55 protein-coding genes (2 of these 55 only partly in view) are annotated in these 57,008 nt (G+C 69.8%); 35 read left to right on the top strand and 20 right to left on the bottom strand.

Features of this window, described 5'->3' with window-relative positions:
• A protein-coding gene (gene purL / locus KNO15_RS11175; RefSeq protein ID WP_208039065.1) for a phosphoribosylformylglycinamidine synthase subunit PurL crosses the window boundary here: on the top strand, nt 1-98 show its final stretch. The gene continues 2,221 nt to the left of window position 1, outside the view; the window shows 98 of its 2,319 coding nt (coding positions 2,222-2,319); the start codon falls outside the window, past its left edge; its stop codon occupies nt 96-98.
• Nucleotides 99-174: 76 nt separating this feature from the next.
• Here the strand turns inward: purL and KNO15_RS11170 are convergent, their stop codons facing one another.
• From KNO15_RS11170 to KNO15_RS11160, 3 genes are read right to left on the bottom strand one after another with little or no spacing between them, the layout of a single operon-like run.
• Nucleotides 175-930 (bottom strand): hypothetical protein, encoded by a 756-nt coding sequence (locus KNO15_RS11170; RefSeq protein ID WP_241703797.1) that lies wholly within the window; start codon nt 928-930, stop codon nt 175-177.
• A gap of 54 nt (nt 931-984) precedes the next feature.
• Entirely contained in the window at nt 985-1,893 is a 909-nt protein-coding gene (locus KNO15_RS11165) for a DMT family transporter (RefSeq protein WP_241703796.1), read from the bottom strand.
• Nucleotides 1,894-1,950: 57 nt separating this feature from the next.
• Complete coding sequence (locus KNO15_RS11160; protein WP_241703795.1) at nt 1,951-4,074, bottom strand: transglycosylase domain-containing protein; 2,124 nt, start codon at nt 4,072-4,074, stop codon at nt 1,951-1,953.
• Between the two features lie 342 nt (nt 4,075-4,416).
• Here KNO15_RS11160 and KNO15_RS11155 point away from each other — a divergent pair, with 342 nt between their 5' ends.
• The 5 genes from KNO15_RS11155 to KNO15_RS11135 all read left to right on the top strand — a co-directional run bounded on the left by KNO15_RS11155 (nt 4,417) and on the right by KNO15_RS11135 (nt 10,253).
• Nucleotides 4,417-5,052 (top strand): hypothetical protein, encoded by a 636-nt coding sequence (locus KNO15_RS11155; RefSeq protein WP_241703794.1) that lies wholly within the window; start codon nt 4,417-4,419, stop codon nt 5,050-5,052.
• A gap of 254 nt (nt 5,053-5,306) precedes the next feature.
• On the top strand, nt 5,307-6,494 hold the full coding sequence (locus KNO15_RS11150; protein ID WP_241703793.1) for an LLM class flavin-dependent oxidoreductase: 1,188 nt from the start codon (nt 5,307-5,309) through the stop codon (nt 6,492-6,494).
• 28 nt (nt 6,495-6,522) lie between these two features.
• Complete coding sequence (locus tag KNO15_RS11145; protein ID WP_241703792.1) at nt 6,523-7,218, top strand: CE1759 family FMN reductase; 696 nt, start codon at nt 6,523-6,525, stop codon at nt 7,216-7,218.
• Between the two features lie 61 nt (nt 7,219-7,279).
• On the top strand, nt 7,280-8,695 hold the full coding sequence (locus KNO15_RS11140; RefSeq protein ID WP_241703791.1) for a DUF2252 domain-containing protein: 1,416 nt from the start codon (nt 7,280-7,282) through the stop codon (nt 8,693-8,695).
• 79 nt (nt 8,696-8,774) lie between these two features.
• The gene (locus KNO15_RS11135) at nt 8,775-10,253 is read left to right on the top strand and encodes a glycosyltransferase family 2 protein (protein ID WP_241703905.1); all 1,479 of its coding nucleotides are present in this window, start codon (nt 8,775-8,777) and stop codon (nt 10,251-10,253) included.
• Between the two features lie 33 nt (nt 10,254-10,286).
• Here KNO15_RS11135 and KNO15_RS11130 read toward each other — a convergent pair whose 3' ends face one another.
• A complete protein-coding gene (locus tag KNO15_RS11130) occupies nt 10,287-10,706 on the bottom strand; it encodes an organic hydroperoxide resistance protein (protein WP_241703790.1) in 420 nt (139 codons plus the stop codon).
• Between the two features lie 224 nt (nt 10,707-10,930).
• Here KNO15_RS11130 and KNO15_RS11125 point away from each other — a divergent pair, with 224 nt between their 5' ends.
• Nucleotides 10,931-11,770: a hypothetical protein gene (locus KNO15_RS11125; RefSeq protein WP_241703789.1), complete on the top strand. Its 840-nt coding sequence runs from the start codon at nt 10,931-10,933 to the stop codon at nt 11,768-11,770.
• The gene (locus KNO15_RS11120; RefSeq protein WP_241703788.1) at nt 11,770-12,063 is read left to right on the top strand and encodes a hypothetical protein; all 294 of its coding nucleotides are present in this window, start codon (nt 11,770-11,772) and stop codon (nt 12,061-12,063) included. Before KNO15_RS11125 ends, KNO15_RS11120 begins: the two co-directional genes overlap by 1 nt.
• On the opposite strand, the gene KNO15_RS11115 is transcribed toward KNO15_RS11120, so the two are convergent.
• The 4 genes from KNO15_RS11115 to KNO15_RS11100 are packed head-to-tail and all read right to left on the bottom strand — an operon-like array spanning nt 12,050 to nt 15,382.
• Entirely contained in the window at nt 12,050-12,979 is a 930-nt protein-coding gene (locus KNO15_RS11115; RefSeq protein ID WP_241703787.1) for an SDR family NAD(P)-dependent oxidoreductase, read from the bottom strand. The two genes, KNO15_RS11120 and KNO15_RS11115, sit on opposite strands and share 14 nt — an antisense overlap.
• A gap of 3 nt (nt 12,980-12,982) precedes the next feature.
• Nucleotides 12,983-13,297, bottom strand: a complete 315-nt coding sequence (locus KNO15_RS11110; protein WP_241703786.1) for a chorismate mutase — start codon at nt 13,295-13,297, stop codon at nt 12,983-12,985.
• 40 nt (nt 13,298-13,337) lie between these two features.
• Entirely contained in the window at nt 13,338-14,669 is a 1,332-nt protein-coding gene (locus tag KNO15_RS11105) for a permease (RefSeq protein WP_241703785.1), read from the bottom strand.
• The gene (locus tag KNO15_RS11100) at nt 14,666-15,382 is read right to left on the bottom strand and encodes an ABC transporter ATP-binding protein (RefSeq protein ID WP_241703784.1); all 717 of its coding nucleotides are present in this window, start codon (nt 15,380-15,382) and stop codon (nt 14,666-14,668) included. Before KNO15_RS11100 ends, KNO15_RS11105 begins: the two co-directional genes overlap by 4 nt.
• Before the next feature lie 169 nt (nt 15,383-15,551).
• Here KNO15_RS11100 and KNO15_RS11095 point away from each other — a divergent pair, with 169 nt between their 5' ends.
• The 3 genes from KNO15_RS11095 to KNO15_RS11085 are packed head-to-tail and all read left to right on the top strand — an operon-like array spanning nt 15,552 to nt 17,834.
• Nucleotides 15,552-16,058 (top strand): polyketide cyclase, encoded by a 507-nt coding sequence (locus KNO15_RS11095; RefSeq protein WP_241703783.1) that lies wholly within the window; start codon nt 15,552-15,554, stop codon nt 16,056-16,058.
• Nucleotides 16,055-16,495, top strand: a complete 441-nt coding sequence (locus tag KNO15_RS11090) for a MarR family winged helix-turn-helix transcriptional regulator (protein ID WP_241703782.1) — start codon at nt 16,055-16,057, stop codon at nt 16,493-16,495. Before KNO15_RS11095 ends, KNO15_RS11090 begins: the two co-directional genes overlap by 4 nt.
• 55 nt (nt 16,496-16,550) lie before the next feature.
• Nucleotides 16,551-17,834, top strand: a complete 1,284-nt coding sequence (locus KNO15_RS11085) for a GNAT family N-acetyltransferase (RefSeq protein WP_241703781.1) — start codon at nt 16,551-16,553, stop codon at nt 17,832-17,834.
• A gap of 88 nt (nt 17,835-17,922) precedes the next feature.
• On the opposite strand, the gene KNO15_RS11080 is transcribed toward KNO15_RS11085, so the two are convergent.
• The gene (locus KNO15_RS11080) at nt 17,923-19,209 is read right to left on the bottom strand and encodes an adenylosuccinate synthase (protein WP_241703780.1); all 1,287 of its coding nucleotides are present in this window, start codon (nt 19,207-19,209) and stop codon (nt 17,923-17,925) included.
• A gap of 143 nt (nt 19,210-19,352) precedes the next feature.
• On the opposite strand from KNO15_RS11080, the gene KNO15_RS11075 reads away from it, so the two are divergent.
• The 9 genes from KNO15_RS11075 (at nt 19,353) to KNO15_RS11035 (ending at nt 29,767) form a co-directional block, all read left to right on the top strand.
• Nucleotides 19,353-20,081 carry a Clp protease N-terminal domain-containing protein gene (locus KNO15_RS11075; protein WP_241703779.1) on the top strand — a complete coding sequence of 243 codons (729 nt, stop codon included), beginning with the start codon at nt 19,353-19,355 and terminating at the stop codon, nt 20,079-20,081.
• Between the two features lie 81 nt (nt 20,082-20,162).
• Entirely contained in the window at nt 20,163-22,964 is a 2,802-nt protein-coding gene (locus KNO15_RS11070; RefSeq protein ID WP_241703778.1) for an MMPL family transporter, read from the top strand.
• Nucleotides 22,961-24,871 (top strand): hypothetical protein, encoded by a 1,911-nt coding sequence (locus KNO15_RS11065; RefSeq protein WP_241703777.1) that lies wholly within the window; start codon nt 22,961-22,963, stop codon nt 24,869-24,871. The genes KNO15_RS11070 and KNO15_RS11065 overlap by 4 nt, the downstream gene beginning before the upstream one ends.
• A 98-nt stretch (nt 24,872-24,969) precedes the next feature.
• Nucleotides 24,970-25,632 (top strand): TetR/AcrR family transcriptional regulator, encoded by a 663-nt coding sequence (locus KNO15_RS11060; protein ID WP_241703776.1) that lies wholly within the window; start codon nt 24,970-24,972, stop codon nt 25,630-25,632.
• 5 nt (nt 25,633-25,637) lie between these two features.
• On the top strand, nt 25,638-26,354 hold the full coding sequence (locus KNO15_RS11055) for a hypothetical protein (protein ID WP_241703904.1): 717 nt from the start codon (nt 25,638-25,640) through the stop codon (nt 26,352-26,354).
• The gene (locus tag KNO15_RS11050) at nt 26,351-28,204 is read left to right on the top strand and encodes a YhgE/Pip domain-containing protein (RefSeq protein ID WP_241703775.1); all 1,854 of its coding nucleotides are present in this window, start codon (nt 26,351-26,353) and stop codon (nt 28,202-28,204) included. Before KNO15_RS11055 ends, KNO15_RS11050 begins: the two co-directional genes overlap by 4 nt.
• Before the next feature lie 84 nt (nt 28,205-28,288).
• Nucleotides 28,289-28,453, top strand: a complete 165-nt coding sequence (locus KNO15_RS11045; protein WP_241703774.1) for a hypothetical protein — start codon at nt 28,289-28,291, stop codon at nt 28,451-28,453.
• 58 nt (nt 28,454-28,511) lie between these two features.
• The gene (locus KNO15_RS11040) at nt 28,512-29,354 is read left to right on the top strand and encodes a metallophosphoesterase family protein (RefSeq protein WP_241703773.1); all 843 of its coding nucleotides are present in this window, start codon (nt 28,512-28,514) and stop codon (nt 29,352-29,354) included.
• Entirely contained in the window at nt 29,351-29,767 is a 417-nt protein-coding gene (locus tag KNO15_RS11035; protein ID WP_241703772.1) for a DUF3052 family protein, read from the top strand. The genes KNO15_RS11040 and KNO15_RS11035 overlap by 4 nt, the downstream gene beginning before the upstream one ends.
• Nucleotides 29,768-29,844: 77 nt before the next feature.
• Here the strand turns inward: KNO15_RS11035 and KNO15_RS11030 are convergent, their stop codons facing one another.
• Nucleotides 29,845-30,450 (bottom strand): TrmH family RNA methyltransferase, encoded by a 606-nt coding sequence (locus KNO15_RS11030; protein ID WP_241703903.1) that lies wholly within the window; start codon nt 30,448-30,450, stop codon nt 29,845-29,847.
• Between the two features lie 170 nt (nt 30,451-30,620).
• Here KNO15_RS11030 and KNO15_RS11025 point away from each other — a divergent pair, with 170 nt between their 5' ends.
• From KNO15_RS11025 to KNO15_RS11015, 3 genes are all read left to right on the top strand, one after another.
• Nucleotides 30,621-31,406 carry a GH25 family lysozyme gene (locus tag KNO15_RS11025; protein WP_241703771.1) on the top strand — a complete coding sequence of 262 codons (786 nt, stop codon included), beginning with the start codon at nt 30,621-30,623 and terminating at the stop codon, nt 31,404-31,406.
• A gap of 37 nt (nt 31,407-31,443) precedes the next feature.
• Complete coding sequence (locus tag KNO15_RS11020; protein ID WP_241703770.1) at nt 31,444-32,244, top strand: HAD-IIA family hydrolase; 801 nt, start codon at nt 31,444-31,446, stop codon at nt 32,242-32,244.
• A gap of 89 nt (nt 32,245-32,333) precedes the next feature.
• Nucleotides 32,334-32,885, top strand: coding sequence for a DUF4303 domain-containing protein (locus tag KNO15_RS11015; RefSeq protein ID WP_241703769.1), 552 nt, complete (start codon nt 32,334-32,336; stop codon nt 32,883-32,885).
• 29 nt (nt 32,886-32,914) lie between these two features.
• Here KNO15_RS11015 and KNO15_RS23345 read toward each other — a convergent pair whose 3' ends face one another.
• Entirely contained in the window at nt 32,915-36,268 is a 3,354-nt protein-coding gene (locus tag KNO15_RS23345) for a septum formation family protein (protein WP_241703768.1), read from the bottom strand.
• Nucleotides 36,268-36,825, bottom strand: coding sequence for an orotate phosphoribosyltransferase (gene pyrE, locus KNO15_RS11005; protein ID WP_241703767.1), 558 nt, complete (start codon nt 36,823-36,825; stop codon nt 36,268-36,270). Before pyrE ends, KNO15_RS23345 begins: the two co-directional genes overlap by 1 nt.
• Nucleotides 36,826-36,880: 55 nt before the next feature.
• Here pyrE and KNO15_RS11000 point away from each other — a divergent pair, with 55 nt between their 5' ends.
• From KNO15_RS11000 to KNO15_RS10975, 6 genes are all read left to right on the top strand, one after another.
• Nucleotides 36,881-37,726 carry an exodeoxyribonuclease III gene (locus KNO15_RS11000; RefSeq protein ID WP_241703766.1) on the top strand — a complete coding sequence of 282 codons (846 nt, stop codon included), beginning with the start codon at nt 36,881-36,883 and terminating at the stop codon, nt 37,724-37,726.
• Nucleotides 37,723-38,103, top strand: coding sequence for a hypothetical protein (locus KNO15_RS10995; RefSeq protein WP_241703765.1), 381 nt, complete (start codon nt 37,723-37,725; stop codon nt 38,101-38,103). Before KNO15_RS11000 ends, KNO15_RS10995 begins: the two co-directional genes overlap by 4 nt.
• Before the next feature lie 103 nt (nt 38,104-38,206).
• Complete coding sequence (locus tag KNO15_RS10990; RefSeq protein ID WP_241703764.1) at nt 38,207-39,055, top strand: ABC transporter ATP-binding protein; 849 nt, start codon at nt 38,207-38,209, stop codon at nt 39,053-39,055.
• A gap of 113 nt (nt 39,056-39,168) precedes the next feature.
• Nucleotides 39,169-40,206: an aliphatic sulfonate ABC transporter substrate-binding protein gene (locus KNO15_RS10985; RefSeq protein ID WP_241703763.1), complete on the top strand. Its 1,038-nt coding sequence runs from the start codon at nt 39,169-39,171 to the stop codon at nt 40,204-40,206.
• A gap of 147 nt (nt 40,207-40,353) precedes the next feature.
• The gene (locus tag KNO15_RS10980) at nt 40,354-41,109 is read left to right on the top strand and encodes an ABC transporter permease (protein WP_241703902.1); all 756 of its coding nucleotides are present in this window, start codon (nt 40,354-40,356) and stop codon (nt 41,107-41,109) included.
• A 121-nt stretch (nt 41,110-41,230) separates the two neighbouring features.
• Nucleotides 41,231-42,247 carry a helix-turn-helix domain-containing protein gene (locus KNO15_RS10975; protein WP_241703762.1) on the top strand — a complete coding sequence of 339 codons (1,017 nt, stop codon included), beginning with the start codon at nt 41,231-41,233 and terminating at the stop codon, nt 42,245-42,247.
• Here KNO15_RS10975 and KNO15_RS10970 read toward each other — a convergent pair.
• A complete protein-coding gene (locus KNO15_RS10970; protein WP_241703761.1) occupies nt 42,244-45,069 on the bottom strand; it encodes a SpaA isopeptide-forming pilin-related protein in 2,826 nt (941 codons plus the stop codon). The two genes, KNO15_RS10975 and KNO15_RS10970, sit on opposite strands and share 4 nt — an antisense overlap.
• 163 nt (nt 45,070-45,232) lie before the next feature.
• A complete protein-coding gene (locus KNO15_RS10965; protein WP_241703760.1) occupies nt 45,233-46,129 on the bottom strand; it encodes an SDR family oxidoreductase in 897 nt (298 codons plus the stop codon).
• Nucleotides 46,130-46,274: 145 nt separating this feature from the next.
• Between KNO15_RS10965 and KNO15_RS10960 the strand changes: the two genes are divergently transcribed.
• The 3 genes from KNO15_RS10960 (at nt 46,275) to KNO15_RS10950 (ending at nt 48,047) form a co-directional block, all read left to right on the top strand.
• Nucleotides 46,275-47,213, top strand: coding sequence for a helix-turn-helix domain-containing protein (locus KNO15_RS10960; protein WP_241703759.1), 939 nt, complete (start codon nt 46,275-46,277; stop codon nt 47,211-47,213).
• A 106-nt stretch (nt 47,214-47,319) separates the two neighbouring features.
• A complete protein-coding gene (locus tag KNO15_RS10955; RefSeq protein ID WP_241703758.1) occupies nt 47,320-47,787 on the top strand; it encodes an SRPBCC family protein in 468 nt (155 codons plus the stop codon).
• Nucleotides 47,784-48,047 (top strand): hypothetical protein, encoded by a 264-nt coding sequence (locus KNO15_RS10950; RefSeq protein ID WP_241703757.1) that lies wholly within the window; start codon nt 47,784-47,786, stop codon nt 48,045-48,047. Before KNO15_RS10955 ends, KNO15_RS10950 begins: the two co-directional genes overlap by 4 nt.
• Before the next feature lie 12 nt (nt 48,048-48,059).
• On the opposite strand, the gene KNO15_RS10945 is transcribed toward KNO15_RS10950, so the two are convergent.
• Entirely contained in the window at nt 48,060-48,812 is a 753-nt protein-coding gene (locus KNO15_RS10945) for a DNA alkylation repair protein (RefSeq protein ID WP_241703756.1), read from the bottom strand.
• Between the two features lie 183 nt (nt 48,813-48,995).
• On the opposite strand from KNO15_RS10945, the gene KNO15_RS10940 reads away from it, so the two are divergent.
• The 3 genes from KNO15_RS10940 to KNO15_RS10930 all read left to right on the top strand — a co-directional run bounded on the left by KNO15_RS10940 (nt 48,996) and on the right by KNO15_RS10930 (nt 52,289).
• A complete protein-coding gene (locus KNO15_RS10940) occupies nt 48,996-50,441 on the top strand; it encodes a DUF6421 family protein (RefSeq protein ID WP_241703755.1) in 1,446 nt (481 codons plus the stop codon).
• A 62-nt stretch (nt 50,442-50,503) separates the two neighbouring features.
• A complete protein-coding gene (locus tag KNO15_RS10935; protein ID WP_241703901.1) occupies nt 50,504-51,178 on the top strand; it encodes an SDR family oxidoreductase in 675 nt (224 codons plus the stop codon).
• Between the two features lie 592 nt (nt 51,179-51,770).
• Nucleotides 51,771-52,289: a hypothetical protein gene (locus KNO15_RS10930; protein WP_241703754.1), complete on the top strand. Its 519-nt coding sequence runs from the start codon at nt 51,771-51,773 to the stop codon at nt 52,287-52,289.
• 222 nt (nt 52,290-52,511) lie between these two features.
• Here KNO15_RS10930 and KNO15_RS10925 read toward each other — a convergent pair whose 3' ends face one another.
• The 5 genes from KNO15_RS10925 to KNO15_RS10905 all read right to left on the bottom strand — a co-directional run.
• The gene (locus KNO15_RS10925; RefSeq protein WP_241703753.1) at nt 52,512-52,940 is read right to left on the bottom strand and encodes a hypothetical protein; all 429 of its coding nucleotides are present in this window, start codon (nt 52,938-52,940) and stop codon (nt 52,512-52,514) included.
• A 1,124-nt stretch (nt 52,941-54,064) separates the two neighbouring features.
• Complete coding sequence (locus tag KNO15_RS10920; protein WP_241703752.1) at nt 54,065-54,442, bottom strand: RHS repeat-associated core domain-containing protein; 378 nt, start codon at nt 54,440-54,442, stop codon at nt 54,065-54,067.
• Between the two features lie 251 nt (nt 54,443-54,693).
• Entirely contained in the window at nt 54,694-55,161 is a 468-nt protein-coding gene (locus KNO15_RS10915) for a hypothetical protein (RefSeq protein ID WP_241703751.1), read from the bottom strand.
• Nucleotides 55,162-55,354: 193 nt separating this feature from the next.
• Nucleotides 55,355-56,017, bottom strand: a complete 663-nt coding sequence (locus tag KNO15_RS10910) for an RHS repeat-associated core domain-containing protein (RefSeq protein ID WP_278046529.1) — start codon at nt 56,015-56,017, stop codon at nt 55,355-55,357.
• Between the two features lie 541 nt (nt 56,018-56,558).
• Nucleotides 56,559-57,008: the 3' end of an RHS repeat domain-containing protein gene (locus KNO15_RS10905; protein ID WP_241703749.1), read on the bottom strand. The gene runs 5,868 nt beyond the window's last position; the window shows 450 of its 6,318 coding nt (coding positions 5,869-6,318); its start codon lies beyond the right edge, outside the window; its stop codon occupies nt 56,559-56,561.

The raw sequence follows: 57,008 nt of genomic DNA, 5'->3' as shown, positions 1-57,008 counted from the left end.
TCCTCGAGGTGCAGGACCTGTTCACGATCGGCGTGGAGGAGCTCCGCGGCGTCCACCGCTCGACGCTTCCCGAGCACTTCGGCCCCACGGTCGCGTAAGCAACAACTCGAAGGGCACGTACTCGCCCCTAAAACTCGGTTTTAGGGGCGCTTACGTGCCCTTCGGCGTTCGGGGTTACTTCTTGGCGGCGGCGAGGGCCGCGTTCACGACCTGCGTCGCCGTGGCCGGCGACGGCGCCGCGGTCGACAGCTTCGACGACGACTCCGTGACCATGATGTAGAGGTTGCCGTCGAGCGCCTGCAGGATGTCTGCGGAGCCGACCTCCTGGGCGGCGCCGTCCAGCGTCACACCCTCGTGGATCCCCTGCGTCAGCTCCGCGTTCGTCTTCGCGTCCGTCTTGGTCATCGCGAGCTTGACGGTGAAACCTGACGCGCTGAGCGTCATCTCGCCGCACTGCGCCAGCACGTCGTCGGACTTCGTGGTCATGCTCGCCCGCACGTCCTGCGGCCACCCCTTCGCGCCCGGAGCCGACACCACCAGTACATTGCTGCCGTAGGTGAGCATCGCGGTCACGTTGTCTGCGGCCTGCGGCGCCTTGGCCAGGTTGTCCTGGAGCAGCTGCTGGCATTGGGCGGGCTGCACGGTCACCGAGCTGCCGAGCTGCTGGGTCAGCGCGTTCGCGCCGCCCAGCTTGTCCACCTCGTTCTTCGCGGCGGCGTTGTCGATGACGGTGCCGCCGAGGCCGAGCGAGGAGTTCACCTTCGTCACGATCGACGCGAGGTCGGCTGCGCTGTAGGTGGCCTTCGCTGCAGCAGGCTTGGCCGTCGACGTGCCGCCGGATCCGCCTCCCGACTGGCCCGCGGAGCACCCCGCGAGCAGGCCGATCACACTGAGCGCCACTGCGGCGCGCACGACAGAGCTGTGCTTCATCGAGCATCCCCCTAGAAAGAAACCGGGCGCTCGTCCGGCGCCACCAGGATGATGCTAGCTGCTGCCGACGAGTTCAGTGCGCCGGCGGGTGAGAATCCGCACGCGCTGTTGCGTGAGCAGGATCCCCGCCAGCACGATCGCGGCGCCGACGGGCTCGTTCCAGCTCAGATGCTCGCCGAGCACGAGGATGCCGAGCGCGACGCCGACCACCGGGGTCACGTAGGTCACACCGGACGTCGCCGTCGGCCCCCAGGCCCGCAGCACGTTCATGTTCCAGATGTAGGCGACCCCCGTGCCGAGGGCCCCCAGGGCGAGCAGGCTGAGCAGCACGGGCCAGCTGAACTCGATCGGCGACAGCGCGACCACGGGGGTGAGCACGAGCATGATCACGGCGGCCATCCCGATGTTGAGGAACGCTGTAGTGGTCGCCGGGATGTCCCGATGGCTGATGAAGCGTCGGATGTAGCCGAAGCTGAAGCCGTAGCAGGTGACCGCGCCCAGGCAGGCCAGCTGGCCCCAGACGCTGCCGGACAGTACCGCGATCGACCACGGCCCGACGACCACGACGACGCCGACGACCCCCACCAGTACACCCAGCACCTGGTCGCGGTTGAGCTTCTCCACACGGAACGCGGCGGTCGCGAGGATCGCCGTGGTGATCGGGGTGACGGCGTTGTAGATGCTCGCGAGACTCGACGACACGTACTGCTCCGCCCAGGCGAAGAGCAGGAACGGGAGCACGCAGTAGGTGATCGCGACGACGACGAAATGGAGGTACACGATCGGCTGCCGCGGCAGCCGGCTGCGGGTCGCGAGCACGATGATCCCGAGCGTCACCGCGCCGAACACCAGCCGCGCCCACGCGACCTGCCCGAACGAGACGCCCTCGAGCGCGACCTTCATGAACAGGAAGCTGGCGCCCCAGACCAACCCCATGGCGACGAACTGCAGTGCGACCTTCACCTGTCGAGGCTACTGCCCGCCACCGACGGCGGACTCGCGGAAATCAGACAGGGCGCTTCAGCCCCGCACGGGACGGGAGACGGCGTCGGGAAGCGCGCCTCCAGGGAACCTCCCGTTCGCCGCGGTCATGTACTCCTTCCACACCCGGTGGCGGAGGATGTCGGCCTGGATGCCGCCCACCTGCGTCCGCCGCAGCGAGACGTCTCCGGTCACGTTGCCCACCCAGACGGCGGTGGCGAGCCGGGTGGTCGCGCCGATGAACCAGGTGTCCTTCTCGGAGTCCGTGGTGCCGGTCTTGCCGAAGACGGGAACACCGTCGCGCGGGTTCGACGCCGAACCCGTCCCACCCTGCATCACGGCCTCCAGCGCCGACGCCATGGTCGCGGCCACCTCGGGTGCGACCGCCTCGGAGCACGCACTCTTCGGCACGGGGACCTCCGTGCCGTCCGGAGCGACGATCCGGTCGATCGCGATCGGCGAGCAGTACACGCCCTGGTTGGCGACGGCCGCGAACGCGGAGGCCATCCGAACGGGCGACACCTCGTTGGTCCCGAGCACGTCGGAGACGTACGAGGACAGCTGCTTGCCGTCCGCGCGCTTCAGGCCGAAGGCCTCCGCCGTCTTGCGGATCTCGCACTGGTCCAGCTTCTGCGCCATCGAGAAGTACGCGCCGTTCACCGAACCGGCCGTGGCCGTGCGCACCGACATGCTGCCGGGGCGCTGCGCCCCGTCGTTCTTCGGGGAGTACGTTCCGGTGCCCGACCCCTGGCAGCTGTCCGCGAAAGCGGAGAGGTTGAGCGCGCGCGCGTTTCCGTCCACCGTGTCGCTGAGCGAGCGGCCGTCCTTGAGCCATTCGGCGAGGGTGAAGATCTTGTAGGTCGAGCCGGCCTGGAAGCCGATCGAACCGCCGTAGGCCTCGTCGGCTCCGTAATTGACGGCCGTGTTGCCCGCGGACGCCGCGTCGGGGTCGGCGTTGAAGTCCTTGTTCTGGGCCATCGCGAGGATGCGTCCCGTGCCCGGCTCGACGGTGACCAGCGAGGAGCCGAGGTCGAGCACCTCGGTGCTGCGCGGGACGTACGCGTCGACCGCGCTCACGGCCGACGCCTGGAGGTCGAGGTCGAGGGTGGTGAAGATGTCGTATCCGCCACGCGTGAACGTGCTGTATTTCGCGTCCGACGGGTCGGCGAGGACCTTCTCGTTCTCGATGACACGCTGCACGTAGTCGCAGAAGAATCCGGCGCCGAGCGGGTTAGCGGCGTGACAGCCCGTCGACGGCGGCGTGATCTTCGGCTCGATCGGGGTCGCGACCGCCTCGTCGTATTGCGCCTGCGTGATCGCGCGCTGCTTGAGCATCGCCGGGAGCACATCGTGGTCGCGGCGGAACTTGTTGTCGCCGATGTTGTCCGGATCGTCAATGCGGAGCCCGTTCGGCTCGTTCACCGTGGCGACGAGCGAGGCGGCCTGCGCGAGGCTGAGTTCGGAGGCGTTCACGCCGTAGTAGTACTCGGCGGCGGCCTGGATGCCGTACACGGTTCCGCCGAAGTGGGCGATGTTGAGGTAGCCGAGGAGGATCTGGCTCTTCGTCAGCGTCTTCTCGAGCCCGATCGCCAGGCGCATCTCGCGGAGCTTCCTGTCCATGCTCGTCTTCACGGCCTCCTGGTAGGCCGCCTCGCGCTCCTCTTTGTCGCGGAGGGCCTCCGCACGCTGCATGAGGATGTTCTTGACGTACTGCATCGAGATGGTCGACGCGCCCGAGCCGACCTCGCCCGACGCGGCGTTGCCGATCGCTGCGCGCAGCGCGGAGGTGATGTCCACGCCGCCGTGCGTGAAGAACCGCGGGTCCTCCGTGGAGACGACCGCGTCTTTGACGAAGAGGGAGACGGCGTCCCACGGCACGCTCTTGCGATTCTGCTCGTAGACCGAGGCCAACAGGACGGGCTCGCCCGCGGCATTCCTGGCGTAGATGTCGGTCGTCTGCGCGAGAGCGTCGGGGGCCAGCGCTTCCGGCATCGTCTCGAAGACCTGGATGCCGCTCTCGGCAGCGACGCCCGCTACAGCGATGACCGGGGTCACCATGGCGGCGATGAGCACGCCGGCGGTCACGCTCAGCCCCAGAAAACCTGCCAGAGCACCGGCACGGGGGAAACGTCGGTCGATCGGGGTGTCATCAGACTCGGCCATCGGGCTCGCCTCTCTCTCGCGTCGGCGGCGGACATCCGTGGTCCGGGACGCGTCGGTGTCGTTGATGCTCGAAACCCGCCAGGGCGGTTCCGAAGCGCGGGGCGCGACGACGACGGAGGGCCTGCGGCGCACCCCCTCGCCATGCGGTTCGGGTAAGTCTGCCGGATCGATCTGTGAGGACGCCGACACCTGACGTGTACAACACTACCACAGCATTTCAGATTCTATTGAGGCAGATGCTACCCTCTTCTCGTTAACACGTCATCCAGCTCTGAAGGCGCCGAGCTTCGCCCGGACAAAGCGAGAAGCGAACGCAAGCGCAGAGCGATCGAGGAGAATTCCATGAACACCCCCACCCCCGCCCCCACCAATACGGCGCCCGAACCGGCCACTCGGCACGGAGTCGACCGACGGACGATCATGAAGAGCGCCGCATGGGCCGTGCCGGCCATCGCGGTCAGTGCGGCCTCCCCCGCGGCCGCGGTGTCCACCCCCACCCCTCCGCCCGGCCCGGGCCCGGCCGCGTCCGTCACCGTGCGGTCCACGCGAAACTCCAGCTGGAGCTGGAAGACCGCTGTCGCCAACATCGGCAACTACCTGCAGGGCATCGTCATCGACGTGCGAGACGCCAAAGGCGCGCCCGTCCCCAACGCCACCGTCAACCTCGTCCTGACCAAGAACTGGAGCACCAACGAGTCGCCTCAGGGCAACATGTGGTTCGTGCAGGACCCCCGGATGCGATCGGTCGACGCGGGCGGCCCCCTGTACGACGACGGCAAGGACATCTTGCTGGTACTCAACACGGACGCCGTCGGCCAGATCAACCTGGATGGATACCTCCGAATCGGTCGCACCTCCCGAACCAAGGGCAAGACGCTGCACGTCACCGTCGCCGCCTCCGACGGCAAGCGGCCCTATGTCCAGCAGGTCATCTACGGCATGTCGAAAGCCACCGACAGCGGCGTGCACATCGCCTAGCACCGCGCAGTCCGTCCTCTGGCCTGCGTGAGGCGCCGCCGACGCGACGCCATCGGGGTGAGTGCCGGGCAGGGAACGATTCCCTGCCCGGCACTCACCTTTTTCTGCGCCCGGTCGATGGCGCGCGAGCGCGCGATACAGCGGCCGCCCGAAGACTCCCATGCGGCATCCTGAAGGGACGCGGAATATCCGCACGGTCCGATTGTTATATGCGTTTGCATAGATACGGCGAGAACGAACCTGAGGAGCCAGCAATGCAGTACGGAATCTTCTCCGTCAGCGACATCACCCGCGACCCGGTGTCCGGTGAGACCCCGAGCGAGGCGGAGCGCATCGACGCGATCGTGAAGATCGCCACCCACGCCGAGGAGGTCGGCCTCGACGTCTTCGCGATCGGCGAGCACCACAACCCGCCGTTCTTCTCGTCGTCGCCGACGACCCTGCTGGCGCACATCGCGGCACTCACCGAGCGCCTGATCGTCACGACCTCCACGACCCTCATCACGACGAACGACCCGGTGCGGCTCGCCGAGGAGTACGCGATGCTCCAGCACCTGTCGAAGGGCCGCATGGACCTCATGCTCGGCCGGGGCAACACCGGCCCGGTATACCCGTGGTTCGGCCAGGACATCCGCCAGAGCCTGCCGCTGGCGCTCGAGAACTACAACCTCCTGCACCGCCTGTGGCACGAGGACGTCGTCGACTGGGAGGGCCGGTTCCGCACTCCGCTACAGGGCTTCACCTCGACGCCGCGCCCGCTCGACGACGTGCCGCCGTTCGTGTGGCACGGCAGCATCCGCACGCCGGAGATCGCCGAGCAGGCCGCCTACTACGGCAACGGCTTCTTCGCGAACAACATCTTCTGGCCCAAGGAGCACTACCAGCGTCTGATCGCCTTCTACCGCGAGCGCTTCGAGCACTACGGCCACGGCACCGCCAAGCAGGCGATCGTCGGGCTCGGCGGCCAGGCCTACATCGCCAAGAACTCGCAGGACGCCAAGAACGAGTTCCGCCCGTACTTCAATGAGGCCCCGGTCTACGGCAACGGCCCGACGATGGAGGAGTTCACCGACGCGACGCCGCTCACGGTCGGCAGCCCGCAGGAGGTCATCGACAAGACGCTCGGCTTCCGCGAGTGGGCGGGCGACTACCAGCGCCAGCTCTTCCTGATGGACCACGCGGGACTGCCGCTGAAGACCGTGCTCAAGCAGCTGGACCTGCTCGGCGAGGAGGTCGTGCCCGTGCTCCGCAAGGAGACGGAGGCCCGCAAGGACCCGGAGACCCCGGAGGCCCCCACCCACGACTCGCTCGTCCGCGCCAAGTACGGCGACGCCGCACCGCGCCAGCCGCGGCCGAACGCCAACCGCGGCGACAACGTCACCGGCGCCTCGCCGTACCAGGACTCGGCCGACGAGTTCCAGGCCGAGTACCCGGCCCTCTGAGCAGCAGCACATCCGAGAGAAGGACATCATGACCAGCACCGACCCGCGGCCCTTCCGCGTCGTCGTCGTCAACGCGGGCGTCAGCGACCCGTCGTCCACCAAGATGCTCGCCGACCGGCTCAGCCTGCGCGTGGAGGCGGTAGCCCAGCGCGACGGCCGCACCGTCGAGACGCAGCACCTCGACCTGCGCGAGCTGCTGCCCGAGCTGTCGGGGGCCCTGGCCTCCGGGCACCTGGGGCCGAGGTTCACCGCGGCGATCGAGAAGCTGGCGGCGGCCGACGGGATCATCGCGACGGCTCCGGTCTACAAGGCGGGGCCGAGCGGACTCTTCACGTCGTTCTTCCAGGTACTCGACAACGACCTGCTGATCGCCAAGCCTGTCGTGCTGGGTGCGACGGCGGGGACCGCCAGGCACGCCCTGGTCGTCGACGAGCAGATGCGGTCGATGTTCGCCTTCCTCCGCACGATGACCGCCCCGACGTCGGTCTTCGCCGCGACGGAGGACTGGCAGGACAACTCCCTCGGCAAGCGCATCGACCGCGCCGCGCGCGAGCTCGTCGTGCTCATGGAGACCGGTGTGGAGGCCCGGATCAAGGACGCGTCCTGGGACAGCTACCAGCACGAGTTCGGATCCGCCGGCGGAAACGAGCTCGGCATCGACCTGGGCTCCGACCTGATGCGGCTGGCGGCAGGCGGCACGCTGGGAGGCCCGGCGAACAGCTGACGTGCCGGCGGTGCTCCTCCCCCTAGGCTTGTGACACGCGAGCCCAGGGAGGAGCACCGCAGTGGCTGCTGAAGAGGGTCATCTCCGGTTCGAGCACGAGGCGATCCGGAGCGCCGCCGAACTGTACCGCGCCGGCAAGGACGCGCGCTCCCGCGTTCCGCGCAGCGCCCACGGCGTGTACTCGCCCGCGGGCGATCGTGACCCTGTCGGCGTCCTCAAGCGGCAGCACGAGCACAGGGTCGCGGAGCTCATCCCGCTGCGCCTGGAGCGGATGACGGCGAACCCGTTCGCGTTCTACCGCGGATCAGCTGCCATCCAGGCCGTGGATCTGAGCCGGGAGCCGCGGACCGGCGTCGACGTGACGATCTGCGGCGACGCGCACGTGGCGAACTTCGGGATCTACGCGTCACCGGAGCGCAGCCTCGTGTTCGACCTCAACGACTTCGACGAGTCCGCGTACGGGCCCTGGGAATGGGACGTGAAGCGCTTCGTCACGAGTGTGGTGCTCGCCGCCCGGCAGACGGGATTCGACGAGGAGAAGGTCAGGGCGGTCACGCTGGAAGCGGCGGCCGCATACCGCACGGGGCTCCGGCAGATGACCCGGCTGGGACTGCTGGATCGCTACTACCTCCGCGCGGACGTGAACAAGGGCCGGCGCGATCTCACCTCCCAGCAGGTGCTCGACCGCGCGATCGAGGCCGCAGCGCGGCGCACGTCCGCGCGAGTCGTGAGGAAGATCACGCGCGTCGCGGCCGACGGGGCCGTGACGATCGTGGAGAACCCTCCGGTGCTGGCCCACGTGCCGGAGGCGACCGAGCAGAACGTGCTCGAGATCACCCGCGCGTACCTCAGCACCGTCCCCTCCGACATCGCCGTGCTGCTGTCGCAGTATGTGGCGACCGATGCCGCGCGCCGGGTCGTCGGCGTCGGGAGCGTGGGAACGCGCTGCTACATCATCGTCCTCACCGGGCCGGCGGGCGAGCCGCTCGTGCTGCAGGTGAAGGAGGCGGCCGAGTCCGTCGCGGTCGAGTTCGGCGGCGCCACCGCCGGACGCTCGCCCGTGTTCGACGACCACACCCACGACGACGAGCACGGCCACCGGGTCGTCGGCAACCAGCGCGTCCTCCAGGCGGTCAGCGATCCGTTCCTCGGGTACGCCACGCTGGACGGGCACGCGTTCTATATCCGGCAGTTCCGCGACCGGAACGTGTCGATCGACACCGAGACGCTCGGGTTCCGGCCGTTCGCCGAGTACGTCGATGCGTGCGGCACGGTCCTCGCACGCGCCCACGCGCAGTCCCCCGGCGCCGCCTTCATCGCCGGCTACCTCGGAAGCGGAACGAAATTCGACATCGCCGTGACCGAGTGGGCCCTCTCGTACGCCGACCAGGCACAGGCCGACTACCGGACGGTTCAGCAGGCGGTCGCGAACGGCGAGTTCGCGGCGGCAGCACCCGGCGCCGCGGTCCCCGCGTAGACGCCGGAACGACCCTCGGGGGCAGAACCCCCGAGTATTGTGTGGGAGGACGGAGGGGAGCCGTGTGGACGTGCTGAGCGTGCTGGAGTGGATCGGCGTCGTGGTATGCCTGATCCTCGCCCTCAGCGGGCTGATCCCCGTGATCGCGGCAGCCTCGACATTCGTGGTGATCCCGTTCCACGCGTGGATCAACCACTACAAGAAAGCGGCGCCCTACCTCCCCCGCGTCGCCATCATCGTCCCCGCGTGGAACGAGGGGGCCGTGATCGGGGCCTCCATCGATCGGCTGATGAGCCTCGACTACCCGCGGGATGCTCTGCGCATCTACGTCGTCGACGACGCCAGCACGGACGCGACGCCCGACGTCGTGCGGAGCCGCGCCGAACAGTATCCCGGCAGCGTCTTCCTGCTGCGCCGCGAACAAGGCGGCCAGGGCAAGGCCCACACGCTGAACCACGGCATCGAGCGCGTCCTCGCCGAAGACTGGATGGAGGCGCTCCTGATCATGGACGCCGACGTCATCTACCTGCCGGACTCGCTGCGTCGGATGACCCGGCACCTGGCCGACCCGGAGGTCGGAGCGGTGTCCGCGTACATCCGCGAGGGCAGCAGCGACCGCAACTACCTCACCAAGTTCGTCAGCGTCGAGTACGTGCTCTCTCAGCCCGCCGCGCGCCGCGCGCAGAACGTCCTCGGCGCGCAGGCGTGTCTGGCGGGCGGCGCCCAGCTGCACACGCGCGAGAACCTGGTCGCCCTCGGCGGCCGCGTCGACACCTCCACCCTCGCCGAGGACACGATCACGACGTTCGAGACCCAGCTGCACGGCAAGAAGGTCGTCTTCGAACCGCACGCGCACGTCCTCGCCGAGGAGCCGCGCGCGGTCGACGCCCTGTGGAAGCAGCGGCTGCGCTGGGCGCGCGGCAACGTCTCCGTCACGTCGCGCTACTCGAAGATCTGGTTCCGCCCGTCCAAGGTTCACCACCTCGGAGCGTGGACGTTCGGCATCGTCTGGTTCAGCCTGTGGCTGCTTCCGCTCATCATGGTGACCTCGGCCATCGGCCTCGCCGGACTGCTGTTCCTGCAGAACGGACTCGCGACCTCGGTCTTCCGGGTGCTCTGGATCTCCGCAGCGCTCGCCTACCTGTTCGTGCTGGTACTGGGATCGCTGACCGACGCCAGGACCAGCAAGCGCGAGCTGGGGCACATCCTGCTGTTCCCCGGGATCATCAACATGCTCGTGATGATCACGGCCCTCTTCCCCCCGCTCACGCTGGTCTGGCTGCCCGGGCTGTTCGGGATCACGCTCAGCACCGCCGCGCTGTTCATCCTGACGCTCGCGATCTACATCTGGATCCCGTTCTCGATGGTCGTCGCCTGGCTCGCGCGGCGTGCGGAGCGAACCCGAGCCGGGCGGTGGCTCGCGCCCGCCCTCATCTATCTGGCGGGTTACGGGTCGCTGCTGTGCGCGATCACCTTCGACTCCTACCTCAAGGAGCTGGCGGGCGCCGAGGCCCGCTGGGACAAGACCGAGAAGGTCGGCCGCGTCGCAGCGGGCTGAGGTCGGCCGGGGTGAGACCGACGGCTCGCGGGGCTAGTCGACCAGCGTGAGCCGGACGGGGACGTTGCCCCGGGTGGCGTTGGAGTACGGGCAGACGTGGTGCGCCTTCTCCATCGTCTGCTCGGCCAGCTCGCGTCCGAGTCGCGGCAGGTACACGACGAGCTCGATCTCGAGGCCGTAGCCGCCCTCGCCGTTCGCGCCGATGCCCACGCTCGCGGAGACGGCGGCATCGGTGGTGTCGAGCTTGTCGGCGCGCCCGACGGCATGGATGGCGCTCAGGAAGCACGCGGCGAAGCCGGCCGCGAACAGCTGCTCCGGGTTGGTGCCCTCCCCCGAGCCTCCGAGCTCACGCGGCGGTCGGGTCGGGAGGTCGATCAGGTCGCCCTCGCTGCGGACGTGGCCGTCGCGTCCGCCTCCCGAGGCGTGTGCAATGGCGGTGTAAGCGATATCCATGCCGCTCAGCCCACTCCAGCGTTCTGAGCGTGCGCTGGGAGGTCCGAGCGAGGGCGGGTGTATGGGCGGGTGACCGGGATCGTGGCGTGCCCGGCGGGAACCGTCGGTTCCGGTAGCGTTGCAGCGGACGCCCACTCCCGACCGTGGTCGTCCGAGCGCCTCGAGACGCCCGAGCAGTCCCGCCGCGCACCGCCCGTCCCGTACCGCCCACTCGAGGAGTGCTCGTGCCGTTGAGTCGCGCTGCTTTCGCCGCTGTGATCGTCGCCGCCGCCGTCGTCGGCGGTGGCCTCGCCGGGGCGGGGGGAGCCGCGCTCGCGGGGACCGCCGCCTCCTCGAACGCGGCCGGCGACGGTTCGGGGGCCACGCGCGGTGCGACGGGCGCGAAGGGGGATGCGGGCGCAACCGGAGCGACCGGAGCCGCAGGCGCTGCAGGTGCCGCCGGAGCGGCAGGCGCCACCGGAGCGGCAGGCGCCACCGGAGCTGCGGGTACAGCAGGCGCCAGGGGTGCCACCGGCGAGACCGGCGAGACCGGCCGCACAGGAGCGACGGGAGCAGCCGGAGCAGCAGGTGCCACCGGCGCCACCGGCCCGGCGGGGGCACCCGGAGCAGCGGGCCCGGCGGGCGCGACCGGCCCAGCGGGCGCCATCGGCGCCCCCGGTCCTCAGGGCGCGATGGGCCCCGCAGGGCTGGACGCCCCCACGGCTCTGCTCTCGTGCACGAACACGCAGTCGGTCGTCACCAACATCTCCGGCGTCGTCATCCCCCTCGGAAGCTGCCTCACAGCGGGGACGAACGCGCCGGTTCAATCCGGGAACGCGATGGTCGCGAGCACGACCGGCGTCTACGCGATCACCTTCTCGGCCCAGCTCTCGGGCGACCAGGCGACAGCCGCCTTCAGCGTCGACGGTCTCCCGGTCATCGGAGGCACGCGGTCGTTCGCCAGCGGATCGACCGAGTTCACCGTCTACCGGACGCTGGCCGCCGGAAGCGTGGTGCAGGCGTTCCTGAGCAACGACGTTCCGAGCACGATCCAGACCATCCTCACACTCAGGAAGGTGGCCTGATGAAGGTCCGCGGACTGATCCAGAGCAGCCAGACGCAGGAGCTCACCGCGGAGGCGGACGACGCCGCCACGGCGCGGGAGCTCGTCGAGGCCCAGGTGCCGGAGGGGAGCGAGCTCATCCAGGTGCACAATGCGATGCCGCGCGGAGGTCGCGTGATCGCCACCGCCATCGTGCGCCCGACCGCCGTCACCGAGATCGAGGCGGACGGCCCCGACTACGTCTCAGCGCGCGACGCGCTTCGGGCCGCCGTCCCGGACGGCCAGCGACTCCTGTCGATCGTCATCGAGGACTGACCGGGAACGGCTGATCCGCCGCCGCCTCCAGCAGCGGCCACAGCCGGGCCCCCGTGCGCGGCGAGCGCGAGCTGCGCGTCGGGTGCGCGTGGGTCGGGAGGCCCTTGGTGCGGCCGACCGGGCCGAGGTAGTCCTCCCCGGTGATGCCGGGGTCGAGCACCGCCCTGACCGGCGCCCAGGCACCGTGGTCCTTGCCCTGAGACCAGGCCGCCTGGAGGTTGTCCGCGAAACGCTTCGCCCGCGTCGGCTGGTTGACCCCTCGCACGCCCGGCGTGCGACCGGAACTCGAGTAGCCGGGATGGACGACGATGCTCGTGACGCCGCTCCCTGCCGCTCGGAGCCGGCGCTCGAGCTCGAAGCCGAACGCCTGGGCGGCGATCTTCGAGCCGGCGTAGGCGCGCCACGACGTGTAGCCGCGCTCCAGCTGCAGGTCGTCCAGGCGCAGCCGCGAGAGCCGTGTCGCGAGGGAGCCGAGCGTCACGAGCCGTGCCCCTTCGGTGGCCTCCAGCACCGGGAGGGCGCGGGCGACCAGCCGGAAGTGACCCAGCACGTTCGTCGCGAGGACGAGCTCGTTGCCGTACTCGTCCGTGCGGCGCTCGCGCGGCGCGTGCACCATTCCGGCGTTGAGCACCAGGGCGTCGACCCTGCCGCGTTCGAGGAGCATCGCCGCCTGCGCGTCGATCGACCGGCGGTCCGTCACGTCCAGCGGGGTGGCCTCCACCCGTGCCCCCGGAACGCGACGACGGATGGCCGAGACCGCGGCCTCCGCCCGCTCAGGGTCTCTGCAGGCCAGCACGACCCGGGCGCCGGCTCTGGCGAGCTGCTCTCCGGTGAAGTAGCCGACTCCGGAGTTGCCTCCCGTGATGACGACCGTGCGACCGTGCGCGTCGGGAAGCTCCGCCGGATCCCAGGCCACGCCTCAGCGCCCGTTCTCTGACGCGATGCGCTCGTGGTGGTGGATGACCTCTGCGACGATGAAGCCCAGGAACTTCTCGGCGAAGGCGGGATCGAGATGGCTCTCCTCCGCCAGCACCCTGAGCCGCTGGATCTGCTCCCGCTCCCGCTCCGGATCGGCGGGAGGCAGCCCGTGCTCCGCCTTGAGCGCCCCCACCTGCTGGGTGAACTTGAATCGCTCGGCGAGCATGTGGATGACGGCCGCGTCGATGTTGTCGATGCTCTGCCGGATGCTCCCGAGACGCTCCAGCGCCTCGGCGGTCGACTCGTTCTCAGCCATGCTCCGACCCTACCGGGCCGGAGCACGGCCCGAGCACTGTTCAGAGCGTCGGAGACGTCTCCGCCAGCACGTGCTTCAGCACCGGGCGCGTCGCGCGCAGCGCCGCCCACACCAGCAGGACGCCGGCTGCCAGGCAGGCGGCCACCATGAGCAGTGTGAGCGGTGCGACCAGGAGGCTCAGGCCCGCGAGCGGGAACACCACGATCGCCGCGGTGAGCGCGGAGCCGATCGTCGTCACGCGGAGCGGCGACATCACGGCACGCGACCGTGCCGCGTCCATCTCCCCGACAGGCATGCCGATGCGGTCGAGGCTGACGTAGAGATCGCGGCGGTCGAGCACGGCGGCGGCCTGGTTCACCCCCGCAGAGCAGGCGACCATCAGGAACGACACGATCACCGTGACGACGACACCCGTGCGGATGTCGGCGAGCAGCGTCCGGCTCTGGTCGTCGCCTCCGTCGCCCGCCATCCCGAGGATCCCCACCCCGACGCCCGCGAAGACAGCCATGAAGCTCGTCATCGCGACACCCGACACCTGGCGCCACGCGGCCTTCGGCGATTCGAGCACGGCCCGGGCGGCGAGCAGCCTGCGTGCGGTCGCGGCTCGGCGCGCCTGCCCGGAGGCGATCTTCCGGAGCACCCACGGTCCCACGAGGTTGAGGACGGCGATCGAGCCGCCGAAGCCGATCCCGAGCACCGTCAGCACGACGAGCGCTCCGTCGAAGACCTGCAGGGCGCCCATGACCAGGTAGGTGGCGGCGACCACGACGACGGCGATCAGGGCGCGGATCCAGTGCACCCGCGGTGCGGCCTGCCTGGTCCGCACGCCCAGGGGCGACACGACGACGCTGCGCAGCCCGAGCGCGGCGCTCGCCGCGGCGAGCACCGCGACGCCCAGCGCGGCCAGCGCGACCCCGCCGGGCTGGAGGGCGGCCGCTGCGCCGAGCGGCTCACCCCGGAACGGGATCAGCCCGACGAGCGGGGCGACCGGCAGGTACAGCACGACCCCGGCGATCGTGCCGACGACGGCGAGCCCTGTCGACTCGATGACGGTGAGGGCGGCCACCATCGTCGGCGACGCGCCGAGGAGCCGCAGCCCAGCGAGTCGGTCGTCGCGGCGGCGGGCGGAGAGTCGCGCAGCTGAGCCTCCGAGGCCCACGAGCGGCACGACGAGCAGAGCGAGTGCGATGACCGCGAGCGCTTGATAGACGAACGCGTCGCCGTCCCGCCACGAGAAGAAGGCCTGGGCGCCTCCCGCGACGACGAGCAGCAGCAGGGACGACACCGCGAACGCGATGACGGGGAGCAGCACCGTCGACCGGTCGTCGGCGCCGCGGCGTGCGAACAGCCAGGCGACCCGGAGCGTGGTCATCGGGTGACCGCCTCGTCGACGATGCGTCCGTCGGACAGCTTGAGGACCCGGCCGCACTGCCGCGCGACCTCGTCGTCGTGGGTCACGACCACGAGGGAGCGCCCGTTGCCGGTGGTGGAGGCGATCAGGGCCGCCATGACCTCCGCCGATGTGCTGGAGTCCAGCGCCCCGGTCGGTTCGTCGGCGAACACCACCGACGCGCCGGTCACCTGGGAGCGGGCGATCGCGACGCGCTGGGCCTGACCGCCGGAGAGCTCGCCGATCCGGCGCGCCTCCATCCCGCCGAGGCCCAGACGGCCCAGCCACTCGGCGGCCGCCACCTCGGCGGTCGGGCGCGGCGTGCCCGAGAGCATCAGAGGGAGGGCGACGTTCTCGACGGCGGTCAGCTCGGGGAGGAGCAGGCCCTGCTGGAACACGAAGCCGAACGCCTCGCGGCGCAGTCGGGACCTCCCCGACTCGCCGAGGGCCGTCACGTCGACGGGGCCGGTCGGCGTGTTCAGCACGACCGCGCCCGAATCCGGCTTCACGATCCCGGCCAGGCAGTGCAGAAGGGTGGTCTTGCCCGAGCCGGAGGCCCCCATGATCGCGACCGACTCACCCGCGGCGATGCGGAAGTCGACACCGCCGAGGGCGACGGCCGAACCGTAGGCCTTGGTGAGGGCGGAAGCGTGGAGCACGGGGTGGGTGGCGTAAGCGTCGGGTGAAGCTGTCATGGTCTCCAGCCTGGATGCGGGCGGCGGGCCTCCGCGTCCGGCGCAGGCACGATTCCAGGCGCCGCGCGTCATCCGCTGGAGGTGGTCCCGCGGTACGAGCGGGGGTTGTGCTATCACGCGATCCGATTTACTCTATGCATAGATTATCTACGCACAGCGAAAGGTGACGATGATGTGGAGCACAGCAGAGACCGCCGAGACCGGGGCGTCGCGCGAGGCCGTCTGGGAGGCCGTGCGCGACCTCCACACCGGCGACCTCACCTACCCCGGCGCCGACCGGTTCGAACTTCACGGGCCGTTCTCGGTCGGGACCGAGCTGACGGTCACGCCCGAGAGCCAGGACCCGATCCGTTCGCGCATCGTCGAGCTCGTCGCCGGACGCACCTACGCCGATGTCACCGAGTTCGACGGCGTGCGGCTGACGTTCCGCTACGACCTCGACGACCTCGACGACCTCGACGACCTCGACGAGGGGACCTCCGTGCGCTACTCTCTGACGATCGACGGGGCGGACGCCGACACGGTGGGGCCGGAGCTCGGCCCCCAGATCAGCGCCGACTTCCCGGGGTCGCTCGCCGCGCTCCTGGCGGAGGCGGTGCGCCGCGCCGACGAGAGGGACGACACGGACGACACGGGCCACGCTCCGGCGGGCGACCCGGCCACACTGGACGGATGACCGACTTCCCCGAAGGGCCGGCGACCAGCCCGGGATTCCTGCTGTGGCATGCCACCCTGCGCTGGCAGCGGGCCATGGCGGACGCGCTGCGTCTGCACGACCTGACCCACGCGCAGTTCGTGCTGCTGGCCTCCACCTGGTGGTCGAACGGCCACGACGAGCTGCCCAGCCAGTCGCGGTTGTCCGAGCTCACCGGCTCCGACCCGCGCATGACCTCGGAGGTCGTGCGCCGGCTGGCGGCGAAAGGGCTGCTCGAACGCGAACAGGACCCCTCCGACAGCCGGGCGAAGGTGCTGCGCGTCACGCCGGCGGGCGCAGCGGCCGCCGTCGCGGCGATCCGCTCGGTGGAGGCGGCCGACGCGACGTTCTTCGGGCCGGCGGCGACAGCGGCCCCCGATGCACTGCTGCCGATCCTGCACGCGCTCGCGGAGCGGTGACCGCCGGCCCGGCGGCGGCTGGCCGGGCGTCGCACCCTCCCGATAGCGTGGGGGCATGACCGAGACACACCTCACCGCACCCGTGGACGAGCGCTCGAAGGGAGCCCTGGCCGACTCCGGCCTCCGACTTTCACTCGTCGACCCCGCCGACGCTGCCGCCCTCGACGCGTGGATCATCGCCGACTTCCGCGGGTTCCACGGCCGGCGACCCACCGAGGAGGTGCTCGAGGAGGCCCGCGGCAACTTCGGCGGCCGCCGCACCACCGCCGTCTACGACGACGGCGTCAGCACCCCGGTCGGGACCGTCAACTCATGGGTCGCTCCGCTCACCGTGCCGGGTGGAGCCGCGCTCGAGGCCTGGGCGATCAGCTCGGTCACGGTCGCGCCGACGCACCGCCGCCGCGGGATCGCGACCGCGCTGCTCGGCGCAGAGCTGCGCACCGCGCACGCGCTGGGAGTCCCCGCCGCGATCCTCACCGTGTCGGAGTCCACGATCTACGGGCGCTGGGGCTTCGGCCCCGCCACCTTCGCCACCGGCTGGAGCATCGATGCGAAGCGGGTCCGCTGGGCAGGAGCGCCGACGCCGGGGCGCCTGTCGTTCACGACGCCGGAGGAGTACCGCGAGACGGGCTACGCCGTGCTGGCGGAGACCATGGCCTCCCGGGCCGGTGAAATCGGGCTGGAGCCGTACCTCGCCGACCGCCTCATCGGACCGCTGAAGGGCGACGAGGATGGCGACCGCCGGCTGCTCGTCCGCTACGACTCGCCGGAAGGGCGGCCGGAGGGCTTCGTGAGCTACGTCGTGCGCGGCGGCGAGGAGGACTTCTCGCGCCACGTGGTGGAGGTCGGCTACCTGGCCGCGGCCACCGACGCAGCTCTGACGGCGCTGTGGCGCTTCCTCCTCGAGCTCGACCTCGTCGCCGAGGTGAAGGCGTGGACGCGCGGCGTCGACGAGCCCGTGCAGCTGCTGGTGCAGGACATCCGCGGGGCCCGGCTCACCAGCGTTCAGGACCACCTGTGGGTGCGCATCCTCGACGTTCCGGCAACCCTGACCTCCCGCCGCTACGAGAGCGACGGCGACCTGGTGCTGGAGGTCACGGACGAACTCGGTTTCGCCGGCGGCCGCTACCGGGTCATCGTCGAAGACGGCGAGGCCAGGGTCGAATCGACGGCCGACGCGCCGGACGTGACGCTCCCGGTCGAGTCGCTCGGCAGCGTCTACCTCGGACACGACCTGGCGCGCGGCCTCGCGCTCGCGGGCCGCATCCACGGCGACGCGGACGCGCTCGACCGGTTGTTCCGCACGGCGGTGCCGCCGCGGCTGAGCACGTGGTTCTGACGCCGAGGGGCACGTAAACGCCCCCAAAAGGGCGTTTTAGGGGCGTTTGCGTGCCCCTCGGCGAAACACCCCCACGCGGACGCGCCCCTCAGTCGACGAGGTCGTGGCGCACGACGATCTCGTCGCGGGCCGGGCCGACGCCGATCGCGGAGATGCGGGCTCCGGAGATGGCCTCCAGGGCGAGCACATAGTCCTGCGCGTTCTTCGGGAGGTCGTCGAAGGTGCGCGCACCGCTGATGTCCTCCGTCCAGCCGGGGAACTCCTCGTAGATCGGCAGCGCATGGTGGAAGTCGCTCTGCGAGGAGGGGACCTCGTCGTGGCGCACGCCGTCGACATCGTAGGCGACGCAGACCGGGATGCGCTCGATGCCGGTGAGGGTGTCGAGCTTGGTGAGCACGAAGTCGGTGACGCCGTTGATGCGGGCGGTGTAGCGGGCGACGGGCGCGTCGTACCAGCCGGTGCGGCGGGGGCGACCGGTGGTGGTGCCGAACTCGAAGCCGCGCTCGCGCAGGAACTCGCCCCACTCGTCGAACAGCTCGGTCGGGAAGGGACCGGCGCCGACGCGCGTGGTGTAGGCCTTCACGATGCCGATGACGCGGTCGATGCGGTTGGGCCCGATGCCCGATCCGGTCGCGGCGCCGCCCGCGGTCGAGTTGGAGGAGGTGACGAACGGGTAGGTGCCGTGATCGACGTCGAGCATGGTGGCCTGACCGCCCTCGAACAGCACGTACTTGCCGTCCTCCAGCGCCTCGTTCAACAGCAGCGACGAGTCGACCACCATGGGCCGCAGCCGCTCGGCGTAGCTCAGCAGGTCTTCGACGACCTCGTCGACGCCGATCGCGCGGCGGTTGTAGACCTTCACCAGCAGGTGGTTCTTCTGGTCGAGGGCGCCCTCCACCTTCTGCCGCAGGATGTTCTCGTCGAAGAGGTCCTGGATGCGGATGCCGACGCGGTTGATCTTGTCGGCGTAGGTCGGGCCGATGCCCCGGCCGGTGGTGCCGATCTGCCGCTTGCCGAGGAACCGCTCCGTGACCTTGTCGATCGTGCGGTGGTACTGCGTGATCACGTGCGCGTTCGAGCTGACCTTGAGCCGCGACACGTCGACGCCGCGCGCGATGAGCCCGTCGAGCTCCTGGAACAGCACCTCGAGATCGACGACGACGCCGTTGGCGATGACGGGCGTGACACCGTCGGTCAGGATGCCGGACGGCAGCAGGTGCAGCGCGTACTTCTCGTCGCCGACGACGACCGTGTGCCCGGCGTTGTTGCCGCCGTTGAACTTGACGACGTAGTCGATGCGGCTGCCGAGCAGGTCGGTCGCTTTGCCTTTGCCTTCGTCGCCCCACTGGGCGCCGATGATCACGATCGCGGGCACGTTTCGTCCTCTCGATGGTCGGGAGCGCGTCGGCGCCTCGCGGACGACCGTCGCACTCGATCCTATCGCGACCCGTTTGCGGGGAGACCGACGGGCGTCAAGTTGATCTTGACGCCCGTCCATCGTCAACCTAGTCTTGACGCATGGACAACTCACCCGTCTCCTTCGACAGCCTGATCGCCTACGTCGAGCACCGCCACCCCGACGGTGATGCGCTCGCCCGCCTGAGCGACGCCGTGATCATCGGCTCTCAGCTCAGCGAGCAGGGCGACGCCCTCATCGGGCACTACGTCGACCAGGCCAGGCGGTCCGGCGCTTCGTGGAGCCAGATCGGGGCGAGCATGGGCGTGACCAAGCAGGCGGCGCAGCAGCGGTTCGTCGGAAAGGGCGTCTCGTTCGAGGTTCCGGGCGACCAGCTCTTCTCGCGGTTCACGCCGCGCGCAGGCGACGCGCTCCTCACGGCCGCGGCGAGCGCGCAGGGCGCCCCGGTGGCGGCCGAGCACATCGCCGTCGGGTCGATCGCCGACCCGGACGGCGTGGCCGGCCGCATCGCGGCGAACGCCGGCCTCGACGCCGTGAGGCTGGCCACAGCCCTGGAGGTCGGCCTCGCCAGGACCACCGGCTCGACCCCGGAGGCCCTGCGCGAGATCGACTTCGCCGAATCGGGCGGAGAAGTCCTCAAGGGGACCCTGCGCGCGGTGCTCGGTCTGGCCCACAACTACGTCGGAACGGAGCACCTCCTGCTCGGCACCCTCCTCAGTGGCACGACCGCAGCGACGAAGCTGGCCGACCTCGGGCTGGACGAGCAGGTCGTCCGGGCGGGTATCGACCAGGAGATCGCACGGATCACGGCGGAGCGCCGCGGATCCTGAGCGGGTCCCCGAGCGGATCCGCACCGCTCGACCCAAGACCGGCATTGTCGGGGAGCTGAGCAAAGCTCTACATTGGCCCCGATGTCGTCCCTCCTGTACATGCTGGGCCGTGCCGCCTACCGGGCGCGGAGATGGGTGCTCACCGGCTGGCTGGTGGCGCTCGTCCTCCTGCTGGCCGGTGCGGGGGCACTCAGCAACGGGACGGACAACACCTTCAGCATCCCCGGCACCGAGTCTCAGGAAGCGCAGGACGCCCTAGCCCGCACCTTCCCCGAGGTGAGCGGCACGTCCGCTCAGCTCGTCGCGGTCACGCCGAAGGGAACGGACGTGCACGATCCCGCGTTCCAGTCGGCGGTGGAGTCGTCGGCCGCCGCGATCGCGAAGATCCCCCAGGTCACCTCTGCCTCCTCCCCCTACAGCGGGCCGTCGACCGGTAACATCGCCGCGGACGGCTCGGCGGTGATCGTGCCCATCCAGCTCTCAGTCGCCCAGACGGCCGTGCTGCCCGCCACATCCGCCGCCCTGCAGAAGGCGGGACGCGACCTGGCGGCCGCCCTCCCGAAAGGGTCGGAGGTCGCCGTCGGCGGCCAGCTGTTCTCGCAGAGCGTCGCCGGGATCAGCGTCACGGAGCTGCTGGGCATCGTCGTCGCCTTCGCGGTGCTGATCGCGACCTTCGCGTCGGTCATCGCCGCCTCACTGCCCCTGATCACCGCCCTGCTCGGCGCCGGGCTGTCGTTGTCGCTCATCTTCGCCGCGACGCACTGGCTCACCATCGCCTCCACGACTCCGCTGCTGGCGCTGATGCTCGGGCTGGCCGTCGGGATCGACTACGCGCTGTTCATCATCTCCCGCCACCAGGAGCAGCTGAAACGCGGGATGGAGCCGGAGGAGTCCGCCGCGCGAGCGGTGGCGACCGCCGGGTCCGCCGTGGTCTTCGCGGCCGTCACGGTCATCATCGCGCTGGTCGGGCTCAGCGTCGCCGGGATCCCGTTCCTGACGACGATGGGTGTCGCCGCGGCGCTCGCGGTGACGCTCGCGGTGCTCATCTCGATGACGCTCACCCCCGCGCTGCTGGGCTTCGCGGGGATGCGCGTGGTGGCGAAGAAGTTCCGGAGAGCGACGCCGAAGGCGCCCGCAGAGCCGTCGAACGCCACCCCGGCGGCGGGCGGCGACGCGCAGGAGGCCGAGCCGCCCGACGGCAGCGCGGCACCACCCCCGCCGCCGCAGGCGAAGCGCACCCCCAAGCCCAAGCGCCCGCGTCGCGAGCATCCCGTGGCCACCACCTGGGTGCACGCCGTCACCCGCATCCCGATCCTCACCGTCGTGCTGGTGATCGCCTTGCTGGCGCTGGTCGCGCTGCCGGCGGCCTCCCTGCGGCTCGCGCTCCCGGACGCCGGGTCGCTCGACGAGCACGAGCCGGCACGCATCGCCTACGACCTCATCGCCGAGCACTTCGGCCCCGGCTACAACGGGCCGCTGATCGCCACCGGCTCGGTGATCGGCAGCACCGACCCCGTCGGGCTGATGAACGACCTCGCCGCCGAGCTGAAGACCGTGCCGGGCGTCGCCGCCGTGCCGCTGTCGACGCCGAACGAGCCGGGCGACACCGGGATCGCCCAGGTGGTCCCGACAGGCGCGCCCGACTCCCCCGAGACCCAGCAGCTCGTCGCGACGCTCCGCTCGATGCACGACCACTTCGAGCACGAGTACGGCATCGACCTCTCGATCACCGGCTACACGGCGGCCGGCATCGACATCTCCAGCCGGCTGGGAGGTGCGCTGCTGCCGTTCGCGCTGCTGGTCGTCGGGCTGTCGCTGGTGTTGCTGGCCATCGTCTTCCGGTCGATCGTGGTGCCGGTCACGGCCGCACTCGGCTACCTCCTCAGCATCGGCGCGGCCTTCGGCGTCACCAGCCTGGTCTTCATGAGCGGCTGGTTCGCCGGGCCGCTCGGCGTCGCGCACATCGGCTCGGTGATCAGCTTCATGCCGATCATCGTCATGGGTGTGCTGTTCGGCCTGGCCATGGATTACGAGGTGTTCCTCGCCAGCCGGATGCGCGAGGAGCACCTGCTGGGCGCCGACACGAAGGGCTCCGTGCACAAGGGCTTCGAGGGCTCGGCCAAAGTGGTCACCGCCGCCGCGATCATCATGTTCGCGGTGTTCGCCGCGTTCATCCCGGGTGGTGACGCGCAGATCCAGCCGATCGCGCTCGGCCTCGCGGTCGGTGTGGCGGTCGACGCGTTCGTGGTGCGGATGACGCTGATCCCGGCCGTGCTGGTGCTGTTCGGCAGGGCGACCTGGTGGATGCCGCGGTCGTGGGATCGTGCCCTCCCCGTGCTCGACATCGAGGGCGAGGGCGTGCAGGCGGAGCTCGACGCCGCAGACTGGCCGGAGCCGGGCGGCGACTACGCCATCGCCGCACACGGAGCACGCGCGGGAGGGTCGGGGGCCTTCGACGCGCTGGTGCCGCGCGGCGGCGCGGTCGTCCTGACCGGGCCGGGGCACACCGCGCTCGCGTCGGCGATCGCCGGGCGCGCGCCGCTGGAGGCCGGGCGGCTCAAGGTCGACGGCCTGCTGCTGCCCGTGCGGCGCTCGTCGGTGCGGTCACGCGCGGCGATCGCCCGGCTGGACCGCACGCGCGACGCGGTCGCGGCCGTGCGCGATGCGTCCTCCGACCGCCCGGTCGTCCTGGTGGTGGACGGCGCGGAGGCGGTGACCGGCGCCGAGCGGGCGGAGCTCGCCGATCAGCTCGCCCTCGTGACCGCGGGCGGAACGGCGCTCGTGCTCGCCGCGACCTCCCCCGAGTCCGTCGCCGACCTCCTCCCGGCCGGTGCCGCCTCCGCCCCATCCACCCCTCGCACGCGACGGGAGCCCATCCCATGACACTCCGAGACGACGACAGGGCACCCTTCGACGCCCGTGCCGGAACCGAGCGAACGCGAGCTCTCACCCTCGTCGGCCTCGCCCTCGCGCCGCTGCTCGTGGTCGGCGTGCTCGGCTGGGGCCTGTTCTCGCCCGCTCAGCACCTCGACCGGGTGACGGCGGCGGTGGTCAACGACGACACCCCCGTGACCGTGAACGGCAAGACCGTGCCGTTGGGGAGGCAGTTCGCCGGTTCCCTGATCGCCGGCGGATCGACGGTGTCCGCGTCCGGCAGTCCGACGGAGGCGCCGCCCAGCGAAGACCCGACCAACTTCGACTGGGTGCTCACCAACGACAAGGACGCGGCCGCCGGGCTCGCGAGCGGCCAGTACGCGGCGGTGCTCACCATCCCGTCGTCGTTCTCGGCCGACGCCACCTCGATCGGCGGCCCCGCGGCGAGCGCGAGGCAGGCGCTCGTGACGGTGCAGACCAGCCCGGCGGCCGCCCTCGTCGACCCGGCGCTCGCTGCGGCGGTGAGCCAGTCGGCGACGGCGGCGCTCGACCGGCAGCTGACCGCCCAGTACCTGCAGAACGTCTACGCCGGGTTCAACACGATCGACCAGCAGATCGGCTCTGCGGCGACGGGTGCGGCCTCCCTCTCGGCCGGGGCCTCGTCACTCGCGCAGGGCACGCAGTCCCTCGCGAGCGGGGCGGCGACCCTCGCCGGCGGGACGCAGTCGCTTGCTGCCGGCGCGCAGTCGCTCGCGTCGGGACTCGGCACGCTGAGCGACAAGACCCGACCCCTGCCCGGTCAGACCCAGCAGCTCGCACAGGGGGCGGGAGAACTCGCCGGCGCGGCAGACCAGGCCTCCGCCGGGGTCTCCTCGGCGACGGCCCAGTTCGCCCAGGTGGTGGCGCAGCTCTGTGCGACCGGCCCCGCGGTGCTGTGCTCGCGCGCGCAGACCGCACTCGGCACCCTGCAGAACGCGAGCAGCGGGCTCTCGACCTTCGCCACGGGATCGAACGCGGTCGCATCCGGCAACGCGGCCCTCGCGGCTGCGATGCCCGCGGTGGTCGACGGCATCGACGCGTCCGCATCCGGCGCCAATCAAGTGGCGGCCGGCGCCGGACAGACTGCGTCGGGGGCGGCGTCGCTCAGCGCGGGCGCAGCCTCAGCAGCCACGGGCGCCGCGCAGACCGCGGACGGCGCCGCCCAGCTGTCGTCGGGCCTCGCCCAAGCCGTGCAGTCCATTCCCACCTACAGCGACAGCGACATGACGACCCTCTCCGCTGTGGCCGCTCAGCCGGTGCGCGCCGTGCAGAAGGCACCACCCGTCGGCCTCGCCACGCTCCCGCTGTTCGCGGTGCTCGCGCTCTGGCTCGGCGGGATGGCGACAGCGCTCGCACGCCGCGCCGTGCCTTCGCGCCTGCTGCTGTCGACGGTCTCCTCGCCGCTCATCGCTTTGCGCTCGGCCGCGCTGGTCGCGCTGATCGGCGCGGGCCAGGGCCTCGTGGTCGCCGGCGCCGCGCAGTTCGGCCTCGGCCTCCGGCCGGACGTCTGGCTCGGCTTCGCACTCGCCGCGGCGTTCGTCGGTGCGGTCTTCGGGGTGCTCAACCAGGCGCTGGCCGCCGCGTTCGGCGGAGTCGGCCGGCTCGTCGCACTCCTGGTCGGCATCGTCGCCCTCACCGCGGGGATGTCGTCGACCGTGCCGGCGGCACTCTCGTCTCTCGCCGGCGCGCTGCCGACGGCTCCCGCGCTGGCGATGCTGCGCGCGGCCGCGGGTGGCGATGCGGCGACCGCCTTCGGCGCCGTCGGCCCGCTCCTGGTGTTCGCCGTCGCGGCGCTCGCCGTGACGCTCGCCGCGGTCGCGGCCCGGCGCAGCGTTCGGCTGCCGCGGGTCGCGCGCAGCGCTCCGACCCCCGGCTGACCCCGGCCGCTTGCGCCCTACCGCCCCTCGCCGCCCCCGAGGGGCACGGGAGGATGACTAAGTTGCACAATGGTGTGCAAGAAGAGTAGAGTGGCGGCATGTCCACCCCCTCCACGCGCGCTCCGCGCCGCGACGCGGCCGCGAACCGGGAGGCCATCCTCGTCGCCGCCGCTGCGGCCCTCAACGAGGACATCGACGCCTCCCTCGAGACCATCGCCGCCCGCGCGGGCCTCAGCCGCCGCGCCCTGTACGGCCACTTCGCCAACCGCGACGACCTCCTTGTCGACGTCTTCACCCGCGGCGCAGGCCGCCTCGCCGCCCTGCTCGACCCGGTGGCGCACCCCGACGCGCGCGTCGAGATCGCCCTGTTCGGCGCGACCCTGTGGGCGGAGGTCGAGCACATCCGCGTGAGCGCGGCCCTCGCCGTCCGCGGCCCGCACCGCGAGCTCGTCGGCACCGCACTCGACCCGGCTCGCGACCGCCTGCGCGGCACGGTGCAGCGCGGGATGGACGACGGCACGATCCGCACCGACCTCGACCGCGAGACCGCCACGCGGCTCATCGAGAACGCGGCCGTATCGGTGCTCGACGAGGCCACCCGGGCGGGGCTCTCCGACCGGGCGGGCCACCGGCTCGTCATCCTCGCCGCCCTCTCCGCCGCCGGCATGGGCTGGCGGGAGGCCGGCGAACTGCTCGACAGCACCCCCGAGCTCGCGTTCGAGGCCGTTCAAGCACAGCAGCGACAGGAGACCGGAGAGTGAAGATCATGCTCGACGCCATCGCCAAGGGCCCGCGTTTCGCGGCGCTCCCGGCGACCTCGGCGACCTTCCAGACCGGGCAGGCGACGCTCGTGCGCGCCGAGACCGAGCAGCGTCCGACGGTGCTCGGGCTGATCGCGTCCGGCCGGATGCGCCCCGACGCAGGCACGGTGACGATCGACGGCCGGCACGACTACAGCGACCTGCGCAAGCGCGTCGCCCTGATCGACGCCCCCGACGTGTGCGAGCCGGCCCCGGACGTGACGGTCGCCGGAATCGTGGCGGAAGAGCTCATGTTCGCCGGCCGCGCCTCCCACCCGATCGCCGTCAACAGGCGCCTGAGCGAGCTCGGCGCGTCCGAGTACGGCCGCTGGGCGATCGGAACCGTGCCGCCGACGGTGCGCATCCGCCTGCTCGCCGAGCTCGCGCTGATGCGCGCGGGCGTGGAGGGCCTGGTGATCGTGTCGCCCGACCGGCATGGGGGCGACCCCGTCGAGTGGTGGGAGTTCGCCCGCGAGCTCGCCGGGCGCGGCATCGCCGTGCTCGTGGTCGCCGGCGACGCCTCCGCCGCCGCGATCGCTGCGGCCTCCCTGGTCTCGAGGCTCGACGAGACGCAGACCGGCCCCCAGACATTCGACGAAGACCCGGGACGGGACGACACCGACGAGCGCTTCCTGTCAGAGCCCGGCGACCTGATCGTCACCGACCAGGTGGAGAACGCATGAAGATCCCGCAGATGATCGCGGCGGAGTTCCGCCGGCTGACCGCCAGCCCCATGTCCATCGTCGCGCTCATCGCGCTGATGTGCGTGCCCGTGCTCTACGGCGGCCTCTACCTCTGGGCCAACCAGAACCCGTACGCCAACCTCGACCGCATCCCGGCGGCGATCGTCGTCGACGACACCGGCACGACGATCGACGGCAAGAGCGTCAACTACGGCGACCAGGTGGCCGACCAGCTCATCGAGGACGGCTCGTTCCAGTGGCATCGCGTCGCGTCGGGCTCGGCCGCGAGCGGCGTCGACGACTCGAAGTACGACTTCAGCATCACCTTCCCCTCCGACTTCTCGTCGGCTCTCGCCTCGGCGTCCGGCGACAGCCCGCGCCGCGCGATCGTCACCCTGACGACCAACGACACGAACAGCTACCTGGCCTCCACGATCGGCACGCAGGCGGCGGAGAAGATCCGCACCTCGATCGTGAAGCAGGTCAACGAGGAGGCAGCCCAGCGCTTCCTGCTCGGGCTCGCCGACATCCGCTCGAGCCTCGTGAAGGCCGTGGACGGCGCCGATCAGCTGGTCGACGGCAGCGCGACCGCGCAGAGCGGCGCCTCCCAGCTGGCCGACGGCACCGCCCAGCTCGCGACCGGATCGCAGACACTCGCCGACAAGCTGAGCCAGCTGTCCGCCGGAGCCGCGCAGGTCAGCGACGGCGCCTCCCGGGTCGCGGCGGGCAACGACCAGCTCGCCGCAAAGGCCACACAGGCCGGCCAGGTCGCCGCGAAGCTGGCGGCTGACGCACCCGCGGTGGGTCAGGACCTCATCGCACGCCTCCAGGCGGCTCACGTCGACCCAACCGTCATCGAGCAGGTGCAGACCGCGCTCGGTGACATCGACGGCAAGGTCCAGTCGGGCAATACGCAGATCCAATCCGCCGTCGGCCAGGTGAACCAGCTGGCCTCCGGCGCCGACCAGGTCGCCTCCGGCGCGGCCCAGGTCGCGAGCGGATCGTCGCAGGCTCAGGCGGGCGCGTCTCAGCTCGCGACCGGCGCGGCCTCCGCCGCCGCCGGCTCCGCCCAGCTGCGCGACGGCCTGACCACCCTGCACGACGGCACGACCCAGCTGCGCGACGGGCTCGTGAAGGGGGTCTCGCAGATCCCCGACAACTCGCCGTCTCTGCAGAAGAAGCAGGCGTCGACCATCGCCGACCCGGTGAACCTGCACAACGACTCGATCACCTCCGCGGGAACCTACGGCGCCGGCCTCGCGCCGTTCTTCGTCGCCCTCGCCGGGTGGATCGGCATCTACGCGCTGTTCCTGATCGTCAAGCCGGTCTCCCGTCGGGCGATCACGGCGCTCCACTCGCCCGTGAAGATCACCCTGGCCGGATGGCTCACGCCCGGGCTGCTCGGCGCCGTACAGATGGTCGGCCTGTTCGCGATCGTCGCGGGTGCGCTCGGCTTCGCCATCCACAACCCGCTCGGCATGTTCGGGATGATGGCGCTCGCGTCCCTGACGTTCGCATCGATCATCCTCGCGCTGAACGTCTGGCTCGGAAGCGTCGGGCAGTTCCTCGGGCTCGTGCTGATGGTGTTGCAGCTGGTCACGGCCGGCGGCACCTTCCCCTGGCAGACGCTGCCCGGGCCGCTCGCCGCACTGCACCACGTGCTGCCGATGTCGTATGCCGTCGACGGAATACGGCAGCTCATGTACGGCGGCAACCCGGCCACGGCCTGGGCCGACGCGGGCGTGCTGGCACTGTGGATGCTGATCGCGCTGCTCGTCTCGGCGATCGGGGTCACCCGGATGACGCACTTCCGAACGCTGCGCGACCTCCGGCCATCGCTGATCGGCTGACACGCTCAACGGGCGGGCCTATCCCTCGCACCAGGCCGGTGACTAGGGTGTCGCACGACAGCACCCGACCCCGAGGAGGAACCCATGGCGGATCTCGAAGCACAGGCGGCGATCTCGCAGGCCAGGCAGGCGGCGAACGCGGCGAGCTACGACATCCAGAAGCTCGCAGAGGACTCGATCGAGCGGCAGGCCCTGCACAACCTGCTCACCGCGGTCGAAGCGCTCATCCAGGCGGTCGACGCCGAGTGACGGCCGACGCCCGACGCGACAGCGCGTGAGGGTCGGCGCTCGGCGCTAGGGTGGCGGCGTGACCGATCCTCTGCGCATCCTGCACCTCAGCGACACCCACCTGTACGGCGACGGTCGGCTGCACTACGGGCTGGTCGACACGCTGGCAGCCCTCGACCGGGTGCTCGTGCGCGCCGGCGAGCTGGAGGCCGTCGACCTGGTGGTGGCGTCCGGCGACCTCTCCGACGATGGCAGCGCCGCCTCGTACCGGCTGCTGAAGGAGCGGCTGGAGCCGTGGGCCGAGGAGCGCGGAGCGGCCGTCGCCTACGCGATGGGCAACCACGACCTCCCCGACGCGTTCGAGGAGGTGCTCGGTGCGCGAGAGACGGAGCTGGCGGTGGGCGGGTTCCGGGTCGTGACCGTCGACACGACCGTCGCCCGCGCGGGCTACGGCAGGCTGGACGGTGCGCGCCTCGAGCGGCTGCGTGACACACTGAGCACTCCGAGCGCGAACGGGACCGTCGTCGTCCTCCACCACCCGCCCGTCCGGCCCACGACCGGCCTCTTCGACACCCTGCGCCTCGTGGACCCGCAGCCGCTGATCGACGTGTGCTCGGCCTCCGATGTCCGGCTGATCCTCGCCGGGCACTACCACCACGCGCTGATCACCGAGGCCGGCCAGCCCGGCATCCCGGTCGTGGTGGCGCCCGCGGTCGCCAACACGACCGATGTGCTGTGGCCCGCGCCTCGGGAGCGCGCCGAGCGCGGAGCGGGGTTCGCGATGGTCCAGCTTCCTGTGGACGGCCCGGTACGGGCGCACGTGGTGCGCGCACCCGCCGCCGACGACGGCGAGACGGTCTACGACCTCGACGCCGAGGCGATCGCGCGCATCGCAGCCGACTCGGGGTGGAGCGGCGCATGACCGGCACTGCGGGCTATTCGGGCACGCCGCTCTGGAAGAAGCTGGGCCTGAAGCCAGGGATGCACGCGCAGCTGCTGCACGCCGATCCGGGCTGGTCGGTTCCCGTGGAGGACGGCCCCGGCGACATCGACTGGCTTCCGCCGACGTCGACGGAGCCGGCGGGGATGATCGTTGCGTTCTACCGGGAAGCCGCGGCGTACCTCGACGAGCTCGACGAGCTGGCGCGGCGAATCCACCCGGCCGGGATGATCTGGGCCGCCTGGCCGCGCAAGGCCGCAGGGCACGTCAGCGACCTCGACGAGAACGTCATCCGCGACACCGCGCTCGCGCGCGGCCTCGTCGACGTCAAGGTCGCCGCCCTCTCCCACGACTGGTCGGCCCTCAAGCTCGTCGTCCGTCGCACGAACCGCTGACCGTCATCCACCGTCGCTTCCTCACTTTCTCCCGCAACACGCCGGGCGAGAGCGAGAGAAAGTGAGGAACGGATGGCTTAAGAGAAGGGGACGTGCTGAAGGATCCACGCGTGCATGGCGACGGCGGCCGCAGCGGAGGCGTTGATGGAGCGGGTGGAGCCGAACTGGGAGATCTCCACCACGACGTCCGCGGCCTCGAGGGCGGCGGGGGACAGGCCAGGGCCCTCCTGCCCGAACAGCAGCACGCACTCCCTCGGCAGCGCGTAGGTCTCGATGAGGACCGACCCCGGCACGTTGTCGACCGCGACGATCGGGAGGCCGGCACCGCGCGCCCAGGCCACGAACGCCTGCACGTCGTCGTGGTGCAGCACATGCTGATAGCGGTCGGTCACCATCGCGCCGCGCTTGTTCCAGCGCCGTCGGCCGATGATGTGCACGGTGTCGGCCGCGAACGCGTTCGCGCTGCGCACGATCGAGCCGATGTTCATGTCGTGCTGCCAGTTCTCGATGGCCACGTGGAACGGATGCCGGTGCTCGTCCAGATCGGCGACCACGGCCTCCATGCGCCAGTAGCGGTAGCGGTCGATCACGTTCCGGGTGTCGCCGTGCCGCAAAAGCTCGGGGTCGTAGCGGGGGTCGTCCGGCCAGACGCCCGGCCACGGGCCGACGCCGTGCGTGCTCAGCTCGGCCGACGGCGGGAGGTCGTGCGGGGTCGGCTCCTGCGGGGTCGGCTCCTGCGGGGTCGGCTCCTGCGGGGTCGGCTCCTGCGGGGTCTCTGGCGTCACGGATCCAGCGTAGCGAGCAGCGCGTGTCCGCACCGTGGGTTCACAGCACCTGCTGCCAGGGTGGGCGGGTGACGGAGACGACGACAGGGGTGGGCGGGCGGACGCGCTCGCGGCGCGGAACGTACATCGCGGTCGGGATCGTCGCCGGAGTCGTCGCCGTGGCGGTCGCGGCCGGGCTCATCCTCTCTGGCGTCCTCTGGCCGAACCGCGTCTTCGCCGCCGCGCTGCCGGTGCGCGGCGTCGACGTGTCCAGCTATCAGGGCCGGATCGACTGGCCGGTGCTCTCCCGGCAGGGCGTCGACTTCGCCATCATCAAGGCCACCGAGGGCTCGGGCGACGAAGACGAACGGTTCGAGGCGAACTGGAGGGACGCCCGGGCCAGCGGGCTGATCGTCGGGGCCTACCACTTCCTCAGCTTCGACAGCAGCGCCGAGCGTCAGGCGCAGAACATCTTCCGCACCGTCCCCGCCGACGCGGGCACCCTCCCGGTGACGGTCGACGTCGAGCTCTACGGCGACTACCTCTCCGCTCCCCCGTCACGCGAACGCGTGCAGGCCGTCCTCGACCCGCTCCTCGACCAGCTCGAGAAGCACTACGGACGACCCGCGATCCTCTACGCGACCGGCACGGCCTACGACCGCTACCTGAGGGGCGCGTACCGCGACAATCCGATCTGGTACCGCTCCGTCGTGCTGCCGCCGATGATCCCCGACGGCCGGCGCTGGACCTTCTGGCAGTACTCCGATCGCGAGCGCCTCGCGGGCTACGACGGCGACGAGAGCTTCATCGACATGGACGCATTCGGGGGATCCCGTCAGGCTCTGGAAACCCTGCTGCAACCGACCGGGCAATAAGCTGGAGGCGTCCCATCACCTTCGAAAGGGGTCCTGCGTGGCGCGACGCGACGAGATCGAGTGCTGGCTGACCGACATGGACGGTGTGCTCGTCCACGAGAACGCGGCCCTGCCCGGCGCCCCCGAGCTGATCCAGCAGTGGCGCGACCAGGGCACGCCGTTCCTCGTGCTCACCAACAACTCGATCTACACACCGCGTGACCTCGCCGCGCGGCTCCGCGCCTCGGGGCTCGACGTGCCGGAGGAGTCGATCTGGACCTCCGCGCTGGCCACCGCCGACTTCCTCAAGTCGCAGGCGCCCGGGGGCAGCGCCTATGTGATCGGGGAGGCCGGGCTGACGACCGCTCTGCACGAAGCCGGCTTCATCATGACCGACACGAACCCCGACTACGTGGTCGTCGGAGAGACGCGCAGCTACTCCTTCGACGCGATCACCAAGGCGATCCGCCTGATCGGCGCGGGAGCCCGCTTCATCTCGACCAACCCCGACGCCACCGGGCCGAGCGCAGAGGGTCCACTGCCCGCGACCGGCGCGGTGACCGCCATGATCACCAAGGCGACAGGCGGCATGGAGCCGTACGTGGTCGGCAAGCCGAACCCGATGATGTTCCGCTCAGCGCTCAACCGCATCGGCGCGCATTCCGAGAACACAGCGATGATCGGCGACCGCATGGACACCGACGTCGTCGCCGGGATCGAGGCCGGTCTGCACACCATCCTGGTGCTCACCGGCATCAGCGACCAGGCAGAGATCGACCGCTACCCGTTCCGCCCCGACGAGATCCTCTCCGGCGTGCACGAGCTCGTCACCACGGGTCCGGTCGAGTCGGACCTCTGACCCGGGACGACCGGCCTCCACGGGCCGCGGTCCCGTCGTGCCCCGATCGCAACCGCGTCGGGTCGCCCCCACCAGAAAGAAGCACCACCATGGGCGTCCCCACTTCCGCAACCTACGACCTCGTGCGCGTCGCCGTCCGGGAGGCGGCACGGTCCGCCTGGGACGACCTCCGTTCCGCCCATCCGTCCGAGTCCTTCTACTATTTCGGTCTCGCGACCACTGCCCAGTCGCACCGGCCCGCTCCGACCGCCGCGTCGTACGACGGGCTCGCCCGCACAGTCGCCGGCTACCGGCAGCAGGGCGTCGAACTGCTGCCCGACGAGCTGCGCTGGTCGGAGCTGGAGTCTCCGTTCGCGTTCTTCGGTGACACGCATTTCCGCGAGGTGGAACGGCTCTTCGACGACCTGGGCGACCCGTTCGAGCGCTCGGCCGCGGTCAACGGCCGGCTGCGGGAGGCGATGGTCGCCGCCCTGGCCGACCTCGACGCCGACGGTGTGTTCGGCGTCGGCACCCAGCGCGATGCCGTCGTCGTCAACGTGACGGTTCCGGGCGACGGCGACGCCGCGCTCGAGCTCGCCACCGCCCGGCGGCTCAACCCGCCCGCCGCTCTCGACCGCTACGAGGACGATCGGGCGCTCTGACCGGGGCACCCCGCCGGAGGCGCGGACGATCAGCCGGTCGGTCCCTGGCCCTGCACGGAGGTGCTGAGCGGCTGACCGCTGGACCTGCTGGCGAAGCAATAGTACGAGCGCTGGCCGCTCTTCCACTGCTCCTCGGTCGCGGGGAACGTGCCCTGCACCTGCAGATCGGGATACGCTGCGGCGGCGTTCAAGTCGATCACGCCGCCAGCGGTGCACAGGGTGTTGATCTGTTGCGCGAGCGCGTCCGCGCCCGGGTAGGGGGCGGCGGGATCGGCGGAGAGCAGGTTCGTGTAGACCATCTGGGCGGTGTGGTCGGCCGTGCAGTCGACGACCGTGAAGGTCTCGGCCCACGGTGACGTGTACGGCTGGATGCACTCTCCACCGCCGAGGGCGTCCCAGGGGTGCTGGCCCGGACCGACGGCCGCCGCCGGCTTCGGGATCACCGTCGGTGTCGGTGTCGGTGTCGGCGTCGGGCTGGCGGACGGCGTCTTGGAGGCCGCGACCGGGTGCGACGGGGCCGACGCCCCGAACAGCGACGGGATGAGCGTGCCGAGTGCGAACAGACCCACGAGCACGAGCAGCACGGCCAGCACGCCGGCGATGAGGTAGACCCGACGGGTGAGCCGCGGGTCGCGCGGGTCGCGCGGGCCGCGCGGCGAATCCCGCGGGGTGACGGGCGGAGTCGCGGGAGGGGTCGCGGCCGGCGAGGTCGGCGGCGCTGCAGGTGGGGTGGAGGCGGCGGGGCCGGCGGCTGCCTGGGCTGCGGTCGCTTCGGGGCCGGCTGCAGGGCTCGACGTGGGGGCTCCTGCGGGGTCCGGCGCGGTCGGGGCGAGCGGCTCGCGCGCCGCGGCGGCCGCGTCGAAAGCGACCGTCGGCGGCGCCGTCGTGTCGAAGTCGTACGCCCCGACGCCAGCATCCGGTCCGGCGCCCAGTTGCGGCCCCTCCATCGCGGCAGTGGGCTCCAGAAGGGTGATGTCCCCGGCGGCCCGGTCGGCGTCGGGGCTCGCCTGAGCGTCGCCGGCGAGCCCCGGGAACAGGATGGCGTCGATTCCGGTGGCCTCACCCTGCGGGGTGTCCACCGATTCTGCGGGGGTGGGGAGGGGTGAGGAGGCGGCCTCGGGTTCCACAGCGGAATGTGACCCGTCGTCGACCTGGGCGTGGTCGCCGCGGCTCAGGTCGGGAACGTCGTCTGCGACCTCGGTGCCGTCGGCGCGCGCGAAGTCGCCGAAGAGAGCCGCGATGCCGTCCGGCTCGTCGGTATCGTCCAGGTCGTCGGTATCGGTCAGGTCGCCGGTTTCGGTCAGGTCGCCGGGGGCCGTCAGGTCGGTGGCCTCCGATCCGCCTGCCGGCTCGGCGTCGTCCGGATGCCCGCTCGGCTCGGCCGAGGCGGGAGCGGCGGGAAGCCCCTCGACGGGGATCGCCGCGGTCGGCAGGTCGGCCGACGCCGCGGCGAGCGCTTCGGCGTCGATGGGACTCGTGGCCGGCGACGGCGGCGCACCGAGGAGGGCCTCGGTCTGCGCGGCCTCGCCGAACGGCACCGCCGCGGGTGGAACGACCGGCTCAGGCGAGGCCGGCTCGATCGGCGGTGGCGGGACGATCACCTCCGCCGAGGCCGGATCGCTTTCGGCCCGCAAGGCCTCGCGACGCGTCACCGGGACCGGATTCGCGTCGGGACCCGGAGCGGGGGGAGCCGAAGCCGGGGGAGCCACCGCACCCTCGGTCGGCGAGGTCGTGGACTGTGCGAGGGGCGTGCTCGGAGGCGCGGGGCTCGAGATCGGTACGTCGGCAGGGACCGCGCCGGGGGTGTTCGCGCCGGAGTCCGCCGCGCCGACACCCGCCGCACCGGAGCCCGTAGCGCCGGGGTCTTCGGTGCCGGCACCCGGGGTCACCGCGTCGCTGGTCGTCGCGTCGGGGGTCGCCACCTCGGGGAACGCACCAGGAGCCGCAGCCGACGGGTTCGCGGGCGGCGGGGTGTGGGTGGGCGGGGTGTAAGTGGGCGGAAGGGGGATGATCCCCGTCGTGTCACCGAGCAGGGGGCGCGATGCGGGGCGCTCCTCCTGGTACGCGCCGAGCAGGGCGGCCAGTCCGTGACCGTGCAGAGGCGCTGTGTCGTTCGTCGTCGGCTTCGGCTCGTCGTCCCGTTCGTGGACGTTCGGGCGATGGTCCACGCGCCCTTCGTCAGCGGGCGTGGAGCTGTCGCTCGTTTCGTCGCTTCCCACCGACGCCTCAGCGGGCACCGAGGGCGCCTCGCCCCACTCGGGCGGACGCGGCATCCGCAGCGCGGCCACGAAGCTGGGCGGCTCGAAACGCGGCGTCGGCGCAGTGGGCTCGGCGCGCGACGGCTCCGCGGGAGACGCGGAAGCCGCAGGAGATTCCACCGACGGCGCAGGCGGCGACGGCGTGGCCGGCGTCGGCGCAGGCGGCGACGGCGCGACAGGCGTCTGGGCGACAGGTGCCTCGGGCTGGGTCGCAGGCGCAGGCGCGGCGGCCTCCGGCGCGCGCCGGGTCTGCGGTTCGACGAAGTTCGTGCGACGTACCGGCGAAATCACGACGTCGGTCTCGCCCTCGGCCTCCGCCTCCGCCTCCGAAACCTCCCCCTCCGACGCACCGGCACCCGCCAGCGCGGCGCTCGCGGCCTCCGGAGCCTCGGCACCCACCGGGGTAGACGGGGTCGCCGGGGCCGACGGACCCGGATCGACGCTCTGCGTCGATACGACCGCGTCGTCGCGTTCCCCGCTCTGGCGGGACGTCAGGTTCCAGACGAAGCCCTGCGGCGCCGCGGCGATCTGGGTGGTGTCGTCGCCCTCGTCGGCTGCGTCGTCCGACGTCGAGGGAGGCGCCTCCCGGAGCAGCTCGGCGAAATCGAGGGGGGCGGCCCGCTCAGCGGCGGCACCCCCGTCCTCCGCCGGCGTCGTGGGCTCCCGAAGCAGGTCGTCGAACGCTCCGAAGGCCGCCGAATCCTCGGCCGGTGTCGAACCCGCCGGCGGCTGCCCGCGCAACGGATCCCCGGAGCCGGTCGATGCCGACGACCCCGGAATCCCGGGCGCGACCACGCCGTCACCCGCGAGCTCGTTGTGACCCACGACCGCGCTACCACCCGCGACGTCACCATCACCCGCGACCTCGCTGTCACCCGCGATCTCACCATGACCCGCGACCGCGTCGGCCACACCGCCGAGGGCAACGTCGCCCTCGTCGCGCGACCCGTCCGACGGGGCGCCCGGCGTCTCGTCCGCGCGCTCCACGCGCCGGCCGCCGGTCAGCTGAGCGAGCAGCCACTCCGAGCTGCCGAACTCGGGCTCGGTGGAGTCGACGTGCTGCTGCGGGTCGCGCTCCGGCTGGTCCGGTTCGCCTCCCGTGCCGCGGTCGCGGTGTTCCGCCACTACTCCAACCCCAGATCCTCGAGGCCGATGGCGGCGAAGTAGGGGTAGCCGGCGGACTCGATGACCTCGCGCGCGCCCGTGTTGCGGTCGACGACGACCGCGACGCCCGCGATCTCCGCTCCGACCTTCTTCAGCGCCTCGATCGCCTTGAGCGGCGAACCGCCGGTGGTGGAGGTGTCTTCGAGCACGATCACGCGCTTACCCTCGAGGTCGGGCCCCTCGACCTGCTTGCCGCGGCCGTGGTCCTTCGGCTCCTTGCGGACCACGAACGCGTCGTAGGCGAGGCCCCGCGCGGCGCCCTGGTGCAGGACCGCAGCCGCAACGGGGTCTGCGCCCATCGTCATGCCGCCGACGGCGACGACGTCGGGGACGTCGGCGATCAGGTCGAGCATCACCTGACCGATCAGCGGAGCCACCCGGTGGTCGAGGCTGACCTTGCGCAGGTCGACGTAATAGCTGGCCTTCTTGCCGCTGGTCAGCGTGAAGTCGCCGTGGAAGACGGCCTCGGCGGAGATGAAGTCGATGAGCTGCTGTCGTGCGTCGGTCACGTCTGACATTCTACGGGCACCGTGCCCTCGGCAGCGGGTCGGTGGCGGCCGATACGATCGGGGCATGCGCGTCGCCACCTGGAATGTGAACTCCATCCGCACCCGAGTCGCCCGAGTCGTGGACTGGATGGTCCGGGAGGACGTGGATGTGCTGGCCATGCAGGAGATCAAGTGCAAGCCGGAGCAGTTCCCCTACGAGGCGTTCGAGGCAGCGGGCTACGAGGTCGTGCTGCACGGCCTGAACCAGTGGAACGGCGTGGCCATCGCGGCCCGGCTCCCCCTCGAGGACGTCGAGATCGGCTTCCCCGACATGCCCGGCTTCCTCAAAGACCACGATGGGCCCGACCTGCCGAAGGAGGCGCGCGCGATCGGCGCCACCGTCGACGGAGTCCGGCTGTGGAGCCTGTACGTGCCGAACGGCCGAGCGCTCGACGACCCGCACTACGTCTACAAGCTCGACTGGCTCGCCGCCCTCGCCGCCGACACCCAGCGCTGGCTGAGCGAGAACCCCGACCGGCCGCTCGCGCTGATGGGCGACTGGAATGTCGCCCCGCTCGACTCCGACGTGGGAGACCCGAGTCTCGTCCCCGGCGCGTCCACCCACATCTCGCCTCCGGAGCGCACCGCGTTCGCCGCGTTCGAGAAAGTGGGGCTGACCGATGTCGTGCGCCCGATCGTCCCCGACGGCTACACCTACTGGGACTACAAGCAGCTGCGGTTCCCGCGCAACGAGGGGCTGCGGATCGACTTCATCCTCGGCTCCGCGGCGTTCGCCGACCGGGTCACCGACGCCAGCATCCACCGCAACGAGCGCAAGGGCGATGCGCCCAGCGACCACGTCCCGGTGCTCGTGGAGCTCTCAGAGGCGAGCGGGAGCGAAGACGACGACGACCGCCCGATGATCTGGTGACCGACAACGTGAATCGCCCCGCCCGAGCCGCCCGGGCGCCGATCGTCTGGGACATCGTGACGTCGTCCGTCCTCCTGGCGGTCGGCGTGGTGATCGCCGGCGCACTCACCGTCTTCGCCTTCTTCCTCGTGTTCGCGAGCGACTCGTGCGGCAGCGGCGGCACCGTGTGCGACACCGGGCGGATGGGTGCCGGCTTCCTCGTCGCGCTTCTGGGGCCGGCGATCGTCACCCTGGCGGCGATCGTCGTCGCGATCGTCCTGATGGTGCTGCGGCGGGTGAGCTTCTGGATTCCGATCGCCGGCATCGTGCTGACCGTGCTGGTGTGGCTCGCCGGCGCCGGCCTGGTGGTCTCCGGGGTGCCGGGCGCCACGTTCTGATACCGGCCACTAGCGCCGGATCGCCGCACGCCGACACTTTCGTTACGCGGTGTTGCGCACGGGCAGCACCCGCTGGCCCGCTGTCGATACGGTCGAAGTCACCATGGTCTCCTCCCCGTCCGCGTACCCCGTCGAGTTCGCCGGGATCGGTCGCGCCTTCGCCACCGCGAAACGGAAGGGCGCAGCACCGGAGTCGCGGACCGTGCTCCGCGATGTCTCGCTCACCGTCGATGCGGGGGAGGTCGTCGCGATCCTCGGCGCGAGCGGTTGCGGCAAGTCGACCCTGCTGCGCATCGCGGGCGGCCTCGACGCGCCGACCGCCGGCGCGGCCCTGATCGACGGCACCCCGGTCGCGGGCATCGACGCCCGGTGCGCCGTCGGGTTCCAGGAGCCGCGGCTGCTGCCGTGGCGATCGCTCGCGGACAATGTCGCGCTCGGGCTTCCGCGTGGACTGGATCGCGGCGAGGGCGCCCAGCGAGTCGCACGACTGCTCGACCTCGTCGGTCTCGGAGCCTCTGCGACCCTGCGGCCGCGGGAGGTCTCCGGGGGAATGGCCCAGCGGGCGTCTCTGGCTCGCGCGCTGGCCCGCAACCCCGGTGTGCTGCTGCTGGACGAGCCGTTCGGTGCCCTCGACGCGCTGACGCGCCTGCGGATGCAGGATCTGCTGCTCGACATCCACGCCGCCGCCCCGACGACCATCCTCCTCGTGACGCACGACGTCGACGAGGCGCTCCAACTCGCCGACCGCATCATCCTGCTGGGCGGAGAGGACGGACGGGACGGCGCGACGATCCGTCGCGTCGTCACCGTGCCCGGCACGCGCCCGCGGGACCGAGGCTCGGCCGCGCTGGCCGAGCTGCGCGCCGAACTGCTCGACGGCCTCGGCATCGACCGCCACGGCCGGGCGCTCGAGGATCTGCATTCCTCCACCATTCCTGTCTTCCCCTACTGATCCACAGATCCACCGGATCGCGCCCGTTGCGGCGGCGGATCCGCGAGGCTCGAAACACAGCACCCCCGAGCCGAACACCCCAGACATCACCAGAACCGAGAGGCACTCCGACCATGCACCGCAGACCCACGATCGTCACCGCCGTTGCCGCGCTCGCTGCCTCCGCCGCCCTGCTGCTCTCCGGGTGCGTCGCCGGTGAAGGCTCTGCATCGGGCTCGACGAACACAGCCGGCGTCACCGAGGGCGGCACGCTCAACATCGACTTCGCCACCTACAACCCGCTCAGCCTGGTCATCAAGAAGGAGGGCTGGCTCGAGAAGGCGCTCAAGAAGCAGAACATCACCGTCAACTGGGTGCAGTCGGCGGGCTCGAACAAGGCCAACGAAGCACTTCGCTCCGGCGCGATCGACGTCGGATCGACGGCCGGCTCTGCCGCCCTGCTGGCCCGCTCCAACGGCTCGGACATCAAGACCATCGACATCTTCTCGCAGCCGGAGTGGTCCGCGATCGTGGTCGGCCCGAACTCCGACATCACGTCGGTCGCCCAGCTGAAGGGCAAGCAGGTCGCGGCCACCAAGGGCACCGACCCCTACTTCTTCCTGCTGCAGGCACTGGAGGCCAACGGCCTGTCGGCGAACGACGTCACGATCCAGAACCTCCAGCACGCCGACGGCTGGGCGGCCCTCCAGGGCGGCTCGGTGGAGGCCTGGAGCGGCCTCGACCCGATCATGGCGAACGCCGAGAAGTCCGGGGCCAAGCTGATCTACCGCAACGTCGGCTTCAACACCTACGGCTTCCTCAACGCGACCGAATCGTTCCTCTCGTCGAAGCCCGATGTCGCGCAGACGGTCGTGAACACCTACGAGTACGCACGCGCCCGGGCGTTGAAGCACCAGGACGAGACCGCGAAGATCCTCGCCGAGGTCGCCGGGATCGACCCCGCGGTGGCGACCACGGTCATCACTCAGCGCACCAACCTCGACGTGTCGAACATCCCCGGCGCCGCCCAGCTGAAGGTGTTGAAGAAGGTCGGTCCGATCTTCGTGCAGTCGGGCGACGTGCGCTCCCAGAAGGACATCGACGCGGCGCTCGACACACTCCTCGACCCGGCCTTCGCCAAGAAGGCCGACCCGAGCGCGATCGGCGGCTGATCGCGCTTGTCGTACCAGAACGCTCCAGACAGCGACGGGCCGTTGATCGTCGTCGGCGGCCCGGGCGAGGGTCTCGCCGCGACCTCGGTGGCACGCGAGACCCCGCGCGAGCCCGCGCCGCCCACGGCCGGCGGCCGTACGCCGTTCCTGTCGCGCCGCTGGGTGCGCGTGGTCGGGGGCGCGCTCATCCCCGTCGCGCTGCTCGTCATCTGGCAGCTCACGTCGACCTCGGGAGCGTTCACCTCCTCGCAGCTGCCCACACCCACGATGGTCGTGGAGGCAGCCGTCGATCTCGCGCAGCGCGGCCTCCTCGGGCTGTACGTCGCGATCTCGACGCAGCGCGTGCTGATCGGATTCGCGATCGGCGCGGCCCTCGGCCTGGCCTTCGGCGCCGTCGTCGGGCTGTCCCGTCTGGGCGACATCCTGTTCAGCCCGACCCTCGGCGCCATCCGGGCGGTGCCGTCGCTGGCCTGGGTTCCGCTGCTGATCCTCTGGTTCAGGATCGGCGAGGACTCCAAGATCATCCTCATCGCCATCGGCGCGTTCTTCCCGGTGTACACCACGGTGGCCGCGGCTCTTCGGCACGTCGATCGTCAACTGGTGGAGGCCGGGCGGGCGTTCGGCCTCGGCGGCGTGCGCCTCTTCACCACGGTCCAGCTCCCGTCTGTGCTCCCTGCCGTCATCTCGGGGCTCCGGCTCGCGCTGGCCCAGGCGTGGCTGTTCCTGGTGGCAGCCGAGCTGATCGCGTCCTCGATGGGGCTCGGATTCCTGCTCAGCGACTCGCAGAACAACGGGCGCACCGACCGGCTGTTCCTCGCGATCATCCTGCTGGCGATCCTCGGCAAGCTCACCGACTCGCTCGTCGGACTCTTCGAACGGTGGGCGAACCGCCGCTGGGCGTGACAGCACCACAGCTCTCGCGCCCGTCGCGCTGATCTGCTAGATTCTCGATTCGAGATCTGAGATATGGCCGGGTTCCGCTACCGGCCCGCAGGTCTCGGCAACAAGAGAGTCACCAGTCACGATGGATGCCGAAGACCGCCTCGTCTCGTTCGATCAGTTCCGGCGCAGGGTTCGTGACGCGCCGCTCGGCCTCATCGGCTCATCCTCGAGCGAGCAGACGTTCTCGCTGCTCATGGATGGCCGACGCGTCGGCGACATCGCGGTCAACCACTTCGCCGGCAGCGACCACACGGTCCAGCACGTCGTCCCGGCGTCGAACGATGCCGAGGCCGGTGAGCTGAGCTCGACGCGGATGATCCACGTGCAGCTCGAGGGTTCGAGCACGCTCGTGCAGAACGGCCGGACGGCGGTCCTGCGGCCGGGGGACATCGCGCTCTACAGCTCCGCCCGACCGTTCTCGCTCGACCACGGCGGAGAGTCCCTGATCCTCCGCGCACCGACGAGCGAACTACAGGTGCAAGAGACCCTGATCGACGACCTGATCGGCGTCCGGCTGGATCGGGAGCGCCCGCTGGTCGGGGCGGTGGCCCCACTCGCCCGGCACCTCGGCAGCGCCATGGAGGCGGGCGGCTCCGGTGTGGAGGCGCGGATGGTGGATGCTGCGATCCACATGCTCGGCGCCATCGTCATCGAGACCGGTCGAGAGACCGGGCACACCGCCGGGCGCGTGGAACTGGATGCCGTCCTGCACTACGTCGAGGAGAACCTGTCGCGACCCGACCTCTCCGTCGGCGAGATCGCCGCCGCCAACTTCATGTCGGCACGCAAGCTGCACTCCCTTTTCGAGGTGCTGGACACCACGGTCGCGGCGTGGGTGCGTTCTCGCCGCCTCCACCACTGCCGACGCGAACTCGTCGACTCCGCTTTCGCCGGCCTCACGATCGCCCAGATCGCCGCACGCTGGGGCTTCAAGGACGCCGCGCACTTCAGCCGCGCGTTCACCGACCGGTTCGGCGCATCCCCGCGAGCGTTCCGGACAGGACACTCGGGGACGCCCGCCCTCGACCTCTCGCATCGCACCCGCGTGAAGGCGGTGAGCCCGAGTCCGGTCCCACCGCCCGCACACGTGCTGGCTTAGGCCGAGCGCCGGAGGCGGCGCCGACGGTGCGCGAGCGTGTTCGCCCCGGCCGTCACCAGGAGCGCCACGGCAAGCCCACCCAGTTTGAGGACTGTCTGCAGGTTGTGGCCGGTGTCGGCCAGTCGCCCGGTGGCGTGGACGCGCCCAGGGCTCGCCGCCGCTCCGCTCACGTCGGCGCCCTCCTCCACGACCGGAGTCGCCGGCTTCTCCGCATCGACCGGAGTCGCCGGAACCCCCGGCTCCTCCTCGTCCGGAACCGATGGCGTAACGACGATGTCCTCGTCGGCCGCGGTGCACTCGTCCACTTCGGTCGTCGGATCGTCGACGCACACTCCCGCCGCACTGATCATGGCCGTGTTCACGATCGCCGTTCCCGGCAGCGCGTGCTCGTCGACGACGACCGAGACGATGATCTCCCGCGACTCCCCCGCAGCGAGGTCGCCGAGATCCCAGTGCAGCACAGACGCGGTGGAGATGTCGGCGAGCGGCACGCTCGACTCGACGAAGGACACCGAGAACGGCAGGTGATCGATCACGATCACGTCGGGTGCTGTGACGTCGGAGGTGTTCGCAGCCACGATGCGGTAGTCGAGCCGCTCGCCCGCGAGCACCGTGGTCCTGCCGTCGTCTTTGGTGATCGAGACCGCGGGAACCCGGTCGATGTCTTTCGCGCTGCACTTCGAGCGCGGCGCCTCGCCCGGCGTCGACGGCTCGTCGGCGGAGGTCGCGCTGTCGGAGCACACGCCCGCGCTGGACACCGATGCGATGTTGACGATCTCGGATCCCGGTCCGACCCGGTCATCGACCCAGGCGATCACTCGCACGGAGCGCTGCTCCCCCGCCGCCAGCGTTCCGAGCCTCCAGGTGATCTCGTGATCGTCGGGAGCATAGTGGCCGTGCGAATCCGCGGCCACGAAGCTGAGCTCCTCGGGAAGCGAGTCCACGATGACGACATCCGGGGCGGCGGCCGACGACGTGTTCACGACGGTGAGCTCGTACGCGGTCGTCCCGTCAGGGAGCCCGACATCGGTCCCGTTGGACTTCATCAGCACCAGCGCGGGGACGACGTCGGTGTCGACGGCCTGGCACGCTTCGATGTCGTCGTGCCCGGGGCAGACCCCGTCGAGCGTGACGGTCGCGCGGTTGGCGATGGTCGTGCCGGGAGCCACCGAATCCTCGACGCGAGCGGTCACCGAGACGACGATCGGAGTGCCGCCGACCGGCCCGACGTTCCAGCTGACCATCCGGGTCTCCGCGTCGTAGACCCCGCCGTGGTCCGCTGAGACGAAACGCAGGCCGTCCGGGAGAACGTCTTCGATGACGGCGTCGACCGGTTCTGTGTACGCCGATCGGTTGGCGATGGCGATCTCGAACGTGGTCAGCTCGCCCGGCCGCAACACGGTGACTCCGTTCGACTTGTGGATCTCGAGCTCGCCGGTCAGCCGGGTGTTCACGATCGGCTTGCCGCCCGCTGCCGCGACCTGGGCACCGGGGGTGACCGTGATCTCCCGGGGCGTCGGGTCCACCCGGTATCCGTCAGGGGCGCGCGTCTCCACGAGGAGGTAGCGGCCGGCCGGCACGTCGGCGAACTGCAGCAGGCCATGCCCGTCCGCCCCGGTGCTGCCGACGAGCGGACGCCCCCACGCGTCGTGGGCGGCGGTCATCCCCGTCGAGTCGTACAGCGTGAACTCCGCGTCGTCCAGCGCGTTCCCCTCCACATCGCTCTTGCGCACCAGCACGGCTCCACCGTCCGGCTCGATCGGGAGGGAGAACGCTTCGGCAAAGACGTTGGCCAGCACGGTCTTGATCTGGTCGTTGGCTGCTCGAACTCCCGAAGCGAACCCGTCTGCTCCGAGCCCGTGCGCGAACTTCTTGCGGAAACCGATCGTGAGCGGCCGATCGACCGGCCGAGCCCGCGAGATCTCGATCCTCCCGGAGCCGGTCTCCACCGTGACGTAGCGGTCGTAGCCGGGCGTCGACGCCTCCGGGTCGACCTCGAGCTCGAACCCGCCCAGGGCCGTGGGGTCGGTCAGGGTCGTGACCGGACCGCCCAGCTGGACGGGAGCAGCGGTGAAGGCGGGGGCCGCGCCGTATCGGCGGACGAGCTCGTCGATCTGGGCGAACTGATCTGTCAGGTCGACGTTCGCGACCAGCTCCGAGGGACCGCCGCCGGCGGGGGTGACACGCTTGTCGACGGAGAAATCGCTCAACTCCAGCTTGGGAAGCGGCTGCGCGATGTTGTCCCGTGCGAACAGGTGCCAGGCCTTGAGCTGCGCAGCGAGCATGATGTCCGACGCTTCATCGGTCGAGAACGTCAGCGGCCGGGATCCGTCCGTGGCGATGCGGAGCCCCTCGTCCTTCGCCAGCTGGAGTCCTGCGTTGAGCACGTGCGAGATCCCGACGGCTGTCTCGCGCGGGACCAGGATCGCCAGGTCGAAGAACTTCGAGCCATCGGGGACCTGGTAGTTGACGTGCAGCATGTCGATGCACACGAGGATGGTCGAGGGAAGGTAGCGTCCGGTCGCCGGATCCTTGCCGAGGAAGAAGTGGGGGACGCCCTCGATCGGCAGGCCGTCGGCGCCTCGCAGCCTGGGGATGGTGATGCCCTCGTGTGCGCGCTCGAGGCGCTCCACGTCGAGACGGACATTGCTGTAGATCCCGTTGAACAGACCAGTCCTGGTCTCCCACTCGATCGCGGAGGGGTCCTGCGGCACCGCCGCCGTCGACGTCCCCGGGCTGACGGCGATGAGTCCGCCGAGAGTGAAGCCGCTGGCGACCGCGAACGCCAGACCTGCAGTGAGCCGCTTACCGATTCGTTTCATTTCCAGCCTTCCGAGAGAGCGGGCGATCTCGGCCCGCTCGAACAGACTGGTGGCCGTGGGAAGCCGGGAGGCGCGATTCCCGCGGACCGTGCACGCAAATACAAGTCGGCCTCGGCACGCGTGCACGAAACGACAATTTCGGCGGCCCTGCGGCCTCGGACGGCTAGTCGCGGCCGGTGAACTCGTCCATCGAGCTGTAGACGCCGAAGACGCGGTCGGCCAGCACGTCCCACACCCGCACGGGCAGGATCCCCTTGAGGGTCTTGGCCAACCCGACGGACCACGGGAGCATCAGCATCGGCTTGCCCGCGAGCATCGCCCTCCAGACGCGGTCGACCACGTACTCCGGGGTCAGCACCGGTGTGAGGAGCGGGCCGCGCACCCCCTCGAACATCCCCGTGTCGATGTAGCTCGGCGCGACCGTCGTGACCTTGACGTGCCCGAACCCCTGCTGCTCGAGCTCGATACGGAGGCTGTCGCTCCAGCCGATCACGGCCCACTTGCTGGCTGCGTAGACGCTCATGCGCGGGTTGGCGAGCGTACCGGCCGCCGACGCGATGTTGACGATGCGCGCTTCGCGGGAGCTTGCGATCATCGCGGGCAGGAACTCGCGGGTCGTGTACATCGGCGCCAGGGCGTTGACCTGCATGGTCGCGCGGGTGTCGTCTCCGTTGTCGTGCTCCCAGAAGTACTTGCCGCGCACGATCCCGGCGTTGTTGATCAACACGTCGATGCCGCCGAGCTCCTTGCGCACCGACTGGGCCGCCTGGGCGATGCCGCCGAGCTCGCCCAGGTCGAGGGCGTAGGGGTGGATGCTCGTGCCCGATCTCCCGTTCGCCGAACTCGGCGACCCTGCCGGTGCACCCCAGGCGGTCGCGGTCCGGCCGGTCAGGACCTCCGCTCGAAGCCGGTCGGTGAGCCGCGTGAGTCCTGTGGAGTCCCGGTCCCAGAGGACGACGGCTTTGGCGCCTTCTCGCACGGCGCGCTCTGCATAGAGCCGCCCCATGCCGGAGGCTGCGCCGGTTATCAGTACGCGCGCGCCACGAACGGTTCTCGCCATTGCTCCATCATCCCAGGTCGCTGGCGTGCTGGTCGGAGACCCCCAGAGGGCGTGGGGGGCGCCCTTGTCACCGACGCGGATCTTTGCTATATAAATCTACACGGTGATATTTCATGAGGCGGGATCACGACGACTGGGAGGTTTCATGGAGGACACTCCTCGTCACCACACACGGTTCGACGGCTACCGCGAGCAGTTCAGCAGAGAGCCGTGGCCGATCACCGTCCGCACGACGAGCCCTGTGACGTTCGCGTCCGCGTTCGCGTCGCGCAATCTGGGCGGCTACGGGATCGCGACGGCGGTGTGCTCCGCGCACTCGCTCGAGACAAGCGGGAGCGGAGCCGCCGCGGGCGACGGTCGAGGTCTCCAGATGGTGCACATCCAGCTCGCCGGCGAGACCCGCTTCAGCCAGCACGACCGCACGGCGGTCCTGCGGCCGGGTGACGTGTCGGTGTACAACTTCGATTCCCCCGCGCTGACAGAGAACCAGGGCACCGAAGCACTCACCTTCCTCGCTCCCGCACACGAACTCGGCCTCCCCCCGACCACGCTCGATGACCTCTCGGGCGTCGCGCTCGATCGGGGCCGTCCGGCCATCCAGCTCGTCCAGCCCTTCGCGCGGCAGCTCGTCGGTTCGCTCAACTCCATCGACGACGCTGTCGGCTCCCGGGTGATTCGAGGGATGATCGACCTGGTCTCCGCCGCGCTGGCCGAGACCAGCGCGGAGACCGCCACCGCCTCCGATTCTGGCGACGGGCTGCTCGCGTCGATCCTCGAGTACATCGACTCCCACCTGCACCGTCCCGGCTTGACGGTCACCGAGATCGCCGCGAAGCACTTCGTCTCACCCCGCAAACTCCATGCACTCTTCGAAACGCACGAGACGACGGCCGCCGCCTGGATCCGAGCGCGCCGCCTCGAGAACTGCAAGCGGGACCTCGCCGACTCCGCCCTCGCCGGCCTGAAGATCGCCGAGATCGCGGCCCGCTGGGGCTACACCGACGCCGCCCGGTTCAGCCGGCAGTTCGCCCACCATTTCGGGACGACCCCGCGCGCCTACCGCTCGGGACGAGCCGGGATCTAGAAGGCCACTCCCACCAACCTGCGCCCCTGTCGACCCCTCGATCGCCGGCGGAGGCGGGCCTAGCGTCGCCGGCGAATCAGTCGTCAGCGATGAAAGGAGCCGAATCATGGCCGCAGTGACCGAGAGCATCGACGTCGACGTCCCCGTGACGACCGCTTACAACCAGTGGACGCAGCTCGAGAGCTTCCCGCGATTCTTGGAGGAGGTCGACGAGATCCGCCAGGTCGACGACACCACCAACCATTGGCGCGTCACGATCGGCGGCGCCACCCGCGAGTTCGACACGGTCATCACCGAGCAGCATCCGGACGAGCGGATCGCGTGGAAGAGTGTGGCCGGCGATGTCGCGCACGCCGGCGTGGTGACGTTCCACCGGCTCTCCGACACCTCCACGCGTGTGACCGTTCAATTCGACTGGACGCCGGGAAGCGTGCTCGAGAAGGCCGGCGCCGTGCTCGGCGTCGACGACCACGCGGTCATGAAGGACCTCCACAACTTCAAGACCTACATCGAGGACCAGCCCGTCGAGACCGGGTCGTGGCGGGGCGAGGTCGATCCGGGCGATCGCTCATGAGCTCGCACGCGCGGCACCGGGCGTCCGGGCGCGATGAGACCGGGACCGCGGGCGAGAGCGCGGTGCCGTCGGACGATGCGGAGCCGTCGGGCGACGCGGAGCCGTCGGACGACGCGGAGCCGTCGGACGACGCGGAGCCGTCGGACGACGCGGAGCGAGCCGCTCAGAGTCGCACGTACAGTCCCGGCACCGATCGCGAGACCGAAGCAGTGCGGCGCGAGTCCCCCGGCTCGCCGGCGTTGCGGCCCGGCGACGGCTGACGCCGGCCGCCCCTAGCGGTGCTGTCGCACCGCTCTCGGTACCGCGCGATACGCGGCGCGGGTCTGCGCGTCGAGGTGCTCGGTCGCGTACGAGAGCATCGTGCGCGGCATCCGGGCGGCATAGCTGTCGAGAAAGCCGAGGAGCAGTCCACGGTCGACCCGCTTGCCCGTCTCGCGCAGCATCCATCCGACCGCTTTGTGCATCAGATCCTCCGGGTCGTCGAGCAGCCGCGCGGAGAGCGCCAGCGTCGTGGAGGCGTCGCCCTCCTTGAGGAACGCGAACGTCGAGAGCACGGCGACCCGGCGCTCCCAGAGCACAGCGCTGGAGGCGAGTTGGTCGAGCAGGTCGCGCGGGCGGTCCACCAGGTAGGCGCCGAGGACGTACTCGGCGGAGGAGTCGACGAGATCCCAGTTGTTCACCCGGCCGTCACGCACCGCCCTGACGTAGAAGTCGGCCAGGCGGGTGCGCTCCGATTCGTCGCGATGACGCGCACTGCTCGCCCGGGCGAAGGCGGCGTTCAGGATGACGAGGCCGGCCAGGCGATGCTCGTGCACAGGGCTGTCGAGCAGCCGCCGCACCTCGGTCAGAGGGAGGCCTGCGAACCGTTTGGCGACCGTCCTCGTCTGCGGCACGCGCACGCCGAGGAACACGTCCCCTTCGCCGTACTCGCCGGGGCCTGTCTTGAAGAAACGCTGAAGGAAGACCGCATCGTCCGGGTCGGCGACGGCGGCGAGGGCCTGCTGGACGTCTGCAGCGGTGTTCACGACAGCACTCTAGCGACGCCCGATGCGATGGTTTCGTGCGCCTGATCGCCGCCGCGCGCAGTTTTTCGCCGAAAGTGTCAAGAAATCGTCCGGTCTGCGCGGTTAGGCTCGGAGGCAGGGCGTGCAGGGGTGCGCCCATCGCACCGCCGCGACCGCGGCCGATCGCACGACGGGAGGTTCGTCATGTCTCAATTCGTCCCGCAGTTCACTGCAGGAGCCATTGTCGGGGAGCCCGAGGTCGTCGAGGACGGCCGCTCGGTTCGCGAGGTCGCGACGCATCCCGCGTGGCTCCGGCTCAAGGACGCGGCAACCGCCCTCCAGTCGCTCCAGGTCAAGGACGGCTCCGTCGAGCAGGAGTCAGACAAGCAGGCCGCCGCCGAGCTCACCGCCACGATCGTGGCGGCCGTCGCGGAGCTCGCGCCGTTCTTTCCGCACGACGCCGCCTACCTCGAGGCGCTGCGCCGCGACTTCGCCCGCTGGGCGGACGAGGGCTTCGGAGTTCCCGACTTCCTCGACGCGCTGAACGAGTTCCAGCCGCAGCAGCACCGTGTCGACGGGCTCGGCCACCTCGTGGTGTTCCCGATGTACACGCAGAACGGCAGCACGAACCGCCTCGTCGAGGCCGTGCTCGTCGAGGTCATCTGGCCCGAGTTCGTCGCGGCGCTGGAGGCCGGCGACTACGGCAACAAGCTCTTCGTCGCCCTGCGGTTCGTGGACTTCACGCCGGGGTACGACACCAACTCCGCTGTCCTGTTCCCGGAGACCGTCGCGATGCGCGAGATCCCGCAGTTCACCTGGGGGGCGATCTTCCAGGACCGCGAGGCCGCCCGCTACCGCCGGGTGGTGCGCGCCGCCGCCGAGATCACCAAGCTGGAGCTGCCGGAGGACGCGGCACGGATGCTGGATGACCAGCACCTCACGGAGGAGACCTTCGTGATGTGGGACATCATCCACGATCGCAGCCACATGCGCGGCGACCTCCCGTTCGACCCGTTCATGATCAAGCAGCGGATGCCGTTCTTCCTCTATTCGCTGGAAGAGCTGCGCTGCGACCTGACCGCGTTCCGCGAGTCGGTACGGCTGCAGCGCGAGCTCGGCGCGCTCCCCGGGGCGGAGCTGTCGCAGGCGCAGCGCGAGATCCGCGACCACGCGAAGCTCGTGCAGTACGCGGTGATCTTCGACCGCATCTTCCGTTTCGCGATCACCGGCAGCCGCGTGCGCAACTACGACGGGCTCGGCGGCCAGCTGCTGTTCGCGTGGATGCACCAGCACGACGTGCTGCACTGGACCGACACGCAGCTGACGATCGACTGGGATGCCGTCCCCGATGTCGTCGTCGCGCTCAGCGACCGGATCAACGAGCTGTACTGGCGCTCCATCGACCGCCCGAAGGTGGCGCACTGGCTCGCCGCGTACGCGATGCTCACCGAGACGCTCACGCCGCACCCGGCCTCCAACTGGGCACGAGGACTGTCGGACGAGATCCTCTCCGGTGCGCCGAAGGGCTACACCGACGCGGTCCTGGACGACGAGTTCCCGCTGTCGATGTTCTACGAGGCGCTGAACAAGAAGATGGCCGCGGTCATCGAGTCGACGTCGGGGATCACGGGCACCACGGACGACGCGTGACAGATCACGAGGGTTCGGCGCCGGCCCGGTTCTCACCCGAAGAGACGGGGCCGGCGCCGGCGATGGGCACGGCCGGCGAGGGGGTGCTCGCCGGCCGGCTGGTCCTGATCGCCGGTGCGACGAGCGCGTCGGGCGAGGCCGTTGCACGCGCCCTCGCGACGGCAGGCGCGACGGTCCTCGCCGTGGGCACGCGCCAGGAGGCGCTCGAGGCGCTCGCCACCGCCGTGCCCGGCGTCGACACCCGCGTGTGCGACCTCGCGGACCGCGACGCGGTCGCCGAGCTCGCCATGCGCATCCACCTGAAGTTCGGCCGCATCGACGGCCTGATCCACCTGGTCGGCGGCTGGCGTGGCGGCGGCGGGATCGCCGGCCAGAGCGACGAGGACTGGGAATTCCTGGAGCGCGGCTTCCGCACCCTGCGCAACACGACGCGGGTCTTCTACGACGACCTGGTCGCCTCCCCGGCCGGCCGGCTGGCGATCGTGTCCTCCACCGCCGTGGAGGCGCCGTACGCCGGAGGCGCGAACTACGCCGCCGCCAAGGCGGCCGCCGACGCCTGGACGCGAGCGGTGGCCCAGGGCCTCGCCAAGCAGGCGCCGCAATCGGCCGCGGTCGTCTTCGTGGTGAAGACGCTGGCCGGCCTCGAGGAGCGGCTGGGGGAGGCGGTCGTGGGGTTGTGGGAGGTCGCGGGGGCGGACGTCAACGGGGTGCGGGTGGCGGTGGTTGGGGCGGAGTAGAGGGCGACGCTGTAGGTCGGGTCATGGCGCCGCGACGCGTTGAAAAGTGTACGAACGGCTTTCGTCCGGGTCGCCGGTGGCGTCGACATTGAGCGTCATACCCCACCCGCGCCCACGAACCCACATGTATGTGTTCGCCAGATCTTCAACCTGCACCCAGATACGTGTGGAGCTTCGCGCATCCCAGTCCCCGGTCAGGTCAACCGGGTGCTCCCAGTCGGGTGCTGAACAGCCGCCGAGCGCAAATATCACTCGAGGCGTTGAGTCACATCCAGTGAACCGTCCTCACGCAACGTCATCGTTGCGAATCGGCCGTCTGGGCCGCACAACCTCCACTGACCGACATAGTCCTTGACGGGAACGGCCCCCACCCGTACACCCATAGGAGCCATAGACCCCGCCGGCTAACACGACAATTAGTAGGGCGGCGGTGACAAGCCCCCTGCGGACACGTTTCTGCCTCACCATCGCAGCGTTTCTCTCCATCCGAACTCCTGGTGAACCCTCGTGAAGGCACCCTTAGAGCCCCAGCCATGCCGTGTCTCGGTGATTCGATCCTTGTATCCACCGTTGAAGGCCATAGCCGGGCCTCATGTCGTTCGACCATCGAATTCCACAACCGCGCGCCGACCACATTCGGCTTGTAGTCTTCGATCTCCCATTGGCCGATCTTGCCGAGCCTGATCCTGAGCTGTTCCCAGTCGCACCCTTCGATGCCCTCAACCACCCGCGTCAGATGAATCAACGTCGTCGAACCGACAGCTGCAATGAGTCCGCTCCAACGAGGCTGAAGAAGATCGCGATAGCAAGCCCGATCCAGACACTACTTCGCCCTGGGCTCGGAATCGCGGAATCGAAGATCACAAAGACTGCCCCAACGACGATGAGCATGGATCCGACCGCCCAGGCCGTTCTCGACCACAAGCGCCGATACCTTCGAGCCGCATGGTTGAGCGACCCCTTGCGAAACGTAGCGACAGACTTCACCCCCCCAGACCACGAGAGCAAACACACCCTGCGCGAAGAAGCTGCCGAGGGCGAACAGCGCGAGGGCGAGCCCAACCCACTGAGAGCGCAAAGGGACCAGCACGAGGGCAGCAAGCCCAACTAATACGGATGCGGTCACAATCGACGTATATAGTACGTAAAATATACAAACTATGGACTGCTCGACTCGCGGGCTCAATTCACAACTCATGCGCACCCACTTCCGGACCAATGAGCCCCCGCAGTATGCGTCCCGACTCCCTGGCCAGCGCGTTGATAGATTCTGTTTGCCGGCCCGCGCCGAACGTTAAAACACGAGAGACTGCCCTCGACTAAGCTGACCTCGTCAATCTGAGTCATCAGGGTCACAACGGCGATTGCCTGTCCGATGGAACGCGAATCGTCGGCCCTCATCCGGATCGCCCAGGGCAACTGTCAGTTCCGGGCTCGAAGATGGCCCGCTCACGTATAGGTACGTTCCGGAGATCCCAGCGGTCGGTAGCCCGCGAAGCAGCACGCGGTCAATATCGAGGTAGACCCGCGACCCCTCGAACGTCCACGCGCCGAGAAGGCCGATACGTCGATCCCAGTCGAGAACGTCGGCGAAAGCAGACTGGATGAGTGGGCTTGGAAGCCCACACGCCCGCACTGTCCCGTCGCCCGAGAACACCAACACGGCCTCTTTTGCACGTGGCCCCTCGTTGACCCACGTACCGACCACGCCGGACCTATCTGGCGTTGTCGAACAGCCAGTTAGAGAGAGGATGAGCGCCATGGCGAGTGCATCCAACGTCGATTGTGTTCTACGGTTCGCCACGTGATCGCCATCTCCCGTACAGAAGTGGGCGAGCCGGAGAGCCGGGACCTCGCGCGCTCAACCCGTCCACTAGATCCAAAAAATGTTACATCTATGGCCCGGGAGTCGATCACCTACGACAGCCGCGTACCCGATGCCTCTCGTGTAGTTCGAGAAGCCGTCATCGCCTTGCGCGTTCCACCGTCTCGGATACGTTGCTGCGTGGACCTCATCCGGAGCTGTACCCGCTATTCGCGTGATCGTGCGACAGAGACGGGCAGCATCCGAAGTCCCACAAAACATCCCCGGAGAGCAAAAGCCAATCCGCCCCATGACGAGACCACCTTGGGCGACTGGGCCTCCGAAATGACCTCAAGCACCAGGAACGCGATCGCCGCCGCCAGGGCCGATCCTGCCGTTAGTCTGTGCACACGAGACACCACACGCCAGCGTTTCCTCATTGCACGACGAATACCGCCGTTCCGCATGGAGAGGAACGCACGAACGCCCCAAACCAGCAAGGTCGGGCCCATCTGAGCGAGGACAACCGCCAAAGAAAGCAGGAAGAGGGATCCCGTTATCCACGGCGACCGCAACGGCTCAGACGCCAGCGCGATCAGTCCAGTCGCGACAGCGATTGCCGCTATCCCTGAATAGAGCGTCTGGAAGATGTGCCGCACTTGCGACTCCCGAGACCGACTTAGTGCGAGACCCACGTCCACCCCACTTCGGCACCCACGTAGGCTTTGCCTCCCATCCCATAGCCCGTCTGCGTAACGCTAATCTCGGGGTTCGTCAGGCTCCAGGGCTGGTTGCCCGTCAGCCCTGCACCGTAAACGGCTCCCGCCGTGAAACCAAACGAAACGCCCGAGAGCTCATCAGCAGTACGAGCCGTGGTGATTAGCTCCGTTCTTGTCACACCCGAACCAAGTCGAAGCCCACCAGCTCCGCTGGGAGTGACCATGGGATGCAGTTGGCCACGGAGGTCTGGACCCGGCATTCGTACGTCCATGTCCGGAGCCTCCACGATCTTGAGCTTGATGTCAGGCGGAATCCTCCCGGAGGCCGTTCGACTGTCGCCTTTGGATTTGATCGCCCAATCGTCAAAGCTCCCAGGCTGCGGAACATACTGGCGCTGACCAGAGATCTGAGGCGCAGAAATGCCGGTGCCCCCACCACAGTTCGCCTTGAAAATCGCCCTTCCCATCCGGGTCACTCTTCGTGACGGGGTTGTTGTGCGAGTACGCATACCCGTTGTTCTGCAACGGGTTCTCCGGCGCAAGCACCGGATCGACCGACAAGAACCGCCCCAGCACCGGGTCATACGCACGCGCACCCAACTGAGTCAGCCCCGTCACCGGCGACTCCGGTGCGTTCGAGTAACCGTGACCGCTAGACCACTCCGCCTTCGCACCCCGGGCATTGCCGTACGGGTCCGCGAAACGGCGAGTCACCTCACCCGTCGACTGGCTCACCGCCACGTCCTGAGTCGAGTTCAGATCACCCGCCAACCACCTTCGAGTCGCCCGACTTCGAGTGACTCGTCACCGACAACCGGTTCCCCGTCGCCCCATCCACCGCATACGACGTCCAATACGGGGCCGGACCGCCCAACGGTGCTCGCCTCGTCGAGAGTAGTTTTCGCTCCCACGATCCGAACTCGTCGAGATCGCCTGGGCGGGCGACGCTCCGGCGCCCTCGCTTTCAATCACCACTGGTTCTCGGATCGCCATCAGCCAGTCCGCTTCAACGCAATCGGCAGGGCCGACGATCCTGCAAAACTCCCGAACAACGCGAATGCAAAGCCGCTCCATGAGGACCCAGCCGCACGATCGTAATCGCTTGTCATAGCCGCTAAAGCAAAGAACGAGACCGCGAATGCAATGACCGCCACCTCGCCCGCCTTCCTCTTGCCTGACAGCGCTCGCCGGTGCTGCCTCAGCTCCCGGCTGAGAAGACTTCCACCACGACCCGGTACGACACTTTGAACTCCCCAAATTGCGAGCATGAGCATTGATTGAACTACAAATGCCAGGAGTGCGATGAGGAAAAGAAGTAGGCCGATCCATTGCTCACGCAGCGGTTCAATCCCGAAAGCCAACAATCCCAAAGCAATGCTCAGCATCGCTACGCCCGATTGAATGGAACGTAGTAGCCGAAGTGCAACCAGCTCAGCCTTAGGGCTCAGTACAAGACCCATGTCCACCCAACCTCTGCGCCAACGTACGCGTTTCCACCGACCCCATATCCGAACTGAGTCGTACGAACCTCCGGATTGAACATGCTCCACGATTGATCTGCAACGAAACCGGCCAAGAACACGGCGCCACCCTGGAATCCAAAAGAGGCGCCGGCGAGTTCCTCAGCTGTTCGCGCATTCGTCTCTATCTCTGTCATGGAGGCGCCAGCCCCGAGTCCGAACCCGAGCGCCGCATTGCCCGTGAGGATCCATCAAGTGTGCGAACGTCACAGGATGAACCGCCTAGCCCAGCGAACGCTTTGCCAGAAATGGCACCGCACTTTCCTGTGCCCGGTTTCAACTCGGCGTCTTCGAGTTCCTTCTGCCGTGCGGCCTCGCGCTGCTTGTTCTTGCGCTCCTTGTCCGCCCACTTCCCGTAAGCATCTTCGCCTCGGAGGTCGGGACCCAACATCCGCACGCCCATATCCGGCGCCTCCGCGATCTTGAGCTTCGAGTCAGGGGGCGGGATCCTCCCTGACACCGTTCGACTGTCGCCCTTGGAGTTGATCGCCCAATCGTCAAAGGTCCCAGGCTGCGGAACATACTGACTCTGACCAGGGATCTGGGGTGCAGAAATGCCAGCGCCCCCACCACAGTTCGCCTTGAAATTCATGCTGTCCTTGCCCGCGACATAACACTTCCCATCTGGGTCGCTGTTGGTGACCGGGTTGTTCGCCGAGTACGCATACCCGTTGTTCTGCAACGGGTTCTCCGGCGCCAGCACCGGATCGACCGACAGGAACCTCCCCAGCACCGGGTCATACGCACGCGCACCCAACTGAGTCAGCCCCGTCACCGGCGACTCCGGTGCGTTCAGATAGCCGTGGCCGCTGGACCACTCAGCCTTCGGACCAATTCCGTCCGGAAGTCTGTACTGCGTACTTGGAATCTTGGCAGCCCAGCCGCTTCGAGTCCTTCGACGAAACGACGACGGCGGTCCCGTTCGAGATCCTCAGCGCGGTCGGGAGCAGGACCCTGCGGCGGGCGCGTGGTGCCGAACATCAAATCTCATGCGACTCGCAGCGTGTCGGGAGAAGGCCACGATTTTGGCGGGTCATCGGTGTACCAAGCTTGCTCCAAGCCGATTAAACGGCCGTCTCGAACCCACACGAGCAGTTCGCCAACTAGTTGCTCACCGTCGTAGACCAGTGCGACGCAAGGCGCTGGGCCATCCGAAAGTTCGACGATTGGCATACCCGACGGCACTTCTACATCCAGCATCGTGGCTGTGCATCGGACGACCGTTGCGTGTTCGGCCTGGCGTTGCAGGATCACGGATGCATCTCCGAGAGGAGCCGTCACCCGCGCGACTAGCCGACGGATGTCTGCAGGAAGGCGATTGCCGGGCTTCAACTGTTTCATGGCGTGAACGCAGTTCCCATGCGGGGGACACCATCCACGACCGCACCACGGATAACGACGGCCTGACCTCCGATGCTCTGGGCAATCTCAAATCGTCCCGCCTGTGGCAGCGGGCCGCCAATACCCCTGACGATCTGCTCCATTGCGGACTCGCGGCTCCCAAACTTCTGCACCAGCGGACCAAAATTATGCTTCGGATCAAAGACGTGATCGAGTTTATCGGGCCTGAGCGCGTCATCAAGCGTGCGGCGTTGGGTTGCACTCAAAGCCGGAACAACGCCGTCTGCAGTCTTTGCTGCCTTTTCGGCGCTCTTGGCTGCGCGCGCGGAGAGCTTGGCCGCGATCTTCGCTGTACCGACCGCGGCGCCTGCGCCCACCGCGACCCCGGCGGCGATCCCTGCGGCCGAGAAGGCCGCTTCACCCCATCTGCCTTGCGCCGCGTATGC

This window comes from Leifsonia shinshuensis (assembly GCF_022606355.1).
GTDB lineage: Bacteria > Actinomycetota > Actinomycetes > Actinomycetales > Microbacteriaceae > Leifsonia > Leifsonia shinshuensis_B.
This window is presented reverse-complemented; position numbering and strand designations above follow the sequence as displayed.

Coding starts and splice junctions, on each gene's coding strand:
- KNO15_RS11170 (WP_241703797.1), bottom strand. CDS start 930: ATGAAGCACAGCTCTGTCGTGCGCGCCGCAGTGGCGCTCAGTGTGATC.
- KNO15_RS11160 (WP_241703795.1), bottom strand. CDS start 4,074: ATGGCCGAGTCTGATGACACCCCGATCGACCGACGTTTCCCCCGTGCC.
- KNO15_RS11155 (WP_241703794.1), top strand. CDS start 4,417: ATGAACACCCCCACCCCCGCCCCCACCAATACGGCGCCCGAACCGGCC.
- KNO15_RS11150 (WP_241703793.1), top strand. CDS start 5,307: ATGCAGTACGGAATCTTCTCCGTCAGCGACATCACCCGCGACCCGGTG.
- KNO15_RS11145 (WP_241703792.1), top strand. CDS start 6,523: ATGACCAGCACCGACCCGCGGCCCTTCCGCGTCGTCGTCGTCAACGCG.
- KNO15_RS11130 (WP_241703790.1), bottom strand. CDS start 10,706: ATGGATATCGCTTACACCGCCATTGCACACGCCTCGGGAGGCGGACGC.
- KNO15_RS11120 (WP_241703788.1), top strand. CDS start 11,770: ATGAAGGTCCGCGGACTGATCCAGAGCAGCCAGACGCAGGAGCTCACC.
- KNO15_RS11110 (WP_241703786.1), bottom strand. CDS start 13,297: ATGGCTGAGAACGAGTCGACCGCCGAGGCGCTGGAGCGTCTCGGGAGC.
- KNO15_RS11105 (WP_241703785.1), bottom strand. CDS start 14,669: ATGACCACGCTCCGGGTCGCCTGGCTGTTCGCACGCCGCGGCGCCGAC.
- KNO15_RS11100 (WP_241703784.1), bottom strand. CDS start 15,382: ATGACAGCTTCACCCGACGCTTACGCCACCCACCCCGTGCTCCACGCT.
- KNO15_RS11095 (WP_241703783.1), top strand. CDS start 15,552: ATGATGTGGAGCACAGCAGAGACCGCCGAGACCGGGGCGTCGCGCGAG.
- KNO15_RS11090 (WP_241703782.1), top strand. CDS start 16,055: ATGACCGACTTCCCCGAAGGGCCGGCGACCAGCCCGGGATTCCTGCTG.
- KNO15_RS11085 (WP_241703781.1), top strand. CDS start 16,551: ATGACCGAGACACACCTCACCGCACCCGTGGACGAGCGCTCGAAGGGA.
- KNO15_RS11075 (WP_241703779.1), top strand. CDS start 19,353: ATGGACAACTCACCCGTCTCCTTCGACAGCCTGATCGCCTACGTCGAG.
- KNO15_RS11070 (WP_241703778.1), top strand. CDS start 20,163: ATGTCGTCCCTCCTGTACATGCTGGGCCGTGCCGCCTACCGGGCGCGG.
- KNO15_RS11065 (WP_241703777.1), top strand. CDS start 22,961: ATGACACTCCGAGACGACGACAGGGCACCCTTCGACGCCCGTGCCGGA.
- KNO15_RS11060 (WP_241703776.1), top strand. CDS start 24,970: ATGTCCACCCCCTCCACGCGCGCTCCGCGCCGCGACGCGGCCGCGAAC.
- KNO15_RS11055 (WP_241703904.1), top strand. CDS start 25,638: ATGCTCGACGCCATCGCCAAGGGCCCGCGTTTCGCGGCGCTCCCGGCG.
- KNO15_RS11050 (WP_241703775.1), top strand. CDS start 26,351: ATGAAGATCCCGCAGATGATCGCGGCGGAGTTCCGCCGGCTGACCGCC.
- KNO15_RS11045 (WP_241703774.1), top strand. CDS start 28,289: ATGGCGGATCTCGAAGCACAGGCGGCGATCTCGCAGGCCAGGCAGGCG.
- KNO15_RS11035 (WP_241703772.1), top strand. CDS start 29,351: ATGACCGGCACTGCGGGCTATTCGGGCACGCCGCTCTGGAAGAAGCTG.
- KNO15_RS11015 (WP_241703769.1), top strand. CDS start 32,334: ATGGGCGTCCCCACTTCCGCAACCTACGACCTCGTGCGCGTCGCCGTC.
- pyrE (WP_241703767.1), bottom strand. CDS start 36,825: ATGTCAGACGTGACCGACGCACGACAGCAGCTCATCGACTTCATCTCC.
- KNO15_RS11000 (WP_241703766.1), top strand. CDS start 36,881: ATGCGCGTCGCCACCTGGAATGTGAACTCCATCCGCACCCGAGTCGCC.
- KNO15_RS10990 (WP_241703764.1), top strand. CDS start 38,207: ATGGTCTCCTCCCCGTCCGCGTACCCCGTCGAGTTCGCCGGGATCGGT.
- KNO15_RS10985 (WP_241703763.1), top strand. CDS start 39,169: ATGCACCGCAGACCCACGATCGTCACCGCCGTTGCCGCGCTCGCTGCC.
- KNO15_RS10975 (WP_241703762.1), top strand. CDS start 41,231: ATGGATGCCGAAGACCGCCTCGTCTCGTTCGATCAGTTCCGGCGCAGG.
- KNO15_RS10970 (WP_241703761.1), bottom strand. CDS start 45,069: ATGAAACGAATCGGTAAGCGGCTCACTGCAGGTCTGGCGTTCGCGGTC.
- KNO15_RS10965 (WP_241703760.1), bottom strand. CDS start 46,129: ATGGCGAGAACCGTTCGTGGCGCGCGCGTACTGATAACCGGCGCAGCC.
- KNO15_RS10960 (WP_241703759.1), top strand. CDS start 46,275: ATGGAGGACACTCCTCGTCACCACACACGGTTCGACGGCTACCGCGAG.
- KNO15_RS10955 (WP_241703758.1), top strand. CDS start 47,320: ATGGCCGCAGTGACCGAGAGCATCGACGTCGACGTCCCCGTGACGACC.
- KNO15_RS10950 (WP_241703757.1), top strand. CDS start 47,784: ATGAGCTCGCACGCGCGGCACCGGGCGTCCGGGCGCGATGAGACCGGG.
- KNO15_RS10940 (WP_241703755.1), top strand. CDS start 48,996: ATGTCTCAATTCGTCCCGCAGTTCACTGCAGGAGCCATTGTCGGGGAG.
- KNO15_RS10935 (WP_241703901.1), top strand. CDS start 50,504: ATGGGCACGGCCGGCGAGGGGGTGCTCGCCGGCCGGCTGGTCCTGATC.
- KNO15_RS10930 (WP_241703754.1), top strand. CDS start 51,771: ATGTCGTTCGACCATCGAATTCCACAACCGCGCGCCGACCACATTCGG.
- KNO15_RS10925 (WP_241703753.1), bottom strand. CDS start 52,940: ATGGCGCTCATCCTCTCTCTAACTGGCTGTTCGACAACGCCAGATAGG.
- KNO15_RS10915 (WP_241703751.1), bottom strand. CDS start 55,161: ATGGGTCTTGTACTGAGCCCTAAGGCTGAGCTGGTTGCACTTCGGCTA.